The sequence below is a fragment of the uncultured Microbacterium sp. genome (assembly GCF_937927635.1).
Lineage (GTDB): Bacteria > Actinomycetota > Actinomycetes > Actinomycetales > Microbacteriaceae > Microbacterium.
In genome coordinates this window covers 337393-381880 of the sequence record NZ_CALBRW010000016.1, presented here as the reverse complement: position 1 = coordinate 381880, position 44488 = coordinate 337393, and the positions used below count along the sequence as shown (strand labels likewise).

The window sequence follows — 44488 nt, the reverse complement described above, 5'->3', positions numbered from 1 at the left end:
GAAATGCCCGAGCCCGCACGAGAACTCGTTTCGACTCGCTGCGCTCGCTCAACGACCGGTGCCCCTTCGGTCATTGAGCGAGGAGCGCCAGCGACGAGACGAAATGCCCGAGCCCGCACGAGAACTCGTTTCGACTCGCTGCGCTCGCTCAACGATCGGACACTCCCCGGTCATTGAGCGAGGAGCGTTAGCGACGAGACGAAATGTCTGAGCTCGCACGAGAGCTCGTTTCGACTCGCTGCGCTCGCTCAACGACCGGTCATTGAGCGACGAGCGAAGCGAGGAGACGAAATGGCCTTCAACGCCAGAAGCGCGCCGTTTCACGTGAAACAGTGCGCTTCTGACCGAGGGTGATCAGCGGGATCCGTACTCCTCTTCGCCGAGCTCGGCGAGAATACGGTTGAGATCCTGGATCGACGCGAACTCGATCTTGACCTGGCCTTTTCGTGCACCCAGAGCGATCTGTACACGGGTGTTGAGCCTGTCGCCGAGCTTGCCTGCGACCTCGTCGAGATAGGCGCGGCGCGCTCCGGCCTGAGGTTTCGTCTTGCTGCCGGGTGCAGCGGGGAGGCTCTTCGCGGCCGCCTCTGTGGCGCGCACGGACAGGTCTTCATTCACGACCTTGTCCGCCAGTCGCTGCATCCGCTCGGGATCCTCGACCGACAGAATCGCACGCGCATGACCAGCAGAGAGCACGCCCGCTGCGACCCGCTGCTGTACGGGAACCGGCAGGCGCAGCAGGCGAATCGTGTTGCTGATCTGCGGACGGGACCGGCCGATCCTGGTAGCCAATTCCTCCTGCGTGATGCCGAAGTCGTCGAGCAGCTGCTGATACGCGGAAGCCTCTTCAAGAGGATTCAGCTCCGACCGGTGCAGGTTCTCGAGCAGAGCATCCCGCAGCAGGTCCTCGTCCGCCGTCTCACGAACGATCGCCGGAATCTCGGCCAATCCGGCCTCGCGTGCAGCACGAGTGCGCCGCTCCCCCATGATCAGTTCGTAGTCGCCGGCGGAATTCCTGCGCACGACGACCGGCTGCAGCACTCCGAACTCCCGCACACTGTGCACGAGCTCGGCCAGCCGCTCCTCATCGAAGACCGTGCGCGGCTGACGAGGATTCGGGACGATCGCGTTCGGATCGACCTGGATCAGCTGGATGCCCGGAATGGCGGTGAGCTCTGCGACCTTCCCCGCATCGTCCGACGGTGCAGCATCCGCCTTCTGCTTCGATGCACCCGGGAAGAACACGTCCACCGGCCGCTCCGACTGATCCGCGATGGGGATGAGGGCGCCGATTCCCCGACCGAGTCCGGTGCGTTTGGCCATCATTGCTCCTTCTTCTGCGAGGCTCGTGCTCCCCGCTGTGCGATCTCGACTGCTGCTTCCCGGTACGCGACGGCGCCGGCGGATGATCTGTCATAGGCGATGACTGTCTGGCCGAAGCTCGGGGCCTCGGACACGCGAACCGATCGCGGAATGATCGCATCCAACACCTGTTCGGGGAAGTGGTTTCGCACCTCATCGGCGACCTGCTGCGACAGGCGCGTGCGCGCGTCGAACATCGTCAGCAGGATCGTGGTGAGGTGAAGTTCAGGGTTCAGATGCTTCTGAATCATCTGGATGCTGCCGAGCAGCTGACTCAGGCCCTCCAGTGCGTAGTACTCCGCCTGGATGGGGATCAGGACTTCGGATGCCGCTGTGAATGCGTTGATGGTGAGAAGCCCCAACGATGGCGGGCAGTCGATGATCACGATGTCGGTGGGGTGATCATCCAGGTAGGTCTGCAGTGCACGCCGCAGCCTGAACTCTCGCGCGACCTGGGAGACCAGCTCGATCTCCGCGCCAGCCAGGTGGATCGTGCTCGGCGCGCAGAGCAGGTTCGGGGACTCGGGACTGGTCTGCACGATCTCTTCGAAGGGAAGATCGTCGATCAGCACGTCGTAGATGCTGGCGACATCAGCTGTGTGGGTGATACCCAGTGCTGTGGAGGCGTTGCCCTGTGGATCAAGGTCGATCACCAGCACCTTGGCTCCGATTTCAGCGAGGGCGGAAGCCAGATTCACCGCTGAAGTGGTCTTGCCGACCCCGCCCTTCTGATTGGACACGGTGAAGACACGGGTCTCCCCGCTGAATTCGACACTGACCCCGCTGAGAGCCCTGCGTCGACTGCTGAGATCAGCGAGCTCGCGTGCAAGCGGCGTATCCATCCCGAAATCGTGGTTCGGCAATGCGTTGTCGGATGGTTTCACGTGAAACATCGACTCCTTTCGGGACCGTCTACCACTCTAATCGCACCCACCCGCACTCCCTGTCGCAGGCCCCCGTTTCGACTCGCTGCGCTCGCTCAACGACCGGGAGTCTGCTTCGGTCATTGAGCGACGAGCGAAGCGAGGAGACGAAATGCCTACGCGACCACGAGGGCTCGTTTCGACTCGCTCCGCTCGCTCAACGACCGGTCATCGAGCGACGAGCGAAGCGAGGAGACGAAATGCACCACACCCGTTTCGACTCGCTGCGCTCGCTCAACGACCGTGAACGGCACCGGTCATTGAGCGAGGAGCGCCAGCGACGAGACGAAATGCACCCCACGTCACGGGAACGCGTTTCGACTCGCTTCGCTCACTCAACGACCGAGGGAGCGAAGGGCGCGTTCCCGCGCGCTCCAGCCCTTGATCGCATCGAACCCTCCCTCGATGAACGCGAGCCTCTTCGCGTGACTCCAGCCTTGAATCCTCTTCTCCAGACCGAAGGCCTCGTCTATCCGGTTGAACTCTGCGAACCAGACGAGCTCGACGGGCAACCGGCATGACGTATAGTCACTCCCCAGTCCCTGCGCATGCGTGGCCAGACGACGATCCAGATCCCACGTGCTGCCGGCGTAGAAGGTGCCATCCGAACATCGGAGGATGTAGGTGTACGCGGTCATCCCCAGATCGTACGCATCGCGGAGGCCTCCGCTTCACGTGGTTCCCACGTCCTGTGGATGTTTCACGTGAAACAGCATGTTGTGGATGAGAGTTCCTGCAGCGCGTTTCGACTCGCTGCGCTCGCTCAACAACCGGTCATTGAGCGACGAGCGCCAGCGAGGAGACGAAATGTTGGCGCTGCAATAGCGTTTCGACTCGCTCCGCTCACTCAACGACCGGCGAGCGCCAGCACCTTTGAATGTTTCACGTGAACAGTCGGGTGTGAGACCTGCGCTGTTGGGCGTTTCGACTCCGGTCATTGAGCGACGAGCGCCAGCGAGGAGACGAAATGTGGATCCCACCGGCGCGTTTCGACTCGCTTCGCTCGCTCAACGACCGACGAGCGCCAGCACCTGTGGATGTTTCACGTGAAACAGTCGGGTGTGAAACCTGCTCTGTTGGGCGTTTCGAGTCGCTGCGCTCGCTCAACGACCGGCGTCAGGCGCGGACGCGGGCGCGGAAGACGCGCGTGGTTTCCGTGAGAGTGCCCTCCCCCAGCACCTGGACAGACACGTCCGACACCTTGTTCTTCTTGAGAACCTTCTGCGCTGCCGCGATCTCGGCATCCACGTTCTGCCCCTTGAGGAAGATCAGCTCGCCAGCATCCTTCGCGAGAGGTGCGGTGATCGGGATCAACGTCCGAAGCGCACTCACAGCGCGGGCGGTGACCACGTCGAACTCGAGGCCGACGTCCTCTGCCCGGGCTCGCATGATCCGCACGTTGTCGAGTCCCAGAGACTCCGTCTGCTCGGTGAGCCAGGCGACGCGGCGCTCCATGGGCTCGATCAGCGTCCACTCCACGTCTGGCCTGGCGATCGCAAGGACCAGTCCGGGAAGACCTGCGCCGGAGCCCACATCGGCGACCGACCCGTGGAACAGCGACGCGGCGATGGCGGAGTTCAGCACATGACGGGTCCAGAGGCGCGGAAGCTCCAGTGGACCGATCAGGCCGCGAAGCTCACCCTCGGCAGCGAGGGCGGCCGTGAATCGGCGGGCGAGGGTGATGCGGTCGCCGAAGAGCTCCGCCGCGGCGGATGGTTCGGGTTCGACAGAGGATTCTGGCATTTCGTCTCGCTTCGCTCGCTCAATGACCGGATGGGAAGAGTTGACTCAATGACCGACGGGAAGGCATTTCGTCTCGCTTCGCTCGCTCAATGACCGGGGGGAAGAAGGATCGCTCGCTCAATGACCGAGGGACCGTTTCACGTGAAACATCCCCGGCGGAACTCAGCGGGAGATCACCGTGTGACGGTCAGAACCCTCTCCATAGGACTCGGAGACCAGCCCGCGGTCGGACACGATGTCGTGCACGAGCTTGCGCTCGTAGGACGACATCGCCGGCAGGGATGCCTGCGATGCGCCGCCGTCGAGCCTCGCCACCGCAGCATCCACGAGGGCCTCGAGCTGGTGGCGACGAGCGTCGCGCGAGCCACCGATGTCGAGGATCATCCGCGAGAACGATCCGGTCTTGCTCTGCACGGCCAGGCGCGTCAGCTCCTGCAGCGCCTGAACGGTCTCGGGGGCGGACAGCGTCGACAGTGAATCGCCCTCCGCCTCGACCGACACATACGCACGGCCCTGGCGCACGTCGAGGTTCAGGTCGCCATCGATGTCGGCGATGTCGAGCAGCTCCTCCAGGAAGTCCGCCGCGACGTCGCCCTCGCGCTCCAGGTCCTCGACGGTCGAATCGGCCGACGCCTTCAGTCCATCAGTCATCAGTTGGACCCCTTCTTCTTCGCACGCTTCTTGCCCATCGGCTGCTCGCGCTTGGGCGCCTGCGCCTTGGCGCGCTCGGCCTCCTCGAGCAGGCGCTGCTGCTCGGCTTCGTACACGGCCATGGGGACGACCTTGCCCTCGGAGTTGATGGCCTTGCCCTTGGCGGCCAGTCGCTCCTCGCGATGCCTCGCAGCATCCGAACCCGGCGTCGGCATCTCACGGATGACGAGGAACTGCTGCGCCATGGTCCACAGGTTCGACACGAACCAGTACAGCACCACGCCGAGGGGGAAGAACACACCCGAGAAGATGAAGCCCAGCGGCAGGATGTAGAGCATGATCTTCTGCATCTGGTACGCCTGACCGGTCTTGGCCTCGGGCGACAGATTCTTCGAGATGATCTGCAGCTGCGTGTAGAACTGCGACGCGATCATGAGGACCACGAGCACGATCAGGATGGTGGCCGTGGCCTCCCAGCCGGCGGGCTTGGTCTCCAGGGCCGAGCGCAGATCGATGTGCAGCGGTGCCACACCGAACAGAGTCGCGTCGTAGAAGAGCTTGGTCAGTTGCGCGTTCAGAGGCCCGACGCCGCCGACACCGGCCTGAGCGTGAGCTGCCACGTCGCGCAGCGTGTAGAACATGCCCAGCAGGAACGGCATCTGCACCAGCATCGGCAGGCACGACGACACCGGTGTCGTACCGTGCTTCTTGTACAGCGCCATCGTCTCGCGACTCATGGCCTCACGGCTCAGCTGGTCGCGCTTGCCCTTGTACTTCTCCTGAACCTTCTTCAGCTGAGGAGCGATCTCCATCATCTTGCGCTGGCTCTTGATCTGCTTCACGAACAGCGGGAACACCGCCGCCCGGATCACGATCACCAGGCCGATGATGGAAAGAACCCAGGTCAGACCCGATCCCGGTCCGAGCCCGACCGCGGTGAACAGCCAATGCCAGGCGACCAGGATCGTCTCGACGATCCACTTGAAGGGCCACAGCAGGATGCTGAAGAAGTCGGTGCCCCCGCCGGCAGCGGCGGCAGGCGTGGTGGCGGCGAGCAGGAGGTCAGAACCCACTGTTCATTTCCTTTCGAGCGGGTACGACGAACCCGCGTCGGGTCAGTTCGTAGCGGAAGTGAGCATGAGAGTGGACGTCGTCGACGCCCCCCTTGCTCCACGGATTGCAGCGCAGGATGCGCCAGGCGGAGAGAACCGTCCCCCACACGGCGCCGTGCTGCTGAACCGCACCTACAGCGTATGCGGAACAGGACGGGTAATACCTGCAGACGTCACCGTACATCGGGGACACGATCGCCCGGTAGACGACGAGGAACGCGAGAACCGCGTTCCGGGGCAGCAGCAGGATGCCGCGGAGCAGATCGGATGCCCGGAAGCGAGCCGTTCCGAAAGCATAGGAGGGCAGCGCACTCATGAGCGCACCGCGCCGGCGACCAGCCGGTTCAGGCAGCGCACCACATCGGAACGCAGTTCGGTGAAGTCGGCATGCGCAGATGCCGGAAGGGCACGGATGACGACATCCGTGCCCTCGGGGACAGTTTCGAGGAACTCCGCACACACCGCTTTCAGGCGACGACGAACGGTGTTGCGAACCACGGCGGTTCCTACCTGCTTGCTGATGATGAACCCGAATCGAGGCGCACGCGCTTCGGCTGCGGGCAGCACAGACGTCACCAGGCGCGATCCACCGCATCGCGAACCACGGCGCACGACCTGTCGGTAGTCGGCACCGCGCGTCAGTCGATTCGGCCGGGCGAGCACGGCGAGTCCGGACGCGGCTTACGCCGAGAGCTCAGCGCGGCCCTTCGCGCGGCGTGCCGAAAGAATGGCGCGGCCGGCGCGGGTGCGCATACGGGCGCGGAAGCCGTGCTTCTTGGCGCGACGGCGGTTGTTGGGCTGGAAGGTGCGCTTGCTCATGGAATCACTCCGGAAATGGTGTCACCGGGGTTCTGCATCCGGAGACAGGGGGGTACTGCCGTTAGGCATAAGTCAACCGATTAAGGGTACGACCTGCCGTCGCGCAGGGCAAATCCACCGCTGAGTGCCACTATGCCCCTCACCAGTTGCGCACACCCATTATCCACAACTGTGGACAGCTCGACCGATCACGACACACCCGCGTGTTTCCGCGCACGGCTTGCTGTTCCGTCGTGCTGTGACTACCGTGGCATCCGACGTTATCCACAGGGGGAGATCACGCTTCGAGCGCCTTTTCCACAACCTCGCCCGGAGCACAATGACCTCTGCAGCCCACCCCGATGTGCCGATCTGGTCTGATCTGCTCGACCGACTCGGGGACGACGACCGCGTCTCGCCGCAGCTGCACGGCTTCCTGAGCCTCGTCGTCCCGGCGGGTGTCATGGGCGGAGTCCTCTACCTGGACGTTCCGAACGACCTGACCGCGGCACAGATCAACAAGCGCTTGCGCATCCCGATCATGGAGGGGCTCTCTTCGATCGGTGATGAAGTCACCTCGTATCGGACCGTCGTCAACCACGAACTCGCCGACCAGCCGGCAGCATCCATCGCCGTTCCCGACTTCGCCTCCCCTGAGCCCGTCCGCACGGAGAGCACCATCGAGCCCGCGCAGCCGTCGCGCCATGAGTCACGGCTGAACCCGAAGTACACCTTCGACAACTTCGTGATCGGCCAGTCCAACCGCTTCGCGCACGCCGCGGCCGTGGCCGTGGCCGAAGCACCCGCCAAGGCGTACAACCCGCTGTTCATCTACGGCGACTCCGGCCTCGGCAAGACGCATCTGCTGCACGCGATCGGCGACTACGCGCAGTCGCTGTATGCCGGGGTCAAGGTGCGCTACGTCTCCAGCGAGGAGTTCACCAACGACTTCATCAACTCGATCGCCAACAACCGCGGTGCCGCCTTCCAGAGCAGGTACCGCGAAGTCGACATCCTGATGATCGACGACATCCAGTTCCTGCAGGGTCGCGCCGAGACCCAGGAGGCGTTCTTCCACACCTTCAACCAGCTGCATGACCACAACAAGCAGGTCGTGATCACCAGCGATGTCGCACCGAAGCTGCTCACGGGATTCGAAGATCGGATGCGCAGCCGCTTCGAATGGGGTCTGATCACCGATGTCCAGGCGCCCGACCTGGAGACTCGCATCGCGATCCTTCGCAAGAAGGCGCAGAGCGAGTCGCTGCACATCCCCGACGAGGTGCTCGAGTACATCGCGACGGTCGTCTCCTCCAACATTCGCGAGCTGGAGGGCGCACTCATCCGCGTCTCGGCGTTCGCCAGCCTGAACCGCTCGGCGCTGGACATCTCCCTCGCGCAGACCGTTCTCCGCGACATCGTCGATACGACCGAGGACAACGTCATCTCGCCGACGGACATCATCACCTCGACTGCCGGCTACTTCAAGCTCACCGTCGACGACCTGTACGGCTCCAGCCGATCGCAGCAGATCGCCCTCGCACGGCAGATCGCCATGTACCTGTGCCGCGAGCGCACCAACCTGTCGCTGCCGAAGATCGGTCAGCTGTTCGGCAACCGCGACCACACCACCGTGATGTACGCGTGCAAGAAGATCAGCGAGCTCATGAAGGAGCGGCGCTCGGTCTACAACCAGGTCACGGAGATCACGACGCAGATCAGCCGTCGCTGACCGCGCCCGGTCCGACGCCCCCGACACGCCTGTCGCCGTGCGGGATCGCGCCAGTTGTCCGCAGGGGTTGTGGATAACTTGTGGAAAGATCGCCTTCCGGATGCCGTCCAGCAGGCGTCCCTGTGGAAAACCCACGGCCGGCTTTCAGACGCCGATACCCCTGGAACCCGCGGATTCCTCAGGGTTTCCACATGTCACACGGATGTAGTTACCTACTCCCTGCTGATATCCACCGACTTATCCACAGAATCCACAACTGTTAACACCGTTAAGAGATCTCTCTGAATTCAGGGCTCCCCGATCACCAGACGGGTGTGGACGCACCGCAGCGGAATCCCCGACGACGGTGGACAGCCGCCTCCGCCGTACGACTAGCATGGGATCGCCTGCAGTGGGCCCACTGCGCAAGGTGAAGTGCAACGAGGGAGCGCCCGTGAGGTTCCAGGTCAACCGCGATGTGTTCAGCGAGGCTGTGTCCTTCGTCGTCAAGCTGCTGCCGCAGCGCAATCCGCAGCCGATCCTGGCCGGCGTGCTCATCGAGGCCAGCGAGCAGGGTCTGACCCTCTCGGCCTTCGACTACGAGGCGTCCGCTCGCACCACCATCGAAGCCACGGTCGACGAGCCCGGCACGATCCTCGTGCACGGCCGACTGCTCTCCGACATCGCCAGCCGTCTGCCCAACGCGCCGATCGAGATCGCGGTCGAGGAGGACGGCGGCATCGCCGTCACCTGCGGATCCGCGAGGTTCACCCTCGCCGCGATGCCGGTGGAGGAATACCCCTCGATCCCCGAGGTCACAGGTTCCACGGGTGTCGTGCCGGCCGAGGAGTTCGGCACCGCCATCGCGCAGGTCGCGTTCGCGGCATCCCGCGACGACGTCACCCCCGTGCTGACCGGTGTGCAGCTCGAGGTGTCCGGCACCACGCTGAGCATGGTCGCCACCGACCGCTACCGCGTCTCGCTGCGCGATGTGCCGTGGGACGGCGAGGGCGCCGAGCAGACCGCGCTGGTCCCGGCCCGCACCCTGACCGAGGTCGGCAAGACGTTCGCGCACGCCGGCAACATCGAGATCGCGTTCTCCGGCGCAGGCGACCGGGAGATCATCGCCTTCACCGCCGGCAACAAGACGGTGACATCTCTCCTGATCAAAGGCAACTTCCCGCCCGTCCGCCGGCTGTTCCCCGAGCAGACCGACCACTACGCGGTGGTCAACACCGGCGAACTCATCGAGGCCGTTCGTCGCGTCGCGCTGGTGCTGGACCGCTCGGCGCCGCTGCGGTTCACGTTCAGCACGGACAGCGTCACGATGGATGCCTCCGGCAGCGAGCAGGCCCGGGCATCCGAGTCGGTCGATGCGCACCTCACCGGCGGCGACGAGGTCACTCTCGGCCTGAACCCGCAGTACCTGCTCGAGGCGCTCGGCGCCGTGAAGAGCGAGTTCACGCGGGTGACGTTCACGTCCAGCGACAACGCCAACAAGCTCAGCCCGGTGCTCGTGACCAGCCAGACCTCCGTCGACCAGGCCGGCCTCGACTCGTACAAGTACCTGCTGCAGCCCAACCTGCTGCTCCGCTGATCCCTACTCACCCCTGCCACCACGGTTCATTCCATTCGCAACATGCGGCCGCTGCATTGAGCTGAGGGCGGAGCGATGCTTCTGGAGTGAGCATCGGGGAGGAGCGAAGCGGAGGGGTCCCCGCTCTGCGAACGAAGGAAGCATCGCGGAGTCCGCCCCACCCGTGGCTGTCTGACCCCGAAGGTAGGCTGATCCTCGTGATTGTGGAGCACCTGAACCTGGTCGACTTCCGCAATTACGCGACCGCCGACCTCGCTCTGCATCCAGGCCCGAACGTGCTCGTCGGCAGCAACGGCCAGGGCAAGACCAACCTCGCCGAGGCCATCGTCTTCCTGGCGACTCTGGGCTCTCACCGCGTCTCCTCCGACGCCCCGATGGTGCGCGACGGCAAGGAGTTCGCCGTCATCCGCGCCCGTCTCCTGCACGGTGAGCGCAGGGTGCTCGTCGAGGTGCAGCTGAATCGACAGGGCTCGAACAAGGCGCGCATCAACGGCTCGCCCTCCAAGACCAACGAGCTGCCGCGCTATGCGCACGTCGTGCTGTTCGCTCCCGAGGACCTGCAGATCGTGCGCGGCGACCCGTCCTCTCGCCGGAGATTCGCGGATCAGATGCTGATTCAACGCACCCCTCGAATGGCCGGCGTGATCGCCGACTACGAGCGGGTGCTGCGTCAGCGCACGGCGCTGTTGAAGTCGGCCCGGGCGCGCGGCATCCGTGGTGACGGCCTTGCGACCCTGGATGTCTGGGATGACAAGCTCATCGCGCTGGGCTCCGAGATCATCCATGCGCGCATCCGCCTGGCATCCGATCTGCAGGGTCCGGTGACCGACGCCTACGCAGCCATCGCCGGCGCCGACCACCGCCCGCAGCTGGAGTGGGCGCTCTCCGTGCACGGCGGAGATCCGGAGGAGGGCGACCCGGAGACCGACGACCCCCGCGGCGAGATCGCCGACCAGTTCCGTGCGTCGCTGCAGGCCAAGAGGAGCAAGGAGCTCGAGCGCGGACTGACCCTGGTCGGCCCGCACCGCGACGACCTCATCCTGCGCGTGCGGGATCTGCCCGTGAAGGGGTACGCCTCGCACGGCGAGTCCTGGTCGGTCGCGCTGGCGCTGCGACTGGCATCCGCCGAGCTGCTGCGCGCGGAATCCCCCGCCGGCGACCCGGTGCTGATCCTCGATGACGTCTTCGCCGAGCTCGACGCCGACCGCCGGCAGCGGCTGGCGGCGATCACCGCCGGCTACGAGCAGGTCATCGTCACTGCTGCCGTCGAGGGCGACATCCCCGAGGCGCTGCACAGGCATGTCGTCCGGATCCACGCCGGGACCATCAGCGACGAGAGGGGTCCTTCGACAAGCTCAGGGACCCAGTCTGAGGCAGAAGGCCTGGCCAATGATGCCTGACCCGCAGCCTCCCGAGACCGTCGCGACCTACCTGCGACTGCGCGGTCTGAAGCCCAGCTCGAAGAACTGGAAGCGGCGCAAGCGCATCCAGGTCGACGACGACCACGCGCCGTTCACCAAGGGGCGCGACCCCGGCACGCTCGGCGATGTGCTCGCGAAGCTCACGAAGGATTCCGGCTGGGAGAAGACGCTCGCAGCCGAGGACCTGGTGCGGCAGTGGGCGGAGCTGGCCGGCGAGGACACCGCCAAGCACTCTGAACCCGTCTCGCTGCAGCACGGTGTGCTGACGGTGAAGTGCGATTCGACGGCCTGGGCCAAGAATCTGCAGTTCATGCGCGCCGTCATCATGACCGAGATCGGCAACCGCTATCCGGATGCCGGAGTCGAGAATCTTCGCTTCATCGGACCCGATGTGCCGTCCTGGAAGTGGGGACCCCGCGTCGTGCCCGGACGCGGTCCACGTGACACCTACGGGTAGGTCATCGTGAGCGCACCCTCAAGCGCTCAGAACGCCTCACACGGCGTTTGAGCGCTAGGTCTCCCCTCGAAACCCGTTAGAATGGACGGGTACCTTCGATGTGGAGAACATTTTGACGCCTGAAATCCCTGCCGACGACAACGACGCTTCGACAAGCTCAGCGACCCAGGGCGGAGGGGACTCCGTCTCCGAGGATGCGCCGAGCCACGAATCCGCGAAAGTCACCAACGACTACGGCGCCGATGCGATCCAGATCCTGGAGGGACTCGAGGCCGTCCGCAAGCGCCCCGGTATGTACATCGGCTCGACGGGCCCGCGCGGCCTGCACCACCTGGTGTATGAGATCGTCGACAACTCCGTCGACGAGGCGCTGGCCGGCTACGCCGACAACATCGAGGTCACGATCCTCGCCGATGGCGGCATCCGCGTCGACGACAACGGCCGCGGCATCCCGGTCGATCCGCACAAGTCCGACCCCACCAAGTCCACGGTCGAGGTGGTGCTGACCATCCTGCACGCCGGCGGAAAGTTCGGCGGCGGCGGATACGCGGTCTCAGGCGGTCTGCACGGCGTCGGCTCGTCGGTGGTGAATGCGCTGTCCACCCGCTTCGACGTGGAGATCAAGCGCAAGGGCCACGTCTGGCGCCACAGCTTCGCGAACGGCGGCGTGCCGCAGCAGAAGCTCATCAAGGGCGAGGCCACCGAGGGCACCGGAACCGTCATCACGTTCTGGCCGGACCCCGAGATCTTCACCGAGGGCGTCGAGTTCGACTACGAGACGCTGCGCACCCGCTTCCAGCAGATGGCGTTCCTGAACAAGGGGCTGCGCATCGCGCTGCACGACGAGCGCCCGTCCTCCGCCTACGAGGTGGACACCGAGGACGGCACCACGGTCAGCAAGCAGCCGTCGAACGTCTTCCTGTACGAGCGCGGTCTGGTCGACTACGTCGAGTACCTCAACAAGGCCCGCAAGGCCGAGGTGGTCAACGAGGAGATCATCGACTTCGAGTCGGAGGACACCGAGCGCCACATCTCGCTCGAGGTGGCGATGCAGTGGACCACCTCGTACACGGAGAACGTGTTCACCTATGCGAACACGATCAACACGCACGAGGGCGGCACGCACGAGGAGGGCTTCCGCGCAGCGCTGACGGGTCTCATCAACCGCTACGCCCGGGCCAACAACATCCTCAAGGAGAAGGACGACAACCTCTCCGGCGACGATGTGCGCGAGGGCCTGACCGCGGTCATCTCGGTCAAGCTCAGCGAGCCGCAGTTCGAGGGGCAGACCAAGACCAAGCTCGGCAACACCGAGGCCAAGACCTTCGTGCAGAAGATCGTGAACGATCAGCTCGGCGACTGGCTGGACCGCAACCCCACGCAGGCCAAGAACATCATCCGCAAGTCGATCGACGCGGCCAACGCCCGCATCGCCGCCCGCAAGGCGCGCGAGACCGCCCGCCGCAAGAGCGTCTTCGAGTCGGCCGCCATGCCCGACAAGCTGAAGGACTGCACCAGCAAGGACCCGTCGATCAGCGAGATCTTCCTCGTCGAGGGGGACTCGGCAGGCGGCTCGGCCGTGCAGGGTCGCGACCCGCACACGCAGGCGATCCTGGCGCTGCGCGGCAAGATCCTCAACGTCGAGCGCGCGCGCCTCGACAAGGCCCTGGCCAACAAGGAGGTCCAGGCGATGATCCAGGCCTTCGGCACGGGCATCGGCGAGGACTTCGACATCGACAAGGCTCGGTACCACAAGATCGTGCTGATGGCGGATGCCGATGTCGACGGCCAGCACATCGCGACGCTGCTGCTGACTCTGCTGTTCCGCTACATGCGCGGGCTCATCGAGGCCGGTTTCGTGTACCTCGCCATGCCGCCGCTGTACCGTCTGAAGTGGACCAACTCGCCGCACGAGTACGTGTTCAGCGACGAGGAGCGCGATGCGCTGCTGAAGTACGGCAGCGAGAACGGCAAGCGCCTGCCGAAGGATGCCGGCATCCAGCGCTACAAGGGTCTCGGTGAGATGAACCCGAAGGAGCTGTGGGAGACCACGATGGATCACTCCACCCGCACCCTCAAGCAGGTCACCATCGACGACGCCGCCGCGGCGGATGAGATCTTCAGCGTGCTGATGGGCGAGGACGTCGAGTCGCGGCGCACCTTCATCCAGCGCAACGCCAAGGACGTCCGCTTCCTCGACATCTGACCCCCCTCCCCACCCACACCATCGGGTCGGGCAACAACAGCACAAGCACGTACAACAGCACAAGCACGTAGGACGGAGGAACCTTCTCGGAGCGAGCATCGGGGTGGCGCGCCAGCGCCGGGGCCCCCGCTCTGCGAGCGAAGAGAAGGCTCCGGAGTCCGGCAGTACCAGCATCCGAAAGCTGAGAAGAAGCGAACATGACTGACGAAGAACGCCCCGAGCCGGCACACGACCACGGCCGCATTGAGCAGGTGGACCTGCAGACCGAGATGCAGAAGTCGTACCTCGACTACGCCATGGCGGTCATCGTCGGGCGCGCGCTGCCCGACGTGCGCGACGGCCTCAAGCCCGTGCACCGCCGCGTGATCTACGGCATGTACGACGGCGGCTTCCGCCCCGACAAGTCGTTCTCCAAGTGCGCCCGCGTGGTCGGCGAGGTCATGGGTCAGTACCACCCGCACGGTGACTCGGCCATCTACGACACCCTCGTGCGCCTCGTGCAGCCGTGGTCGCTGCGCTACCCGCTGGCGCTGGGCCAGGGCAACTTCGGGTCCCCCGGAAACATGGGCGCCGCGGCCCCCCGGTACACCGAGACGAAGATGGCCCCGCTCGCGCTGGAGATGGTGCGCGACATCGAAGAGGAGACCGTCGACTTCTCGCCGAACTACGACGGCCGCACCGAGGAGCCCGACGTCCTGCCGTCGCGCTTCCCGAACCTGCTGGTCAACGGCTCCATCGGCATCGCGGTCGGCATGGCCACCAACATCCCGCCGCACAACCTGCGCGAGGTCTCGGCCGCGGCGCTGTGGGCGCTGGAGAACCGCGGCCTTCCCCGCGAGGAGCTGCTCGACGGCCTGATCGCGCGCATCCCGGGTCCTGACTTCCCGACCGGCGCGCAGATCCTCGGCACCAAGGGCATCCAGGAGGCGTACCGCACCGGCCGCGGCTCCATCAAGATGCGCGCGGTGGTCGACGTCGAGGAGATCCAGGGCCGCACCTGCCTGGTCATCACCGAGCTGCCGTACCAGGTCAACCCCGACAACCTCGCCGTCAAGATCGGCGAACTGGCACGCGACGGCCGCATCAACGGCATCGCCGACATCCGCGACGAGTCCTCCGACCGCACCGGCCAGCGCCTGGTCATCGTGCTCAAGCGCGACGCCGTCGCCAAGGTCGTGCTGAACAACCTGTACAAGCACACCCAGCTGCAGGAGAACTTCGGCGCGAACATGCTGGCCATCGTCGACGGTGTGCCGCGCACGCTGGCGCTCGACGGCTTCATCATGCACTGGCTCAACCACCAGTTGGATGTCATCGTGCGTCGCACCGCCTTCCGGCTGCGCAAGGCCGAGGAGCGGATGCACATCCTGCGCGGTCTGCTGAAGGCGCTGGATGCCCTGGACGAGGTCATCGCGCTCATCCGCCGCTCCCCCAGTGCCGACGACGCGCGCGAGGGGCTGAAGGGCCTGCTCGGCATCGACGACGCACAGGCCGACGCCATCCTGCTGCTGCAGCTGCGTCGCCTGGCAGCCCTGGAGCGCCAGAAGATCATCGACGAGGCCACCGAGCTCGAGGCGAAGATCGCCGACTACAAGGACATCATCGCCACCGAAGCCCGCCAGCGCGAGATCGTGCGCAACGAGCTCACCGAGATCGTCGACAAGTTCGGCGATGAGCGTCGCACGCACATCCTGCACGGCTTCGACGGCGACATGTCCATGGAGGACCTCATCCCCGTCGAGGAGATGGTGGTCACCATCACCCGCGAGGGCTACATCAAGCGCACGCGCAGCGACAACTACCGCTCGCAGCACCGCGGCGGCAAGGGCGTGAAGGGTGCGCAGCTGCGCGCCGACGACCTGGTGGAGCACTTCTTCGTGACCACCACGCACCACTGGCTGCTGTTCTTCACGGACAAGGGCCGCGTGTACCGCACCAAGACGTACGAGGTGCCCGAGGCCGGGCGCGACGCCAAGGGCCAGCACGTCGCCAACCTGCTGGCGCTGCAGCCCGAGGAGAAGATCGCGCAGGTCCTGGCGATCAGCGACTACGAGGCCAAGGACTACCTGGTGCTCGCCACGCAGGGCGGCCTGGTCAAGAAGACCCGCCTGGCCGACTACGACACCAACCGTCAGGGCGGCGTCATCGCCATCCGCATGCGCGAGGGCGACGAGCTGGTCAGCGCCAAGCTGGTCAACGCCGACGAGGACATCCTGCTCATCAGCGCCAAGGGCATGTCAGTGCGCTTCCACGCGACCGACGACGCGCTGCGTCCGATGGGCCGCGCGACCGAGGGTGTGCGGGGCATGAAGTTCAAGGACGACGAGGACAGCCTGCTCTCGGCATCCGTCGTCGCCGAGGATGCGTACGTGTTCACCGTGACCGACGGCGGCTACGCCAAGCGCACCAGCGTGGACGAGTACAAGGTGCAGAAGCGCGGCGGAACCGGCATCAAGGTGGCCAAGCTGAGCGACGAACGAGGCGTTCTCGCGGGCGGTCTGATCGTCTCCGAGGACGACGAGGTCTTGGTGGTTCTGTCCAGCGGCAAGGTGGTACGCTCTGCCGTGGCCGAGGTGCCCTCCAAGGGCCGCGACACCATGGGAGTCGTGTTCGCACGCATGACCGGCAAGGATCGCATTCTCGCCGTCGCCCGCAACAGCGAGCGCGGAATGGATGAGGACGAAGAGGCGGGTGCCGAGACCTCACAGGCCCAGACCCCCGATGCTGAGACCCCCGAAGCCTGACCCCGAAGAGAGCTGAGCAATGAGCACAGTCGCAGACAAGCTGGCGAAGAAGTCCACCCGCCGCAGCGGTGGCAAGCAGGTGCGCCTGCGTCTGGTCTACGTCGACTTCTGGTCCGCGGTCAAGCTCTCCTTCCTGGGGGCGGTGGCGCTGGCGATCGTCACGATGGTGTCGTTCTTCCTGGTGTTCCTGGTGCTCGACGCCACCGGCGTGCTGGCGCAGACCAGCTCGATCCTGGACTCGGTCACCGACGGATCCATCGACCTGAAGAGCCTCATCGGGCTGCCCCAGGTGATGGCGTTCGGCGCCGTGGTCTCAATCCTGAACCTCATCGTGTTCACCGTGCTGGGCGCCGTGGTCGCCGGAATCTACAACATGGCGGTGAAGGTGACCGGGGGGCTGCTCGTCGGGTTCATGTCGAACTGATTCCTCTGAGGAGTATGCCCCTTTCGGATTCGGGAGGGGCATATTCGTCTGTGCTGTCCGGGCGCGGAGATGTTCTCTTCGTTCGCAGAACGGGGGACCCCTCCGCTTCGCTCCTCCCCGATGCTCACTCCGAGAACACCTCCGCACCCTCCTCGTGCGGGTTTCCTCAGCTGGGTCGCTGAGCCTGTCGAAGCGTCGGCGCGACGAGCGTGAAGTGGAGAAGAGTTCAGACCATCCCGGTGGTGCCGAGCAGGGTGCCGATCAGCCAGGTGGCCACCAGGGCGAGCGCTCCGCCGAGCACGAGGCGGAGGGATGCCCGGATCGGGTTCGCGCCGCCGATCTTCGCGGAGATGAAGCCCGTCAGCCAGAGTGCGACCAGTACGGCCAGGAACGTGATGGGCACGCGCAGCGAGGGCGGTGGCAGCAGGATGGCCAGCAGGGGCAGCAGCGCGCCGATGGTGAACGAGATGGCCGACGAGATCGCGGCGTGCCAGGGATTGACCAGGTCGTTCTGATCGATCCCCAGCTCCACCTCCAGGTGGGCGGCCAGGGCGTCGTGCTCGGTGAGCTCGACGGCCACCTGGCGGGCGGTCCGCTCGCTGAGTCCGCGCGCGCGGTACAGGTCGACGAGTTCCTCGAGCTCCTCGTCCGGCATGGTGCGCAGTTCTTCGCGCTCCTTGTGGATCAGCGCCTGCTCGGTGTCGCGCTGGCTGCTCACCGACACGTACTCGCCCAGAGCCATCGAGATCGCGCCGCCGACCAGACCCGCCAGCCCCGCGACCAGCAGCGCCGCGTTGTCGGTGGTGGCGCCGGCCACGCCGACTACCAGGGACGCCACCGAGACGATGCCGTCGTTCGCGCCGAGCACGCCCGCCCGCAGCCAGTTCAGTCGCTGGCTCAGGCCGGCCCCGTGCGGCTCGTCGTCATGGGCATCCGTCATGGTGACAGTTTAGGGAAAACCCGAATCCAGCTGGAGGGCTGGCCCCGTGTTGCGCAGAACCGCGCCACCGTAGCGTATTAGCCATGACCACGAATCCGACTCCCCTGGTGCCGCCGACAGCGGCCCCCGCCGCAGGACGGTCGGCGGATGCCGAGCGGCCGCCGCTGCGCATCCTCCTGACCATCCTTGAACTCGCAGCCCTCGGCGTGATCGGATCCGCCGTGCTGGGCATCCTCTCGGCGACCCTCGGCGTGGGGCTGGGCATGCTGTTCGTCTTCGGCGCCGGCGTGTTCGTGCTGCTCGGGCTCGTCTACGCCCTCTACGGCGTGGCGTGGTTCGAGGTGCGCCGGGTCGGCGACCTGTACGCGCAGGACCTCCCGGATCTGCAGTGGCGGCCGCGCACGCGCCCCGGATTCTGGGGCTGGGTGCGCAACGTCGCACGGCAGAGCATCGACGGACGCATGTGGAAGGTCATCCTGAATCTGGTCCTGGCCTCGATCGCCGGCACGATCGTGCTGCGCCTGGCCTGGGGTGCGGTGTGGTCGGGCTTCACCGCCTTCGCACCGCTGACCGGCAGCACCGACGGTGTGGACGGCCCCTGGGGCTTCAGCATCGCCACCGAGTGGGCTCCGCTCGTCGGCATCCTGGGCGTGCTCGCCTCGCTGGCCGGCATCGTGGGACTGGCGCTGCTGCACCGCACGCTCAGCCGCAGCCTGGTCATCCCCGACCGCGCCGCTCAGCTGAGCGAGCAGGTGCGCACCACCTCCGCGCAGCGTGAGGGCGCCGTCCGCGCCGCCGACCTCGAGCGCACCCGCATCGAACGCGACCTGCACGACGGCGTCCAGCCGCGACTGGTCTCGGTGGGCATGACACTGGGGCTCGCGCAGCAGAAGATCGACACCGACCCGGTGGCGGCGAAGGCCCTGATCGACGAGGCGCACACCTCCACCAAGGCGGCCATCACCGAACTGCGGCAGCTGGCGCGCGGCATCCACACCTCCGTGCTGGACGACCGCGGTCTGGACGCCGCGCTCTCGGCGCTGGCGGGCCGGTCGCACATCCCCGTGCAATTGGACGTGCGCATCGAGCCCGGCGTGACGGGCGCGGGCAGCGGATGCCGGGATGCCGAGGCCGCCGTGTACTTCGCCATCGCGGAGTCGCTGACCAACGCGGCCAAGCACTCCCGGGCCAGCGAGTGCCGCATCGTGGTGCGCCCGCGAGACGGCGGCCTGTGGGCGCGCGTCGAGGACAACGGCATGGGCGGTGCGCAGGTGCAGCCCGGCGGCGGCCTGGACGGCATCACCAACCGCATCCTCGCCGCCGGCGGCACGTTCCGCCTGGACAGCCCCGCCGGCGGTCCGACCAGCCTGGAGGTGATGGTGCCATGCGCATCCTGATCTGCGAGGACTCCGTGCTGCTGCGCGAGGGCCTGGTGCGCCTGCTGGAGGATGCCGGTCACGAGGTGATCGCCGCCCTCCCGGACACTCACGGACTCACGGACGCCGTGGTCGAGAAGGATCCCGAGCTGTGCATCCTGGACGTGCGGCTGCCACCGACGTTCACCGACGAGGGCATCCGCGCGGCCCTGGAGATCCGCGCCGCGCATCCGTCCCTCCCGCTGCTCGTGCTCTCCCAGTACGTCGAGGAGCGCTACGCGAGCGACCTGATCGCCGCCCAGAGCGGATCGACTCAGGGCGGAGCGCTCGGCTACCTGCTGAAGGACCGGGTGGCGGACGTCGCCGAGTTCATCGAGTCGGTCCGGCGCATCGAGGCTGGTGCGACCGTGCTCGACCCCGAGGTGGTCGCGCAGCTGCTGACCCGCCGCAACAGGGACGAGCGGATGCTGCGCCTGACCGAGCGCGAGCGCACGGTGCTCGCGCTCATCGCGGAGGGGAAGCAGAACAGCACGATCGCCGAGCTGCTGTTCCTCAGCGAGGCCAGTGTCGAGAAGCACATCACAGCCATCTTCCAGAAGCTCGGGCTGGAGCCCGAGGACGGCAATCGGCGGGTGCTGGCGGCACTCGCCCACATCGAGAGCACGGGATCTGCGGATGCCGGACACGAGACTCAGGGAGGTCTGCGATGAGCAGCACGAAGAAGAGCGTCGGAGCGCTCACGGTGGTTCTGGCGGTGGTCGGCGGAGTGACGCTGCTGGGCGCCGGCGGGACGGCGGCGTTCGCCGGGGCGCGACAGGTGGCGAGCTCGGGCGGCGGCCTGCAGGCCGACGTGCAGGGGGTGTCTTCGCTGGACCTCGAGGTCGGCGTCGCCGACATGACCGTGGAGTTCAGCTCCGAGGTCGAGAAGGCCGAGCTGAGCATCGAGCAGGGCTCGACCACCGGATGGTCGGTGAATCGCGATGGTGACGAGCTGAAGGTCCGCAGCCCGAGGAATGATTTCTGGGGGTTCCATCCGTTCTGGACAGGCGATGACCAGCGTGCCACGCTGCTGCTGCCGGACTCGCTGCGCGGCATCGACGCCGATCTCAGCCTGGATGCCGGATCCCTGTCGGTGGACGGCGACTTCGCCGAGCTCGGCCTGGATGTGAACGCCGGAGCGCTCACCGTCGCGGGAACCGCCAAGACTGTGGATGCCGAGGTGAACGCCGGCCGCGCTCAGCTCGACCTGAGCGGTGTGCAGACCGTGGACTATTCAGTCAGCGCCGGGCGCCTGACCTCGACGCTGACGACCGTGCCGGACCAGGTCGACATCGAGACGTCGGCCGGCGCGGCGGAGGTGACGCTGCCGCGGGCGGAGTACGACGTGCGGCAGGACGTGTCCTTCGGATCGCTGGACAGCCGGCTGACCGAGCGGCCGGGGAGCGGGCACGTCGTGAAGGTCTCGGCATCCGCAGGCAGCGTGACACTGCGCGAGGGGTGACCCGGTGGGCGGGGCTTCGGCCCCGCCCACTCCGGCGCGCCACGCCCGGCATGCGGGCGGTGGTCGGCCGATTCGCTTTTCACCCCTGAGATCCGGTAAAGTCTTGGAGGTTGACGGGGCTATAGCTCAGGCGGTTAGAGCGCTTCACTGATAATGAAGAGGTCCCAGGTTCAAGTCCTGGTAGCCCCACTCCGTTCGCGGAACTCCTGCGGTGTCCGCGCCGTTCGGGGCCTTAGCTCAGTTGGTAGAGCGCCGCCTTTGCAAGGCGGATGTCAGGAGTTCGAATCTCCTAGGCTCCACAGACGAGAAGCGCCGGCCCGAAGGGTCGGCGCTTCTCGTCTATCAGGCTGAGTGATTCGAACTCGTCGCGCGCAGCGCGACGGAAGTTCGCGGGCCCACGGAGCAGAGGCTCCGCGCGACGCGAAGCGGCGGGTGGAGAGCGACGGGGACTCCTAGGCTCCACAGTCAGGGCCCCGGCACATGCTGAGGCTTCTCGTTTCTGCGCCGCAGTCGTATCCTTCCGGAATGACGCCCTCTCAGGAGCAGCTCCCCGAGCGCATCCGCGTGCTGATCGCCGCCCAGCCGGTGCAACGCGAGGTGTCGATGTTCGGCGGGCGCTGCTTCATGGTGAACGACAAGATGATCGTCGGCGCGCAGAAGCACGGCGACCTGCTGGTGCGGGTCGCGGCCGAACGGCACGACGAACTCGTGCAGCGCCCCGGTGCGGCTCAGGCCGTGATGGGTCCCGGCCGCGAGATGGGACCGGGGTGGATCACCGTGGATGCCGGCGAGCTGGACGACGAGCAGCTGGCGGGCTGGATCGCGGTGGCGCTGGAGTACAACGCGCAGGTCACCGGGATCGGCGACTGACGGCCTGCGGTCTCTGGCCGCAGCTCAGCCCGGCCCCGTGAGGTGGTCGAAGTCGCCGCGCACCCAGGCCGCGTGCCTTCGTGCCGACGCGAACATCTTCTCGCGCGCATCGCTGGCCAGCCGATGCCGGAAGTTTCCGTACAGGCGGTCGAACTCGTAGCGGCCGACGTGTGCGGCGACCCGCTCGGCGACGTCGCCCGACAGTGGCAGGTGGTTCGGGTACGAGCGCATGAACGCCACGGTCTGGAGGTCGGGGTTCACGAACAGGGTGTCGCCGGCCAGCACCACGCCCGCCCCGTCCTGCCCGGGCCAGTGCACCACGACGCTGCCCGGGAAGTGCCCTCCCGGCTGCGAGGCGACGACGTCGGGGACGATCTCCACCACGTTCTCCCACACGCGCAGTTGGGCGGGTTCGTAGCCGAGCCAGGAACGATCCGCCGCGGACACGTAGACCGGGGCGCCGCCGAGCGCGTGCGACCACACCGACTGAAGTCCATACATGTGCGGATGCGATGCGATGATCCCCCGCACGTCGCCCAGCCGGCGCACGGCATCCACGGCCGCGTCGGTGATCGCGGCCGGAACGTCGAACAGCACGTTGCCGCCGTCGGTCACGATCAGCTTGGCCTGCTGGCCGATTCCGGTGCCGTCCACCACATCGAGACCCCAGAGCCCGGGCTCTCGCTCAGTCAACTCGATCCGACCGGTGAAGTCGGCCGGGTCCACCCACCGCTGCCCGGTCAGAGGGACGTACTGCCGTTCATCGGCGCAGATCGGACAGACGTCGGGCAGGCCGTCCGTGGACCGCTCGACACCGCAGGTCGCGCACTGAACGAGGTGAGGAGGAAGCTCCATCATGGTCATGAGAACAGCATCCGACTTCAAGTGCGCTTGAAGTCAAGCCTTCCTGCGATGCAGACTCGTGTCGTGCTGAATGACGAGCTCACGATCGGCGATTTCGCGGACCGCGCGGGTGTCGCGACGTCGGCGATCCGCCACTACGAGCAGCAGGGACTGCTCACCAGCACGCGCACGACCGGCAATCAGCGGCGCTTCGCGCGCTCCGTGCTGCGTCGCATAGCCGTGATCCAGGCCGCCCAGCATGTGGGCCTCTCGCTCGCCGAGATCAAGGACGCGTTCGCGCAGTTCCCCGCCGAGCACGCCCCGACCAAGCGCGACTGGGCGCGGCTCGCCCGCGAATGGCGTCCCCGGCTCGATCGTCGTATCGCCGAGCTCGAGCAGGTGCGCAACGGCCTGGCGATGTGCGTGGGATGCGGATGCCTCTCGATGCGCCAGTGCGCCATCTACAACCCCGACGATGCTCTCGCCGAAGGCGGCTCCGGCGCGCGGCGCATCTTCCCGCAGCACTGAGTGGCGGAACGACCGCTCACAGGGTCTGCCCCGCGAGGAAGTGCCAGCCCAGCCACCACCACACCACGAGCACGGCGAGGCGCACGGAGCGGTCGGTCAGCAGCCGGTCGAACAGTGCGGTGACAGTGGCCTCAGGGTCGCTCAGGTGGATGCGCCAGGAAGCCAGCACCAGCGCCGCCGCGCACAGCAGGAAGAATGCGGTGCTGACGATCATCGCGTCCCCCTCCCCCGCAGCACCAGGAACACCCCGCACGCCAGCCAGGCCATGGCGAACACGGCCTTGCCCAGCGGCACATCCAGCAGCGGGTCGACCAGGTCGCTGAGCGCGAAACTCGGCTGCGTGGGTGCGAGGCGTCCGACGATGAACTGGGCCAGCTCCCACAGGCATCCGACCACCAGGATCACCGCCCACGCCACCGCCAGCCGGTGCAGTCCCGGCGTCCAGCGATGGACGGCGGATGCCGTGCCCGCCCATCCCGAGATCAGCGCGACCACCCCGGTCACCAGCACGGCCGCCACCATCCCGGGACTGTGCCTTGGCAGCAGTGCGACAGCCACGGCCAGCGCTGTGGCGGTGATGGCGATCACGCTCGTGTGCACGCCTCGGTCCGCGCGCTGCGGCAGCAGGATGCTGGCGATGACCAGCACGATGGCCACACCGAAGGCGACGGTGTCGAACACGTCCTCGCGCACGACCTGCACGATCCCGATCAGCACCAGGACGATCAACCAGCACACGACCGGCCAGCGCAGGGCGCGTCCGCGCTGCGAAGAGGCGTGCCCACCGGCATCCGATCCGGGCTTCATGAGTGCTCCTGACTGCATGGTAGATCGCCTGCAGGACCGAGAGCGGTTCGAGTTCTCGATCGACGAGACGGAAACCGCAGGTCGGCGAGCCCGGTACCCGACAGTTTCCGTCCGGGCGCCGGTGGGCTTGATCTCAGGCACTGACGCACCGCGATCCGCCTGCACGCGATTCCGCTTCGTGGAAGCGGCTTACCGAAAACCCACCGCGGTGCCACCATCGAGGCATGAGCCTTCCCCACGACGACATCGACCCCGACGGACTGCTGGAGTACTCGGTGGTCTTCACCGACCGCTCGCTCAACCACATGTCGGCACGGTTCGTCGGCATCATGCAGCAGACGCTCGCCATCCTGCGTGAGACCTACGGCGCCGACAGCGGGGCCATCGTCAACGGCGGCGGCAGCTACGCGATGGAGTCCGTCGCCCGGCACCTGGCCACCGGCAAGAAGGCGCTCGTCGTGCGCAATGGGCTCTTCTCGTATCGCTGGTCGCAGATCCTCGAGCAGGGCTCCATCGCATCCGCCACGACGGTATGCCAGGCTCGCCCCGACAGCGACGACCCGCAGGCCGCCTGGAGTCCCGCGCCCATCGAGGAGGTCACGGCCGCCATCCGCTCGGGCCGCCCCGACGTGGTGTTCGCCCCGCACGTGGAGACCGCCGCCGGCATCCTGCTCCCCGACGACTACGTGCGCGCCCTCGCAGACGCCGTGCACGAGGTGGGCGGCGTGCTGGTGCTGGACTGCATCGCCTCCGGCGCGATGTGGGTCGACATGGCCGCCCTCGACGTGGACGTGCTGCTGAGCGCCCCGCAGAAGGGCTGGTCGGGCACGCCGGCGGTCGGCTTCGTCATGCTCAGCCAGAAGGGACGGGATGCCGTGGCCGCCGGCACCCCGACCAGCTTCGCCCTCGACCTGAACCGCTGGCTGGCCATCTCCGACGGCTATCGCGACGGGAGGTCCGGCTACCACGCCACCATGCCCACCGACTCCATCGCGGCCAATCTCACGCAGATGATCGAGACCCGCGACCGCGGTCTGGACAGCCTGCGCCAGGCGCAGATCGACCTCGGCACCCGCGTGCGCGCACTGCTCGCCGACCGCGGGCTGCCGTCTGTCGCGGCATCCGCCTATGCTGCGCCCAGCGTGGTGGTCGCGCACACCACCGATGACGGCCTTCGCACGGGAGCGGCCTTCAAAGCCGCCGGCCTGCAGATCGCCGCCGGCGTGCCGCTGCACTGCGACGAACCCGAGGGGTTCTCCACGTTCCGGATGGGCCTGTTCGGCCTGGACAAGCTCGGCGACGTCGACGGCACCGTGGCGCGGCTGCAGGCCGCGCTCGACGCGATGGGGGTCTGAGCCGGATATCCACGGCCGACTTCCGAGCGGGAGCCCGACGGAGTCAATAGAGTGGAAGGCCCCCGCACAGATGGGAGCCGGAGATGTCGGAGAAGATCGTCGTCGGTGTGATCGACGCGCAGGAGAGCCGCCGAGTGATCGACTGGGCGGTGTCCCGCGCCCAGACACGCGGGCAGTCCATCGAGCTGCTCAGCGTCGTCGGCGGCGCTGTCGGCATGGTCGGCGAGGGCATCGTCATCCAGACGGCGCTGGAGACCACCGAGCGGATCCTCGCCGAGGCTGCCGGCAGCATCCGCGTGCCGAACCTCCCGGTCACCACCCGCGTCGCGATGGGCGACCCGGCAGGAGTTCTCGTCGAGGCGTCGAAGGATGCCGCCCTGCTGGTCATCGGCAGCGACTACCGCGGCCCTGGCGAGGGACCGGCGCGCGGATCGCATGGCATCCGCATCGCCGCCGCCGCGGAGTGCCCGGTGGTGGTCGTGCCGGACTTCGATCTGGGCGACGACCGTCACGGCGTGGTGGTGGGCGTGGACGGCTCCCCCGTCTCCGAGGCCGCGATCGCGTTCGCGGCGGCCGAGGCCGACCGCCTGGGCGAGCCGCTGACCGCCGTGATCGTATGGACGCCGATCACCGCTCCGCGTCATGCGCTGATGGTCGACCTCGAGGACTACCGCGAAGGCATGGAGCAGGCAGCTCATGAGGCCCTCGCGCTGTCCCTCGCAGGACTGCACAGCCGGTATCCGGGCATCGAGATCATCGAAGCGGTCGCGCAGGGATATCCCTCCCAGGTGATCAACGAGCTCGCGTCGGAGGCACGCCTGACCGTCGTCGGCAGTCGTGGACGCGGTGCGGTGCGCAGGTTCCTGCTCGGGTCGATCGGTCACGAGGTGCTGCAGCGCCTGGCATCCGTGACGGCCATCGTCCGCTGATCGCCGCTCAGCCCACCGAGCGCAGCTCGTGCGGGGCGACATTCAGCCTGCGGCATCCGTCGGCCGTCACCACGACGATGTCCTCGATGCGCGCGCCCCACTCCCCCGGGAAGTAGATGCCCGGCTCGATGCTGAACGCCATGCCCTCATGCAGCGGAAGGTCGTTGCCGGGCGCGATGTACGGCTCCTCGTGCACCGACACCCCGATGCCGTGGCCGGTGCGGTGCAGGAACGCGTCGCCGAGCCCGGCATCCGACAGCACGGTGCGTGCCGCGGCGTCGACCTCGGATGCCGTGACCCCGGGCCGCACGGCATCCACCGCCGCCTGCTGCGCACGCACCAGCACGGCGATGCGCTCGGCCTGCTCGTCGGTCGGAGAACCCACCGCGTACGTGCGCGTGCTGTCGGAGTTGTAGCCGCTGGGCACCGCACCGCCGATGTCGACCACCACCACGTCGCCGTCCTGGATCACGCGATCGGAGACCTCGTGGTGCGGGTCGGCGCCGTTCGGGCCCGAGCCGACGATCACGAACTCCACGGTCTCGTGGCCCTCCTCGACGATGGCCGCCGCGATGTCGGCCGCCACCTCGCGCTCGGTGCGCCCGGCGCGCAGCCACTCCGGCACCCGGCGGTGCACGGCGTCGATGGCCGCTCCCGCCCTGGCCAGTTCGGTCGCTTCGGCGGTATCCTTCACCATCCGCGCCTCGCGCAGCACCGGCGTCGCCAGCTCCAGGCGCACGCCTGTCCGTTCGCCGATCGGGATCACGTGCAGGGCCGGCAGCGCATCCGACACGGCCACCCTGGTCGCCGCCGACGGCAGCGCCTGCAGCACCAGGGCGTACGGATCCTCGCCGTCCACCCAGTCCGCGATGCGCACGCCCAGCTCTCCCGCGGCGATGTCGCGCACTTTCGCCAGCTCCATCCGCGGGACGACGATCACGGCATCCGCTCCGGGAACCAGCACCAGCGCCGTCAGCCGCTCGATGGTGTCGCCCTCCACTCCCAGCAGATAGCGCAGGTCGGGTCCGGGGCCGACGATCACGGCATCCAGCCCTGCGGCGGACGCCAGCTCACCCGCCCGCGCAAGACGGGCTGCGTACACGGATGCGGGGAAGGGAAGCGCACTCACGGGATCAACGCTACGCGCGAGACCCCATGCGTGCGACCCCGCGCGTGCGAGCGCGGATCAGGATGCTGCGAGACGGACCCGCTCGCCGAGGAACGCCAGCTGCTCGTCACCGAGCGCCGTCACCGCGTACGCGACAGGCCAGACAGCGCCGTCGTCGAGGTGCGCGGCCTGATCGAACTCGAACGTCGAGTAGCGCACCTTGAACTTGGAGCGCGGCTTGTAGAAGCACACGACCTTGCCGGCCTCGTTCGCATACGCCGGCATCCCGTAGTACGTGCGCGGCACCAGATGCGGCGCGACGTCGGCGACCAGCGCGTGCAGCGCCTCACCCAGTGCGCGATCGTCGTCGGGCATCTCGGCCAGCTTCGCCCGCACCTCGGCCTCGCCCTCGCGGCGGAGCTCCTCCGGATCCTTCTTCCCCTTCGATCGGGTCCTGCGCCGTTCGGTCGACGCGGCCTTCATCGCCGCGCGCTCCTCGTCCGAGAACACCACTGTCTTGTCGGTTGTCGCCATGTCGGCCTCCTTGTGTCACCTCCCACGCTACGAAGGCGGGGCGGCCGCCGCTTCTCGATTCCTGACCGGTGTGTAGCGCTACTGTGAGTGCATGGACCTGCGCGTCGCCGCCTACGCCGTCGTCACCGACGAGCACGACCGCATCCTGCTGGCCCGCTGGACCGAGGGCAGACGCGTGGCCTGGACCATGCCGGGCGGCGGCCTCGAGGAGGGCGAGTCCCCCGAGCTGGCCGTGCGGCGAGAGCTGCGCGAGGAGACCGGGTTCCACATCGAGACGACAGCACTGCTGGGCATCCACTCCCGCGTCATCCCCGGCTCACGGCGCGTGCACAAGGCCGAGTCGCCGCTGCACACGCTGCGCATCGTCTACCGAGCCGACATCACCGGCGGCAGGTTGCGCTTCGAGACCAACGGCTCCACCGACATGGCGGCATGGTTCACCCTGCCCGAGGTCGCGAAGCTGCAGCGCGTGAAGCTCGTCGACATCGCCCTGCGAATGGCGGGCATCCTCTGATCTCGGGCCGCGCCGCCCGCCGGGCTCAGACGCGCGGCTGCTCGGGAGAGGTGATGTCGGCGACCGTGGCGCCGTAGGCGCGGATCAGATCGTCGGCGTCGACGAACAGGCTGTAACCGTGCGCGCCCGCACCCATGGCCACGCGCCGGCCGACGATGGTCTCGTCGGCGTACACCGGCCAGTCGGTGGTGCTGCCGATGGGAACGATCGTGCCGCGCTCGTAGCCGGTCGCGGCCAGTGCGAGCTCGGGCTCGGGCAGGCGCAGCTTGTTGACGCCCACGATCGCGCGCAGCTTGGGCCACGAGATCGACCTGCCGCCGGGCACCAGCGCGAACAGGTAGGTGTCATCGGACCTCTTGACCACCAGGGTCTTCACGATGTCGGACGGCTGCAGGCCCAGCAGAGCAGCGGCCTCCTGCAGGCTGTTCGCGGCCGGACGCTCACGGATCTCGATGTCGAGGTCTCGAGCGGATGCCGCCGAGCGCACCCGCTCGAGACCGGCGTCGCGGTCAGGAACCGCGGACATGCTCAGGTGTTGGGGGTGGACAGCGGGTCGTCCGCGACCCACAGCTCGTCATCCGCGCGCAGCGCCTGCCAGGCGGCGACGACCACGCCGATCGCCGCGGCAGCACCCAGCACGAGCGCGATGACGGATCCCAGGCCGGGACCCTTCTTCTGCGCGACTGCGGGGGCAGGAACGCCCAGCACGCTGCGGCGCTTGGCGTTGGCGACATCCCAGGCCGACAGGGCGCTGCCCACGACGCCGCCCACCATCGGGACGACGCGCTGGTCGACGACCTTCCTCCCCATCTTCAGACCGCGGTCGACCGTCGGAGCCACACGGCGGCTGTAGGTGTCCTGGACGACGGGCACGACCTGCTCGCGGTTGAAGTTGCCGAGCTGGCGACCGGCCTCGCGTGCGATGTCGGCTGCGTGGCCGACCAGCACCTGCTGAGCCTCCCACAACTGACCCGCATCGTCCTGAAGCTTGCGCAGCTCCTTCTTGCGCTTGCGGCTGAGATTCACGTTGCTCTCCCGTCGGTCGGAGTCCGTAGGTTCCTACATCTTGTCAGACGAGGCTGTATGCGGGCAGGGATCTGGCGCACACCCTCCTGATCTGCGACTATACGCGCGCACACAGACGCGCTCTGCGAGAATGTGACCATGCCTCACGCTTCTCACGTCGCAACCCTGCACACCAACCACGGCGACATCGTCGTCAACCTGTTCGGCGACCACGCTCCGAACACCGTCGCCAATTTCGTCGGCCTGGCCGACGGCAGCAAGTCCTGGACGCACCCCGCCACCGGCAAGCCCGGCGAGGGCCCGCTGTACAAGGACGTCATCTTCCACCGCATCATCCCGAACTTCATGATCCAGGGCGGCGACCCGCTCGGACAGGGCGTCGGCGGCCCCGGCTACAACTTCGACGACGAGATCAACATGGAGCTGAACTTCAACGAGCCCTACATCCTCGCCATGGCGAACGCCGGCCTGCGCCGCAACGCCATCACCGGCAAGGCCGAGGGCACCAACGGCTCGCAGTTCTTCATCACCACCGACCCGACGCCGTGGCTGCAGGGCAAGCACACCATCTTCGGCGCCGTCGCCGACGACGCCTCCAAGAAGGTCGTCGACGCCATCTCCGCCGTCCGCACCGGCGCCCAGGACCGTCCGCTCGAGGACGTCGTGCTGCAGTCGATCGACATCGTCGCGGCCTGAGAGCGCGAGCCGATCCGGATGACGACCCCAGAGTTCACGAGCAATCGAGACAACTTCTGCTACCGGCATCCGGATCGGCAGAGCTTCGTGCTCTGCCAGCGCTGCATGCGCACGATCTGCCCCGAGTGCCAGACGCAGGGCCCCGTCGGGGTGATCTGCCCCGAGTGCATGAAGGAGCAGCGCAAGGCGGAGTCCCCCGCGCAGCGCAGGGCGCGTCGCGCCTGGGGCCGCGGACCCGTCGCGATGGCGGGCCGCAGCGGCAGGCCCATGGTCACCTACGTGCTGCTGGCCATCACCACGGCCATCGGACTGCTGCAGCTGATCCCGGGACTCGGCAACGCGATCACCCAGGCACTGCTGTTCAACGCGGTCTACCTCTACCCCGACCTGTCGGGCTTCCCTTTCGAACCGTGGCGGCTGCTCACCACCGTCTTCGTGCACGGCGGTCTGCTGCACCTCGGGCTGAACATGCTCGCGCTGTGGATGCTGGGCCAGATCCTCGAGCCGATGCTGGGCCGCGGCCGATTCCTGGCGATGTACCTCATCAGCGGCCTGGGCGGCTCCGTGGCCGTCGCCCTGCTGGCACCCGGCACCTCCACGGTGGGCGCGTCCGGAGCACTTTTCGGCATGATGGCCGCGCTGCTCATCATCGGCCGGCACATCGGGGCGAACGTCACCGGCATCCTGGTGGTGCTGGGCATCAACTTCGCCTACGGGTTCATCGTCACCGGCATCGCCTGGCAGGCCCACCTCGGCGGCCTCATCGTCGGGGCTCTCGTCGCCCTGATCTACGTCCGCACGAAGCGCCGGGATCAGCGCACCTGGCAGATCGTGCTTCTCTCGGTGCTGACGATCCTGGTGCTCGGACTGGCCGTCGCCGGGCAGTGGATCCTCGCTTAAGGCTGATCAACGGTTGTTAACAGGGTTATCCCCCCGTGTGAATAACACGGGTGTAATTCTCCCCACCTGTGGATAAGGGCTGTGGATAACTCTGGGGAAACGTCATGGTTCTGGGGTTCGGATGCCTGAAGGGGGCGGGCTTCGGGATGTTCCCTTCATTCGCAGAACGGGTGACCCCTCCCGCTTCGCGGGTCCCTCCCCGATGCTCATTCCGGGAACATCCCGAAGCCCTCGACTGCGTGCGGGGGTGACCCCACTTGTTATCAGGGCGGGGGGTATGGGAAAAGGCCCCTCGCTTCGCGAGGGGCCTTTTCGGAGTCTTGGGGTGCCGGTCAGCGCCAGCGGGTGGTCATGAGGAAGCCGGCGAGGGCGATGCCGAGGCCGATGCCGAGGTTCCAGCCGCTGAGGCCGGGGATCGGGTACACCGAGCGGGAGATGTAGTACACGAGGATCCAGGCCAGGCCCAGCAGCATGAGGGTCACCATGAGGGGCTTGAACCAGACGGCGTTGGGCGCATCGCCCGCCGTCTCCGGACGGTCGACGGGCTCTTCGGGTACGCGAGATCGTGCCATGGGGATCAGTCTAGCCGGGACGAATAGACTTCCACTCATGCAGGCCGCCGATCGGAGTCCGCGCGCTCGCCGCGCGCGTCCGCGATCGAAGGCGACCATCACGAGCGTCATCGGCGAGCTGCTGCTCACGGCCGGAGTCATCGTGCTGCTGTTCGTGTCGTGGCAGCTGTGGATCGGCGACATCATCATCGGCGCGCAGAACAACGACAAGGGCGTCGCGCTGTCGCAGAAGTGGGCGCAGCAGAAGCCCGCACCGCTCCCCTCTGCGACCCCCACGACGGACCCCGTCGACGGCACCGTCTGGTACGACCCGCCCGTCCTGCCGCATCCGGCGAACGCGCAGATCTTCGCCAACATGCACATCCCCCGCTTCGGCGCCGACTACAACGTCAACATCGCCGGCGGCACCACCCGCTCCGGCACCCTGGACCACATCGGCATCGGCCTGTACACGCAGTCGAAGATGCCGGGCGAGGTCGGCAACTTCTCGCTGGCCGGCCACCGCACCACCTGGGGCCGTCCGTTCAACAAGCTCGACAAGCTGCGCGTGGGCGACGCCATCGTCGTGGAGACCGCCGAGGGATGGTACACGTACCGGTTCCGCACCCTCGAGTACGTCAAGCCCACCCGCGTGGACGTGCTCGACGACGTGCCGCAGATGCCGGCGCAGCAGACGGGCGAGCGCTACATCACCCTCACCGCGTGCTCGCCCCTGCACTCGCTGGCCGAGCGCATCGTCGCGTACGGGGTGTTCGAGGGCTTCCAGCCGCGCGCGGCCGGCCCGCCGGCATCCCTCGCCCCCGTCGAAGTCGCCCCGCCGTCGCTGTAGGAAGGAGAACGCCGATGTATGCAGCCCTGTGGCGCCTGCTGCCAGGACCGTGGTGGGTGCGCGTGATCATCCTGCTGATCGTGGTGGCAGCGATCCTGTACGCGCTGTTCTTCTACGTCTTCCCGTGGGTGAGCCCGTTCATCACGCCCGGCGAAGTCGACGTGCAATGACCGTGCGCGTGCTGGTGGTCGACAACCACGACAGCTTCGTGCACACCCTGATCGGCTACCTGAGCGAGCTGGGTGCAGACGTTGAGATGGTCGAAGCGGATGCCCTGGATGCCGGAGACCTGTCGGCCCGGCTCCGCGGGCACGACGCCGTCATGATCTCCCCTGGCCCCGGCACGCCTGCCGAGGCCGGCGCCTCGCTCGCGGTCGTGCGCGCCGCGGCGGAGAGGCGGATGCCGCTGCTGGGCGTGTGCCTGGGCCATCAGGCCATCGCCGAGGCCTTCGGCGGCACGGTGAGTCGGGCTCCCGAGCTCATGCACGGCATGGTCTCACAGGTCACCCATGACGGCTCGGCGCTCTTCGCCGGCATCCGCTCCCCCTTCGCCGCCGGACGCTACCACTCACTGGCCGTCGACGAGGCGACCCTGCCCGCCGCCCTGCGGGTGACGGCGTGGGCCGAGCGCGGCACGATCATGGCCCTCGAGCACGAGAGCCTGCCCATCGTCGGCGTGCAGTTCCACCCCGAGAGCGTCCTCACCGAGCACGGGCACCGGCTGCTGGACAACTGGCTGGCGAGCGCCGCGCAGGCGGGATCAGCGACGAGTCACTGAGCGGCAGAGCAGTAGCTCAGGCCCACGGTCGACAGGATGGGCACCTCGCCGGGTGCGACCGACATCGACAGCACCGTGTTCGGCGCCTGCCCTTCGGCGCACGGACCCAGGTCGTCCTTCGTGACCGTCAGCGAGAGCGCCTCGAGCTCCTTGGTCGCGGCATCGACGGTGAAGCCCGTCATGTCCTTGACCGTCACCTGGCCGTTGGCCACCACCAGGTTCACCGTGGTGCCCGGCGTGACCTGCGTTCCGGCCTTCTGACTGGACTGGAGGACGGTGCCGGCCTTGGCCGTCGGATTGTTGGTCTGCTCGACGGTGCCGAGCGTGAGCTTGGCGTCAGCCAGGATCTTCTCCGCGGCATCCTGCGAGAGGCCCTCGATCACGGGCATCTCGATGGTCTCGGCGCCGGTGGACACGTACAGCACGATCGATTCGCCCTTGGAGACCTTGGCACCCGTCGTCGGCTGCGAGCGGATGACCTGGCCCTCGGCGACGTCCGCGCTGGACTCGTCGCGCACGTCGGTCTTCAGACCCTTGTCCTTCAGGTCGGCCTGGGCTTGATCGACCGGCATCCCCACCAGGTTCGGCACGGTGATGCTCGTGGTCGGCACCTCGGCGGGCTGGATCGACAGCCGCACGACCCAGAACAGCACCGACACCAGCAGCACCGCCAGCAGCGCGACCCCCGCCCAGATCCACGCCACCGGAGGCCCGGACTGGGTGCGGGTCATGGTCGTGTCGGTGCTCAGCTGACGCAGCGACCGCGCGGTCTCCTGCGCCTGCCGCGGGCTCGGCCCGTACAGCTCGCTGGTGAGCGCACCGATCTGCTTCTTCGTCAGCGCCTCGCCCGTCGTGGCGGCATCCAGCGAGGCGCGGAACGCACCGGCATCCGGAAAGCGCTGGTACGGGTCCTTGGCCAGTGCGCGCAGCACCACGGCATCCAGTGCCCGCGGCAGCTCTTCGTCGACCTCGGACGGCGGAACGGGGGTCTCGCTGACGTGCTGGTAGGCGACGGCCACCGGGGAATCGCCGCGGAACGGCTGGCGTCCCGTGAGCATCTCGTACAGCACCACGCCGGTCGAGTACAGGTCGGTGCGCGAGTCGACCGACTCGCCCTTCGCCTGCTCGGGCGAGAAGTACGCGGCGGTGCCGATGATCTGCGTGGTCTCGGCGACCGTCGATGACGAGTCCGAGACCGCACGGGCGATGCCGAAGTCCATCACCTTCACCGCGCCGGACTCGGTGATCATCACGTTGCCGGGCTTGATGTCGCGGTGTACGACCCCGGCGCGGTGCGAGTAGTCGAGTGCCTCGAGGATGCCGTCGGCGTACCGCACCGCGTCGGCGACCGAGACCGGACCCTTCGCGATGATGTCCTTCAGCAGCGTGCCGTGCACGAGCTCCATGACGATGTAGGGCTCGTCGCCGGCGTGCGCACCGGAGGCGGAGCCGGGATCCCCGGCGTCGAACACCCGAACGATCGACGGGTGCGACATGCGCGACGCCGCCTGGGCCTCCATCCGGAACCGTGTGCGGAACGTCGTGTCGCGCGCCAGCTCGGGGTCGAGGATCTTGATGGCGACCTCGCGGCCGAGCGTCAGGTCGTAGCCGCGGTGCACCTGCGCCATGCCGCCTTTGCCGATCACCTCATCGACGCGGTAACGGTCGGCGAGAATGCGCGGTTCTGTCGACACGTCCCGTCTCCCCCTTGGTGCTCCTGAAACTCTCCAGCCAGATTACCCGGCCGTCCCTGACTATTGAGCGGGAGGCGGGTTGACACCCTCGACCGGGGCGGTGACCGCCGGCTGGATGCTGGTGGACGTGCCGGAGTTGGACATGTCGGATGCCCGGTCGCCGCAGTACGCGAGGTAGGTGGCCGTGACGGTCTTGCCGGCCGTGCCCGCGTCGACGACGATCACGGCGGAGCCGGTACCCGGGGTGAAGCTCATGGTGGTCTTGGTCGGATCCGCCTTGAACTTGGCGTTGGTGAGCGTGACCTCGTACGAGGTGAGCGGGCCGGCGCCGGACGGGCAGACGTAGCTGTTCCAGTTGACGGTCGCCTCCTTGCCCTCGGTCACGGTGCCCGGGATGCTCGGCGCCGTCTGGGGCTTGGGGATGGCCACCTGATCGGTGTAGTAGAACATCCGGATGGTGGCTCCCACGTCCTGGTTGCCGCCGTCGTCGATCTGGTAGATCCTGCCGGCCTGGTCCTGGGACTCGGCCGGGTTGCCGGGCTGGCAGTCCGCGATCAGGCCGTTGTCGTCCAGCGTCTTGGTCGCCGCGTCGCAGGTCATGCCCTTGAGATTCAGCGAGTCCACGTTCACGGTGGCCGGGGTGGTCGGCGTGGGCGAGTCCTCCGGCGTCGGCTCGGTCGACGGAGTGGTGATCGAGCTCGTCGTCTTCACCGGGGCCTTGTTGTCGTCCTGGTTGGACAGCAGGCCGATCAGCGTGCCGCCCAGCGCCAGCACCAGCAGCGCGATCAGCGCGATCAGCGGCCACGTCCACGGGCTGCGCTTCTTCTTCTTCTTCTTCTTGGTCTCGCCAGCCAGCTCTGCCGCCTGCTCGGTCGGCAGCTGCGCCGTGGTGGGCATGATCGTGGTGGCGGCGCCGTCGCCCATCCCGGTGAGGATGCGCGTCGCGTCGTCCGCGCTCGCCACTCCTGCTCCGGCGATGGCCGGAACCGCGATGGCGGCGGAGTTGAGGTCGCCGCGGCGCAGTGCCTGTGCGGCGCGCGCGACGGTCGCCGCCGACGAGGGCCGGTCGGCGGGCTTCTTCGCGATCATCGACATCACGAGGTTCTGCACGGGAACCGGGACCGCCGCCGGCAGCGGTGGGGGCTGCTCATTGATCTGCGCCATCGCGATGGCCACCTGCGACTCGCCCGTGAACGGGCGCTTGCCCGCCAGGCACTCGTAGGCGACGATGCCCAGGGAGTACACGTCGGTGGCGGGGGATGCCGAATGGCCGGAGGCCTGCTCGGGCGAGAGGTACTGCACGGTGCCCATCACCTGACCGGTGGCGGTCAGCGGCACCTGGTCGGCGATGCGGGCGATGCCGAAGTCGGTGATCTTCACGCGGCCGTCGGGCGTGATCAGCAGGTTGCCCGGCTTGATGTCGCGGTGCACCAGGCCGGCCGCGTGGGCGGCCTGCAGGGCGGATGCCGTCTGCGCGACGTAATCGAGGGTCTTGTCGGGGCTCAGCGCGCCGTCGCGCTCGAGGATCGTGGACAGCGCCTCGCCGGGCACCAGCTCCATGACCAGGAAAGCCGAGCCGTTCTCCTCGCCGTAGTCGAACACGCTGGCGATGCCCTCGTGGTTGACCAGGGCAGCATGGCGGGCCTCGGCGCGGAAGCGCTCCAGGAAGCCCGGATCGCCCATGTACTCGTCCTTGAGGATCTTGATGGCGACCGTGCGTCCGATGACGTGATCGGTCGCCTCCCACACCTCGCCCATGCCGCCGATCGCGATCCGCGACTGCAGCTCGTAGCGACCACCGAACGACACACCCTGCGTCGGCCTCATCTGCCCAGCACCGCCTCTATGACTTTCTTCGCAATCGGGGCGGCGATTCCATCGCCGGAACCCGACTGTCCCTTACCACCGCCGTCTTCGACGACGACTGCCACCGCAACCTTCGGATTCTCCGCCGGCGCGAAACCTGTGAACCACAGCGTGTACGGGTTCCCGCCGTTCTGGGCGGTTCCCGTCTTTCCGGCGACATCGACGCCGTCTATTCTTGCACCCGTCGCCGCTCCGGAAGCGACCCCCTGCACCATCACGGAGGTCAGCGACTTGGCCTGCTCGGCGCTCATCACCTGGTCGAGAGCCTCGTCGCTGTACTTCTTGTAGGGCGCGAAGTCGTCGGCGATGATGGCGTCCACCATCCGCGGCTTCATCACCGCTCCCCCGTTGGCGATGCCGGCGGCCACCATGGCCATCTGCAGCGGCGTCGCTCTCACATCGCCCTGGCCGAATCCCGTCAGCGCGGTCTCCGGGGCGTTGAGCCTGTCCGGGTACTTGGACGGGGTGACGGCGAGCGGGATGTCGAGCTCGGAGTTGAACCCATACTTCTCAGCCGTGGCGCGGATGGCGTCATCTCCCAGCTCGGCGGCCAGCTCGGCCATCGGGATGTTGCAGCTGAGCCGGATCGCATCGGCGATCGTGGTGGTCTCGCCGGGTCCGCAGGTGCCGCTCCAGGCGTTGGAGATCTGCTGCGAGGTGCCCGGCAGCGTGTAGCGCGCGGGGTTCGGCAGGGTGGACTCCATCGTGTAGTCGCCGGACGCGAGTGCGGCCGTCGCGACCACGAGCTTGAACGTGGAGCCGGGAGGGTTCAGGTTGCCCGCGATGGCCCTGTTGTACAGCGGCTTCAGCGGGTCGGCGACCAGCCGATCGTGCTCGGCGTCGACCGCGGAGGTGTCATGCGCGGCCAGCTTGTTGGTGTCGAAGCCCGGGGTGGAGACCATCGCCAGCACGCGGCCGGTGGACGGCTCCAGGGCCACCACTGCGCCCTTGTAGCCCTTCTCGTTCAGCGCGTCCCACGCGGCCTTCTGCGCCGTCGCGCTCATGGTCAGCTGCGCGCTGAGTCCCTGCTGGGGCTGACCGGACAGGATGCGCTCCACCTCGGCGACCAGCGAGTTCGAACTCGAGCCGGAGAGCTCCGGATTCAGCGCCTGCTCGATGCCGGTCGAGGACTGCAGCGCCGGGTTGTAGTAGCCGGTCACGGGCGCCCACATCGCGGCATCCGTGTACACCCGCTGGTACTGGTAGCGATCCGCAACCGGCACAGACGTCGCGATGGCGTTGCCGCCGACCAGCAGTGACCCGCGCTGGATCTGGTAGCTGTCCAGCCGCGTGCGGGTGTTGGCCGGGTTCTGCGCGAGATTGTCGGCATCCACCACCTGGATCCAGCTGGTGGCGACGAACAGCGCGATGAACATCGCGAGGATCACGAAGCTGAGGCGCCGCAGCTCTCTGGTCATCCGATCACCACCCGGGGCTGGCGGCGCACGCCGTCGCTGATGCGCAGCAGCAGCGCGACGATGAGCCAGTTGGCGACCAGCGACGATCCGCCGGCCGCCAGGAACGGCGTGGTCAGACCCGTCAGCGGGATGACGCGGGTGACGCCGCCGACCATGATGAACACCTGCAGGGCGAGCGTGAACGAGAGCCCGGTGGCCAGCAGCTTGCCGAAGTCGTCCTGTCCCGCCAGCCCGATGCGCAGGCCGCGGCTGACGAACACCATGTACAGGCAGAGGATCGCGAACAGTCCGACGATGCCGAGCTCCTCGCCGAGGCTCGGGATGATGTAGTCGCTGTTGGCCAGCGGGGTGATCTGCGGGCGCCCCTGGCCCCAGCCGGTGCCGATCAGGCCGCCGCGGGCCAGGCCGAAGATGCCCTCGACGAGCTGGTAGCTGCCACCCTGCTTGCCGATGATGTCGGGGTTGAACGCGTCCAGCCAGTTGACGAAGCGGCGCTGCACGTAGGCCAGCACCCGGGTGGCCAGGAAGGCGCCGAGGGCGACGCCGGCCAGGCCGATCAGCACCCAGCTGGTCTTGCCCGTGGCGACGTACAGCATGGCGATGAACATCCCGAAGAGCAGCACGCCGGTGCCGAGGTCGCGCTGGGTGACGATGATCAGCAGCGACAGGATCCACACCACCAGCACGGGGCCCAGCTCGCGCATGCGCGGCCACGTCATCCCGAGGAACCGGGTGCCCACCGAGCTGAGGCTCTCGCGGGTGCGCACGAGGTACCCGGCGAAGAAGACGGCCAGGCAGATCTTGGCCAGCTCGCCCGGCTGGAACGAGATGAAGCCGCCCAGCGACACCCACACGTCGGCGTTGGAGCCGCGGGCCTTGAGCCCGGGGATGAACGGCAGGATCAGCAGCACGATCCCGGCCAGGCCGAAGATGTACGTGTACCGGTACAGCACGCGGTAGTTGCGCAGCGCGATCACCAGCGCGATGACGCCGGCCAGCGAGATGGCGGTCCAGGCGAGCTGCTTGTTCGAGAACGCCGGCCAGCCGGAGAGCTGCTTGGCGATGTCGATGCGGTAGATCATCGCGGTGCCCAGGCCCGTCAGCAGGGTCGCGATGGGCAGCACGAACGGATCGGCGTCGGATGCCACGGCGCGCAGCACCACGTGCACGGTGAACGCCAGCACGGCGAGGCCCCCGCCGATCGCGAGGATCATCGAATCGATGGTGTGCAGGGCGCCCAGCTGCACGAGCGTGAGCGCGGAGCCCGCCAGCAGCAGGGCGAACAGCAGCAGCCAGAACTCCCGGTTGCGCTGCTTCTGCGGCATCCGGATCCTCTTCAGCGCCTTCAGGACGCTGGTGTCGGCGGCGACGTCGGTCATGGCGTCGGCACCTCCGTCGGAGTGGGCTCCGGTGCATCCGGCGTGGGCGATGGGATCGGGACGGGCACCGGCGGCAGCGCGCTCACGCGCAGGCGCTCGGTGATGGCGATCGCGTCGGCGTACGAACGCGCGTTGATGGTGCGCTCCACCGAGGCGCGCTGGTAGTTGGGCAGGTCGGCCAGCAGGATGAACGTGTCCTTGACCTCGGTGGACAGCTTGATGGGACCGAGGTCCTGCTGCACGCCGCGGTAGATCACCACGCTGTCGTCGTCGGCGCCGACGAAGTAGCGCGTCTGCGTCCAGTTGTAGGCGAGGATGCCGCAGCCGACCAGCGCGAGCAGGACGACCACCAGGGCCGCGAGCCACGCGATGCGCCGACGGCCGCGACGACGCCTGTCCTCCTCGATGATCTCCTCGAAGTAGTCCGAGTCGGGCTCGAAGTGGCTGGGCTCGTTGGCCGCCTGCAGCACGGGGTGCAGCCAGCCGGTGAGGGAGGCGCGCGCGGCGGGCACCGGGATGCTGGTCGGGTCGGATGCCGCGCCGACCACGGTCGGGGTGCCGGAGGAGAGCGGATGCGCGCCGCCGACGTCCACGAGCACGACCGTGACGTTGTCGGGGGCGCCGCCGTCGAGGGCTTGCTTGAGCAGGATGTCGGCCGTGCGGCCCGGGGCGAGGCCGTGGCTCATGGCCTTCGCGATGTGCACATCGTCGACCACGCCGGAGAGGCCGTCGGAGCAGAGCAGCCACCGGTCGCCTGGGCGCGTGGGCATGACGAAAAGGTCCAGGTCCGGGGCGATGTCCATGTCGCTGAGCACGCGCATGAGCACCGAGCGGCGCGGGTGGTACCTGGCCTCTTCGAGCGTGATGCGGCCCGAGTCGACCAGCCGCTGCACGAAGGTGTGGTCGGTGGTGATCTGGGTGAGCGCGTCGTCGCGGTACAGGTAGATGCGCGAGTCGCCGATGTGGCCGATGACGGCGTGGTCGTCGACCATGATGATGGCGCTGAGCGTGGTGCCCAGGCCTGCCAGCTCGGGGCGCTCCTTCGAGGCGCGCACCAGGTCGGCCGCTGCGGTGGTGGCGGCAGCCTGCAGGGTGGCCTGGGCGTCGTCGGTGGAGTCGTAGTGCTGGTCGAGGCCCTTCATGCGGCCGATCGCGATGCTCGATGCCACGTCTCCGCCCGCGTGACCGCCCATGCCGTCGGCGACGACGAACAGGTTGGCCCCGGAATACCCGGAGTCCTGGTTGTTGGAGCGGACCTTCCCGGTGTGGGAGATCGCGACGCTGGAGCCCTCGAAGACCATCGGGATGCGGGCCCTACGCTCGCAGCTCGAAGGTCGTGGCGCCCACCTTGATGGGGGTGCCGATCTGCACCTGCACGGGCTTGTCGCTGAGCTTCTGGCCGTTCAGGAAGGTGCCGTTGGTGGAGCCCAGGTCCTGCAGTGTCCAGATGTCGCCGCGTCGGGTGAGCCTGGCGTGGTGGCTGGAGGTGTAGTCGTCGCGGATCACCAGGCCGGATTCGCTGGAGCGCCCGATGGAGAGCGAGTCGGCGGTGCCCAGCGGCACGTCGAGGCCCTCCTTCGGTCCGGAGGTGATGACCAGGTGCGAGGCGGCCTTGGCGTGTGAGCCGCTGCTGGGGCGCGGCGCCTGGTGCACGGGCGCGGGAGGCGCGGTTGCCGCGGCTTCGCCGGCCGGCATCTTGCGCACGCGGACGCCGAACAGATCGGCGCGCAGCGAGTAGACCACCGCGAACACGAAGAACCACAGCATCACCAGGAAGACGATCCGCAGCACCAGCAGCAGGAGCTCGCTCATCGCAGGGCCCCCGTTCTGCTCCCCTGAGTGCCCGAGCCCGTCGCGGGGACGACGCGGAAGGTCAGCTGGGTGCGCCCGATGGTGAAGGTGGACCCGGGGCCGAGTGCGGCCTCGCGCACCTTCTGGCCGTCGACCTTGGTGCCGTTGGTGGAGCCGAGGTCGCGCAGCATGGCGCGCTCGCCGTCCCACAGCACCTCCGCGTGGCGGCGGCTGGAGCCGGCATCCGAGATGGTGATGGTCGCGTCGCTGCCGCGGCCGATGATGGTGCGCGCGCTGGTCAGGACGTGCTGCTTGCCGTCCACCTCGACCACGCCCTGCCAGGTGACGCCGCTCTCCACCGAGGAGGAGCTGACGCGCACCGTGCCGGTGGCGACGTGCTCGTCTGCCTCGATGATGATGTGCAGCGGGCCGGCGAAGCTGTAGCCCTGGGTGCGGGCGTGCTTGGTCAGCAAAGCGTAGAGCTCGTCGTTCAGGGCGCCGCCGAGTCCCCGCATCCGCTCGTCATCGTCGGGACTGAGACGCACGAGGTAGTCACTGGGGGTGATGATGCGGTCGCGGCTGACCACGGCCGCTTTGGTGTCGGCCTCACGGCGCAGGGCGGAGGCGATCTCGACGGGCTGGATGCCGCTGCGGAAGGTCTTGGCGAACGCGCTGTTCACTGCGCGCTCGAGACCTTTCTCAAAGCTGTCAAGTAGTCCCACAAGGTTCCTCTGGCATGCCGACTGGTACGGCCATCGTAGCCAGCCCCGCTGAATGCGCGCTTCATCGGACGTGATTCCGGCGGGATGGCGGGGACGGACGCTGCCTGGAGAGGTGACGCGCGCGGGGTGCGCGCGGAGTATGAGTCAGGCGTTTCGTCATGTTAGTGTTAGCAGGTTGAGTTCTCCGGAGCGAGACACTGCGCGAGTGGCGGAATAGGTAGACGCGCTGGCTTCAGGTGCCAGTGCCTGCAAGGGCGTGGGGGTTCAAGTCCCCCCTCGCGCACACGAATGAAATGGCCCCTGACCTGGGATTCTATCTCTCAGGTCGGGGGCCATTCGTGTTGGAAGTGCTAGAAAAAGTGCTAAGCGTTCCCGAGGTGGGCGGCGAAGCGGTCTACTGCCGACCTCTGCATGGTCGGGGTGACGTGGGAGTAGATGTTCATCGTCGTGGTGATCGTTGAGTGCCCCAACCGCTCTTGGACGACCTTGGGGTGTTCGCCGAGTTCGAGCAGCAGCGTCGCGTGGGTGTGACGCAGACCTTTGATGGTGACGCGGTGCAGGCTGTCGTACTTCGCGGTCACCCACTTGAGGCGGCGATCCCAGCGGCTCGTCATGGCATCGGGTGAGCGGAGCTTGCCGTCGTCGTCTCCGAACACATAGGCGTCGGCTTTTGCCAGCTCGAACGAGACCTCGGCGCGGGCGACCTTGTAGCTCGCGAGGACTTTGAGGGTTTCGGCGTCCACGTCGATCACGCGGGCGTTACCGGTCTTCGGGGGCTTGGTCTTCGTCCAGTCGTCGGTGTCGACCGCGCGGCGGATACTGACCCGCATCGCCTTGCTGTTGATATCGCTCCACTTGAGCGCCAGGGCTTCACTGCGCCTCATTCCGGTGCACGCGATGAGTTGCCACATGGGGAACAGTTCGTCTTCCAGTTCATCGCGGTTCCAGGTGAGGAACAGGGCGAGCTGTTCGGCCGTCCAAGTGGCGATTTCGGGTTTCTGCGCCCGCACCTCACTCGTGGTCGGGGCCTTGACGGTGCGCTTCTTCTTCGCCGGGTTCACGGTCAGGTGTCCGTCGTCAATCGCGGCGTCGAGGATCGCACCGAGTACGACATGCACCTTGTGGACGCTGTTGGCCGACAGGGGCTTGCCCTTGCCGTACTCGTCCTTGCGGCCGTGGTCTTCGAGGTCGCGATAGTGGCGGGCGATCCTGGTGGCGGTGAGTTTGTCGAGCCGGATCGTGCCGAGCTGGGGCTTGATGTGGTTGCGGATGATCTTCTTGTACCCCTTGATCGTGGATGCCGCGAGCTTCAAACCGGCCGCCCACTCATCCGCGTACGCGCCAATGGTGGGCACCTTGCTTCCGAACTTCTCGTTCTGCTTTCGCTGCTTCAACGCTTCCTGCAAGGCGTCGTTGGCTTCGTCAGTGCTGGTGAACCCGGAACGGGTGAGACGGCGCGATCCCATCTCGGGGTACTCGGGGTCTTTCAGGACGTAGATCTGGAACCGCCACCTTTTGCCCTTGTCGGTCTCGTAGCCCTGGATCGAGCCGGGCTGCCGGGAACGGGAACGACGTGCTGGTTTCACCTCCTCGCCTGTGGTGTTTGCGCCGGGTTCGTGCCCGGCGGTCGTGGTCTTTCGTGCCATCACTGCATCCTTTCTATTGGGTCGCCGGTTGCGCCAAGGTGCGCCGGGGCGGCTATTCGGTGCTGTCGGGGGCGAGGCGGTCGAGGAAGTCGGGGCCGCTGAGTACGCGCCCGGTCGGGTCGATCTGCTCACCTCGCACCCTGATGAACCGTGCGCGTTCCCGCTGCTCCGCGAGGCGCTGCCTATAGGTCTCGGTGCTCGGGAGTTGGTCGCTGCCGGGGATGTTGAGGGAGGACTCGTAATACTGGATGCGGTTCTGGCAAGCGAACCATTCCTGCTGCCAGTAGTGCAGCAGCCCCTCCGGGGTGAGTTTGAGCGAACCCTGCATCCACTTCTCGATCTCTTCCGGCAGATACTCCCCAGGTACTCCCGTCACGCCGCTTTCTGCGTCGGGTGGGGTGAGGAGCGCCGCCGGGGTGGTGCGCAGCAGGTAGGCGATCACGGTGAGGTCGTCCACGTCGACGCGGCGATCCCCGGCTTCGAGCTTGCTGATCCCTGACGGGGAGAGTTTCCGCCCCGCGTCGTCCAGCAGCTTCGACATGGTGCGCAAGTCCATGCCGATCGCTTGGCGGGCCGCGCGGATGTTCCCGGCGACGTACTGGTTCGTGTGTCCTGGCGGGTTGCCCCGCACCCTCTCTGTTTCCATACTAAGAACATACACGGTTGTACTTGACACAGCAAGGTTTGGCTTCTACCGTGGTAGGCACCCCCCAATCT

General features: G+C 67.4%; 47 protein-coding genes and 3 tRNA genes. 23 read left to right on the top strand and 27 right to left on the bottom strand.

The window, feature by feature from the left end; genetic code table 11:
* Positions 1 to 354: 354 nt before the first annotated feature.
* The 9 genes from Q0568_RS06545 to rpmH all read right to left on the bottom strand — a co-directional run bounded on the left by Q0568_RS06545 (position 355) and on the right by rpmH (position 6610).
* Positions 355 to 1323: a ParB/RepB/Spo0J family partition protein gene (locus Q0568_RS06545; protein WP_298864111.1), complete on the bottom strand. Its 969-nt coding sequence runs from the start codon at positions 1321 to 1323 to the stop codon at positions 355 to 357.
* Positions 1323 to 2255, bottom strand: coding sequence for a ParA family protein (locus Q0568_RS06540; protein WP_298864108.1), 933 nt, complete (start codon positions 2253 to 2255; stop codon positions 1323 to 1325). Before Q0568_RS06540 ends, Q0568_RS06545 begins: the two co-directional genes overlap by 1 nt.
* Positions 2256 to 2620: 365 nt before the next feature.
* Positions 2621 to 2923 (bottom strand): GIY-YIG nuclease family protein, encoded by a 303-nt coding sequence (locus tag Q0568_RS06535; RefSeq protein WP_298864105.1) that lies wholly within the window; start codon positions 2921 to 2923, stop codon positions 2621 to 2623.
* Positions 2924 to 3401: 478 nt separating this feature from the next.
* Positions 3402 to 4028, bottom strand: coding sequence for a 16S rRNA (guanine(527)-N(7))-methyltransferase RsmG (gene rsmG / locus Q0568_RS06530; protein WP_298864100.1), 627 nt, complete (start codon positions 4026 to 4028; stop codon positions 3402 to 3404).
* A 162-nt stretch (positions 4029 to 4190) separates the two neighbouring features.
* Positions 4191 to 4679, bottom strand: a complete 489-nt coding sequence (locus tag Q0568_RS06525; RefSeq protein ID WP_298864097.1) for a R3H domain-containing nucleic acid-binding protein — start codon at positions 4677 to 4679, stop codon at positions 4191 to 4193.
* Positions 4679 to 5752: a membrane protein insertase YidC gene (yidC, locus tag Q0568_RS06520; protein WP_298864095.1), complete on the bottom strand. Its 1074-nt coding sequence runs from the start codon at positions 5750 to 5752 to the stop codon at positions 4679 to 4681. Before yidC ends, Q0568_RS06525 begins: the two co-directional genes overlap by 1 nt.
* On the bottom strand, positions 5742 to 6107 hold the full coding sequence (gene yidD, locus Q0568_RS06515; protein WP_298864091.1) for a membrane protein insertion efficiency factor YidD: 366 nt from the start codon (positions 6105 to 6107) through the stop codon (positions 5742 to 5744). The genes yidC and yidD overlap by 11 nt, the downstream gene beginning before the upstream one ends.
* On the bottom strand, positions 6104 to 6454 hold the full coding sequence (gene rnpA, locus Q0568_RS06510; RefSeq protein WP_298864088.1) for a ribonuclease P protein component: 351 nt from the start codon (positions 6452 to 6454) through the stop codon (positions 6104 to 6106). Before rnpA ends, yidD begins: the two co-directional genes overlap by 4 nt.
* A gap of 18 nt (positions 6455 to 6472) precedes the next feature.
* Entirely contained in the window at positions 6473 to 6610 is a 138-nt protein-coding gene (gene rpmH / locus Q0568_RS06505; RefSeq protein ID WP_298864085.1) for a 50S ribosomal protein L34, read from the bottom strand.
* Positions 6611 to 6929: 319 nt separating this feature from the next.
* Between rpmH and dnaA the strand changes: the two genes are divergently transcribed.
* The 7 genes from dnaA to Q0568_RS06470 all read left to right on the top strand — a co-directional run bounded on the left by dnaA (position 6930) and on the right by Q0568_RS06470 (position 17149).
* Entirely contained in the window at positions 6930 to 8321 is a 1392-nt protein-coding gene (gene dnaA / locus Q0568_RS06500; RefSeq protein ID WP_298864082.1) for a chromosomal replication initiator protein DnaA, read from the top strand.
* Positions 8322 to 8754: 433 nt separating this feature from the next.
* Positions 8755 to 9897, top strand: coding sequence for a DNA polymerase III subunit beta (gene dnaN / locus Q0568_RS06495; protein ID WP_298864077.1), 1143 nt, complete (start codon positions 8755 to 8757; stop codon positions 9895 to 9897).
* 197 nt (positions 9898 to 10094) lie between these two features.
* Positions 10095 to 11297: a DNA replication/repair protein RecF gene (gene recF, locus Q0568_RS06490; RefSeq protein ID WP_298864074.1), complete on the top strand. Its 1203-nt coding sequence runs from the start codon at positions 10095 to 10097 to the stop codon at positions 11295 to 11297.
* Complete coding sequence (locus Q0568_RS06485; protein ID WP_298864071.1) at positions 11290 to 11775, top strand: DciA family protein; 486 nt, start codon at positions 11290 to 11292, stop codon at positions 11773 to 11775. The genes recF and Q0568_RS06485 overlap by 8 nt, the downstream gene beginning before the upstream one ends.
* Before the next feature lie 112 nt (positions 11776 to 11887).
* Positions 11888 to 13981, top strand: coding sequence for a DNA topoisomerase (ATP-hydrolyzing) subunit B (gyrB, locus tag Q0568_RS06480; RefSeq protein ID WP_298864068.1), 2094 nt, complete (start codon positions 11888 to 11890; stop codon positions 13979 to 13981).
* Between the two features lie 197 nt (positions 13982 to 14178).
* Positions 14179 to 16725: a DNA gyrase subunit A gene (gene gyrA, locus Q0568_RS06475; RefSeq protein WP_298864063.1), complete on the top strand. Its 2547-nt coding sequence runs from the start codon at positions 14179 to 14181 to the stop codon at positions 16723 to 16725.
* A gap of 19 nt (positions 16726 to 16744) precedes the next feature.
* Positions 16745 to 17149 (top strand): DUF3566 domain-containing protein, encoded by a 405-nt coding sequence (locus tag Q0568_RS06470; protein WP_298864060.1) that lies wholly within the window; start codon positions 16745 to 16747, stop codon positions 17147 to 17149.
* Between the two features lie 226 nt (positions 17150 to 17375).
* On the opposite strand, the gene Q0568_RS06465 is transcribed toward Q0568_RS06470, so the two are convergent.
* Positions 17376 to 18089 carry a VIT family protein gene (locus Q0568_RS06465; RefSeq protein WP_298864057.1) on the bottom strand — a complete coding sequence of 238 codons (714 nt, stop codon included), beginning with the start codon at positions 18087 to 18089 and terminating at the stop codon, positions 17376 to 17378.
* Between the two features lie 83 nt (positions 18090 to 18172).
* Between Q0568_RS06465 and Q0568_RS06460 the strand changes: the two genes are divergently transcribed.
* The 6 genes from Q0568_RS06460 (at position 18173) to Q0568_RS06435 (ending at position 21836) form a co-directional block, all read left to right on the top strand.
* Positions 18173 to 19486 (top strand): histidine kinase, encoded by a 1314-nt coding sequence (locus Q0568_RS06460; protein WP_298864054.1) that lies wholly within the window; start codon positions 18173 to 18175, stop codon positions 19484 to 19486.
* A complete protein-coding gene (locus tag Q0568_RS06455; RefSeq protein ID WP_298864051.1) occupies positions 19474 to 20175 on the top strand; it encodes a response regulator transcription factor in 702 nt (233 codons plus the stop codon). Before Q0568_RS06460 ends, Q0568_RS06455 begins: the two co-directional genes overlap by 13 nt.
* On the top strand, positions 20172 to 20966 hold the full coding sequence (locus tag Q0568_RS06450; RefSeq protein WP_298864049.1) for a hypothetical protein: 795 nt from the start codon (positions 20172 to 20174) through the stop codon (positions 20964 to 20966). Before Q0568_RS06455 ends, Q0568_RS06450 begins: the two co-directional genes overlap by 4 nt.
* Positions 20967 to 21081: 115 nt before the next feature.
* A tRNA-Ile gene (locus tag Q0568_RS06445) sits at positions 21082 to 21155 on the top strand.
* A gap of 37 nt (positions 21156 to 21192) precedes the next feature.
* A tRNA-Ala gene (locus tag Q0568_RS06440) sits at positions 21193 to 21265 on the top strand.
* Between the two features lie 226 nt (positions 21266 to 21491).
* Entirely contained in the window at positions 21492 to 21836 is a 345-nt protein-coding gene (locus tag Q0568_RS06435) for a TfoX/Sxy family protein (protein ID WP_298864046.1), read from the top strand.
* Between the two features lie 24 nt (positions 21837 to 21860).
* On the opposite strand, the gene Q0568_RS06430 is transcribed toward Q0568_RS06435, so the two are convergent.
* Entirely contained in the window at positions 21861 to 22700 is an 840-nt protein-coding gene (locus Q0568_RS06430; protein ID WP_298864043.1) for a hydrolase, read from the bottom strand.
* A 48-nt stretch (positions 22701 to 22748) separates the two neighbouring features.
* Between Q0568_RS06430 and soxR the strand changes: the two genes are divergently transcribed.
* Entirely contained in the window at positions 22749 to 23207 is a 459-nt protein-coding gene (gene soxR, locus Q0568_RS06425) for a redox-sensitive transcriptional activator SoxR (protein ID WP_298864040.1), read from the top strand.
* 16 nt (positions 23208 to 23223) lie between these two features.
* Here soxR and Q0568_RS06420 read toward each other — a convergent pair whose 3' ends face one another.
* Positions 23224 to 23421, bottom strand: a complete 198-nt coding sequence (locus tag Q0568_RS06420; RefSeq protein ID WP_298864037.1) for a DUF6186 family protein — start codon at positions 23419 to 23421, stop codon at positions 23224 to 23226.
* On the bottom strand, positions 23418 to 24014 hold the full coding sequence (locus tag Q0568_RS06415) for a hypothetical protein (RefSeq protein WP_298864034.1): 597 nt from the start codon (positions 24012 to 24014) through the stop codon (positions 23418 to 23420). Before Q0568_RS06415 ends, Q0568_RS06420 begins: the two co-directional genes overlap by 4 nt.
* A 224-nt stretch (positions 24015 to 24238) precedes the next feature.
* Between Q0568_RS06415 and Q0568_RS06410 the strand changes: the two genes are divergently transcribed.
* Both Q0568_RS06410 and Q0568_RS06405 read left to right on the top strand, forming a co-directional pair.
* Complete coding sequence (locus tag Q0568_RS06410; RefSeq protein WP_298864031.1) at positions 24239 to 25369, top strand: aminotransferase class V-fold PLP-dependent enzyme; 1131 nt, start codon at positions 24239 to 24241, stop codon at positions 25367 to 25369.
* A gap of 83 nt (positions 25370 to 25452) precedes the next feature.
* The gene (locus tag Q0568_RS06405; protein WP_298864028.1) at positions 25453 to 26298 is read left to right on the top strand and encodes a universal stress protein; all 846 of its coding nucleotides are present in this window, start codon (positions 25453 to 25455) and stop codon (positions 26296 to 26298) included.
* Between the two features lie 7 nt (positions 26299 to 26305).
* On the opposite strand, the gene Q0568_RS06400 is transcribed toward Q0568_RS06405, so the two are convergent.
* Complete coding sequence (locus Q0568_RS06400) at positions 26306 to 27427, bottom strand: Xaa-Pro peptidase family protein (RefSeq protein ID WP_298864025.1); 1122 nt, start codon at positions 27425 to 27427, stop codon at positions 26306 to 26308.
* A gap of 57 nt (positions 27428 to 27484) precedes the next feature.
* A complete protein-coding gene (locus Q0568_RS06395; protein WP_298864023.1) occupies positions 27485 to 27940 on the bottom strand; it encodes a hypothetical protein in 456 nt (151 codons plus the stop codon).
* Positions 27941 to 28031: 91 nt separating this feature from the next.
* Here Q0568_RS06395 and Q0568_RS06390 point away from each other — a divergent pair, with 91 nt between their 5' ends.
* Positions 28032 to 28454, top strand: a complete 423-nt coding sequence (locus Q0568_RS06390) for an NUDIX domain-containing protein (RefSeq protein ID WP_298864020.1) — start codon at positions 28032 to 28034, stop codon at positions 28452 to 28454.
* 25 nt (positions 28455 to 28479) lie between these two features.
* Here the strand turns inward: Q0568_RS06390 and Q0568_RS06385 are convergent, their stop codons facing one another.
* Positions 28480 to 28980 (bottom strand): aminoacyl-tRNA deacylase, encoded by a 501-nt coding sequence (locus Q0568_RS06385; protein ID WP_298864017.1) that lies wholly within the window; start codon positions 28978 to 28980, stop codon positions 28480 to 28482.
* Between the two features lie 2 nt (positions 28981 to 28982).
* Entirely contained in the window at positions 28983 to 29480 is a 498-nt protein-coding gene (locus tag Q0568_RS06380) for a DNA helicase (RefSeq protein WP_298864014.1), read from the bottom strand.
* Between the two features lie 138 nt (positions 29481 to 29618).
* Between Q0568_RS06380 and Q0568_RS06375 the strand changes: the two genes are divergently transcribed.
* The gene (locus Q0568_RS06375) at positions 29619 to 30176 is read left to right on the top strand and encodes a peptidylprolyl isomerase (protein WP_298864011.1); all 558 of its coding nucleotides are present in this window, start codon (positions 29619 to 29621) and stop codon (positions 30174 to 30176) included.
* Between the two features lie 18 nt (positions 30177 to 30194).
* The gene (locus Q0568_RS06370) at positions 30195 to 31076 is read left to right on the top strand and encodes a rhomboid family intramembrane serine protease (RefSeq protein ID WP_298864008.1); all 882 of its coding nucleotides are present in this window, start codon (positions 30195 to 30197) and stop codon (positions 31074 to 31076) included.
* Positions 31077 to 31408: 332 nt separating this feature from the next.
* Here Q0568_RS06370 and Q0568_RS06365 read toward each other — a convergent pair whose 3' ends face one another.
* A complete protein-coding gene (locus Q0568_RS06365) occupies positions 31409 to 31648 on the bottom strand; it encodes a cell division protein CrgA (RefSeq protein ID WP_298864005.1) in 240 nt (79 codons plus the stop codon).
* Positions 31649 to 31685: 37 nt separating this feature from the next.
* Here Q0568_RS06365 and Q0568_RS06360 point away from each other — a divergent pair, with 37 nt between their 5' ends.
* From Q0568_RS06360 to Q0568_RS06350, 3 genes are read left to right on the top strand one after another with little or no spacing between them, the layout of a single operon-like run.
* The gene (locus tag Q0568_RS06360) at positions 31686 to 32477 is read left to right on the top strand and encodes a class E sortase (RefSeq protein WP_298864002.1); all 792 of its coding nucleotides are present in this window, start codon (positions 31686 to 31688) and stop codon (positions 32475 to 32477) included.
* Positions 32478 to 32491: 14 nt separating this feature from the next.
* Positions 32492 to 32647 carry a hypothetical protein gene (locus Q0568_RS06355; protein ID WP_298863999.1) on the top strand — a complete coding sequence of 52 codons (156 nt, stop codon included), beginning with the start codon at positions 32492 to 32494 and terminating at the stop codon, positions 32645 to 32647.
* Complete coding sequence (locus tag Q0568_RS06350) at positions 32644 to 33255, top strand: aminodeoxychorismate/anthranilate synthase component II (protein WP_298863996.1); 612 nt, start codon at positions 32644 to 32646, stop codon at positions 33253 to 33255. The genes Q0568_RS06355 and Q0568_RS06350 overlap by 4 nt, the downstream gene beginning before the upstream one ends.
* Here the strand turns inward: Q0568_RS06350 and pknB are convergent.
* The 7 genes from pknB to Q0568_RS06315 are packed head-to-tail and all read right to left on the bottom strand — an operon-like array spanning position 33249 to position 42125.
* Positions 33249 to 34949: a Stk1 family PASTA domain-containing Ser/Thr kinase gene (gene pknB, locus Q0568_RS06345; RefSeq protein WP_298863993.1), complete on the bottom strand. Its 1701-nt coding sequence runs from the start codon at positions 34947 to 34949 to the stop codon at positions 33249 to 33251. The two genes, Q0568_RS06350 and pknB, sit on opposite strands and share 7 nt — an antisense overlap.
* A 60-nt stretch (positions 34950 to 35009) precedes the next feature.
* The gene (locus tag Q0568_RS06340; protein WP_298863989.1) at positions 35010 to 36776 is read right to left on the bottom strand and encodes a serine/threonine-protein kinase; all 1767 of its coding nucleotides are present in this window, start codon (positions 36774 to 36776) and stop codon (positions 35010 to 35012) included.
* Entirely contained in the window at positions 36773 to 38233 is a 1461-nt protein-coding gene (locus Q0568_RS06335) for a penicillin-binding protein 2 (RefSeq protein ID WP_298863986.1), read from the bottom strand. Before Q0568_RS06335 ends, Q0568_RS06340 begins: the two co-directional genes overlap by 4 nt.
* Entirely contained in the window at positions 38230 to 39612 is a 1383-nt protein-coding gene (locus Q0568_RS06330) for an FtsW/RodA/SpoVE family cell cycle protein (RefSeq protein ID WP_298863983.1), read from the bottom strand. The genes Q0568_RS06335 and Q0568_RS06330 overlap by 4 nt, the downstream gene beginning before the upstream one ends.
* Complete coding sequence (locus Q0568_RS06325) at positions 39609 to 40913, bottom strand: protein phosphatase 2C domain-containing protein (RefSeq protein ID WP_298863980.1); 1305 nt, start codon at positions 40911 to 40913, stop codon at positions 39609 to 39611. The genes Q0568_RS06330 and Q0568_RS06325 overlap by 4 nt, the downstream gene beginning before the upstream one ends.
* A 13-nt stretch (positions 40914 to 40926) precedes the next feature.
* Positions 40927 to 41424, bottom strand: coding sequence for an FHA domain-containing protein (locus tag Q0568_RS06320; RefSeq protein WP_298863977.1), 498 nt, complete (start codon positions 41422 to 41424; stop codon positions 40927 to 40929).
* Positions 41421 to 42125, bottom strand: a complete 705-nt coding sequence (locus Q0568_RS06315) for a DUF3662 and FHA domain-containing protein (protein WP_298863974.1) — start codon at positions 42123 to 42125, stop codon at positions 41421 to 41423. The genes Q0568_RS06320 and Q0568_RS06315 overlap by 4 nt, the downstream gene beginning before the upstream one ends.
* 199 nt (positions 42126 to 42324) lie before the next feature.
* Here Q0568_RS06315 and Q0568_RS06310 point away from each other — a divergent pair.
* Positions 42325 to 42408: transfer RNA gene (locus Q0568_RS06310), tRNA-Leu, on the top strand.
* Between the two features lie 79 nt (positions 42409 to 42487).
* On the opposite strand, the gene Q0568_RS06305 is transcribed toward Q0568_RS06310, so the two are convergent.
* Together Q0568_RS06305 and Q0568_RS06300 are read right to left on the bottom strand one after the other, a co-directional pair.
* Complete coding sequence (locus tag Q0568_RS06305; protein WP_298863972.1) at positions 42488 to 43771, bottom strand: tyrosine-type recombinase/integrase; 1284 nt, start codon at positions 43769 to 43771, stop codon at positions 42488 to 42490.
* A 52-nt stretch (positions 43772 to 43823) separates the two neighbouring features.
* On the bottom strand, positions 43824 to 44327 hold the full coding sequence (locus Q0568_RS06300) for a hypothetical protein (protein WP_298863969.1): 504 nt from the start codon (positions 44325 to 44327) through the stop codon (positions 43824 to 43826).
* Positions 44328 to 44488: the final 161 nt, after the last annotated feature.

Excerpts from the sequence above, each read along its gene's own strand:
- Q0568_RS06545 (WP_298864111.1), bottom strand. The coding sequence starts at position 1,323 with ATGGCCAAACGCACCGGACTCGGTCGGGGAATCGGCGCCCTCATCCCC.
- Q0568_RS06540 (WP_298864108.1), bottom strand. The coding sequence starts at position 2,255 with ATGTTTCACGTGAAACCATCCGACAACGCATTGCCGAACCACGATTTC.
- Q0568_RS06535 (WP_298864105.1), bottom strand. The coding sequence starts at position 2,923 with ATGACCGCGTACACCTACATCCTCCGATGTTCGGATGGCACCTTCTAC.
- rsmG (WP_298864100.1), bottom strand. The coding sequence starts at position 4,028 with ATGCCAGAATCCTCTGTCGAACCCGAACCATCCGCCGCGGCGGAGCTC.
- Q0568_RS06525 (WP_298864097.1), bottom strand. The coding sequence starts at position 4,679 with ATGACTGATGGACTGAAGGCGTCGGCCGATTCGACCGTCGAGGACCTG.
- yidD (WP_298864091.1), bottom strand. The coding sequence starts at position 6,107 with ATGAGTGCGCTGCCCTCCTATGCTTTCGGAACGGCTCGCTTCCGGGCA.
- rpmH (WP_298864085.1), bottom strand. The coding sequence starts at position 6,610 with ATGAGCAAGCGCACCTTCCAGCCCAACAACCGCCGTCGCGCCAAGAAG.
- dnaA (WP_298864082.1), top strand. The coding sequence starts at position 6,930 with ATGACCTCTGCAGCCCACCCCGATGTGCCGATCTGGTCTGATCTGCTC.
- Q0568_RS06485 (WP_298864071.1), top strand. The coding sequence starts at position 11,290 with ATGCCTGACCCGCAGCCTCCCGAGACCGTCGCGACCTACCTGCGACTG.
- gyrA (WP_298864063.1), top strand. The coding sequence starts at position 14,179 with ATGACTGACGAAGAACGCCCCGAGCCGGCACACGACCACGGCCGCATT.
- Q0568_RS06470 (WP_298864060.1), top strand. The coding sequence starts at position 16,745 with ATGAGCACAGTCGCAGACAAGCTGGCGAAGAAGTCCACCCGCCGCAGC.
- Q0568_RS06465 (WP_298864057.1), bottom strand. The coding sequence starts at position 18,089 with ATGACGGATGCCCATGACGACGAGCCGCACGGGGCCGGCCTGAGCCAG.
- Q0568_RS06460 (WP_298864054.1), top strand. The coding sequence starts at position 18,173 with ATGACCACGAATCCGACTCCCCTGGTGCCGCCGACAGCGGCCCCCGCC.
- Q0568_RS06455 (WP_298864051.1), top strand. The coding sequence starts at position 19,474 with ATGCGCATCCTGATCTGCGAGGACTCCGTGCTGCTGCGCGAGGGCCTG.
- Q0568_RS06450 (WP_298864049.1), top strand. The coding sequence starts at position 20,172 with ATGAGCAGCACGAAGAAGAGCGTCGGAGCGCTCACGGTGGTTCTGGCG.
- Q0568_RS06435 (WP_298864046.1), top strand. The coding sequence starts at position 21,492 with ATGACGCCCTCTCAGGAGCAGCTCCCCGAGCGCATCCGCGTGCTGATC.
- Q0568_RS06430 (WP_298864043.1), bottom strand. The coding sequence starts at position 22,700 with ATGACCATGATGGAGCTTCCTCCTCACCTCGTTCAGTGCGCGACCTGC.
- soxR (WP_298864040.1), top strand. The coding sequence starts at position 22,749 with ATGCAGACTCGTGTCGTGCTGAATGACGAGCTCACGATCGGCGATTTC.
- Q0568_RS06420 (WP_298864037.1), bottom strand. The coding sequence starts at position 23,421 with ATGATCGTCAGCACCGCATTCTTCCTGCTGTGCGCGGCGGCGCTGGTG.
- Q0568_RS06415 (WP_298864034.1), bottom strand. The coding sequence starts at position 24,014 with ATGAAGCCCGGATCGGATGCCGGTGGGCACGCCTCTTCGCAGCGCGGA.
- Q0568_RS06410 (WP_298864031.1), top strand. The coding sequence starts at position 24,239 with ATGAGCCTTCCCCACGACGACATCGACCCCGACGGACTGCTGGAGTAC.
- Q0568_RS06405 (WP_298864028.1), top strand. The coding sequence starts at position 25,453 with ATGTCGGAGAAGATCGTCGTCGGTGTGATCGACGCGCAGGAGAGCCGC.
- Q0568_RS06395 (WP_298864023.1), bottom strand. The coding sequence starts at position 27,940 with ATGGCGACAACCGACAAGACAGTGGTGTTCTCGGACGAGGAGCGCGCG.
- Q0568_RS06390 (WP_298864020.1), top strand. The coding sequence starts at position 28,032 with ATGGACCTGCGCGTCGCCGCCTACGCCGTCGTCACCGACGAGCACGAC.
- Q0568_RS06385 (WP_298864017.1), bottom strand. The coding sequence starts at position 28,980 with ATGTCCGCGGTTCCTGACCGCGACGCCGGTCTCGAGCGGGTGCGCTCG.
- Q0568_RS06375 (WP_298864011.1), top strand. The coding sequence starts at position 29,619 with ATGCCTCACGCTTCTCACGTCGCAACCCTGCACACCAACCACGGCGAC.
- Q0568_RS06370 (WP_298864008.1), top strand. The coding sequence starts at position 30,195 with ATGACGACCCCAGAGTTCACGAGCAATCGAGACAACTTCTGCTACCGG.
- Q0568_RS06365 (WP_298864005.1), bottom strand. The coding sequence starts at position 31,648 with ATGGCACGATCTCGCGTACCCGAAGAGCCCGTCGACCGTCCGGAGACG.
- Q0568_RS06360 (WP_298864002.1), top strand. The coding sequence starts at position 31,686 with ATGCAGGCCGCCGATCGGAGTCCGCGCGCTCGCCGCGCGCGTCCGCGA.
- Q0568_RS06355 (WP_298863999.1), top strand. The coding sequence starts at position 32,492 with ATGTATGCAGCCCTGTGGCGCCTGCTGCCAGGACCGTGGTGGGTGCGC.
- Q0568_RS06350 (WP_298863996.1), top strand. The coding sequence starts at position 32,644 with ATGACCGTGCGCGTGCTGGTGGTCGACAACCACGACAGCTTCGTGCAC.
- Q0568_RS06340 (WP_298863989.1), bottom strand. The coding sequence starts at position 36,776 with ATGAGGCCGACGCAGGGTGTGTCGTTCGGTGGTCGCTACGAGCTGCAG.
- Q0568_RS06335 (WP_298863986.1), bottom strand. The coding sequence starts at position 38,233 with ATGACCAGAGAGCTGCGGCGCCTCAGCTTCGTGATCCTCGCGATGTTC.
- Q0568_RS06330 (WP_298863983.1), bottom strand. The coding sequence starts at position 39,612 with ATGACCGACGTCGCCGCCGACACCAGCGTCCTGAAGGCGCTGAAGAGG.
- Q0568_RS06325 (WP_298863980.1), bottom strand. The coding sequence starts at position 40,913 with ATGGTCTTCGAGGGCTCCAGCGTCGCGATCTCCCACACCGGGAAGGTC.
- Q0568_RS06320 (WP_298863977.1), bottom strand. The coding sequence starts at position 41,424 with ATGAGCGAGCTCCTGCTGCTGGTGCTGCGGATCGTCTTCCTGGTGATG.
- Q0568_RS06305 (WP_298863972.1), bottom strand. The coding sequence starts at position 43,771 with ATGGCACGAAAGACCACGACCGCCGGGCACGAACCCGGCGCAAACACC.
- Q0568_RS06300 (WP_298863969.1), bottom strand. The coding sequence starts at position 44,327 with ATGGACTTGCGCACCATGTCGAAGCTGCTGGACGACGCGGGGCGGAAA.